Raw genomic sequence first — 53,089 nt, 5'->3', positions numbered from 1 at the left:
ATGTCAAGTCCGCGGAATCGGCGCCAAGAGCGGTTACCCTCGCTGCGGCCCGCCGAGATCCGGCGGTCCCGGCGCCGACAGGGGTGACGGCGTCGCGAGTCATGAACAGGGAGTGACAGCTCATGCAGCAACGCACGAAGAGAGCGGCACTCGCCGCAACGGTCCTCAGCGCAGCACTCATCGCGGTGCCGCTCGGATCAGGGTCGGTCGCCGTCGCCGGGGTCACCGCACCCCGTGGTGACATCGGTGACTTCAAGCAGTCGTTCGTCGAGGACTTCAGCACCGACGCCTCCGCGAACGGGGAATTCGCGAAGACGTACGACGGCTCGTGGCAGCCGTACCCGGACGCAGGGATCTACTCGTCCGGCTCGCAGATCAGCGCGCACGACGGGCTGATGGACGTGAAGCTCGACGGGTCGAACGGTGCCGCCGGCACGTTCGGCACCCCGGACGGCGCATGGTCGCACGTCGGTGGCAAGTTCACCGTGAAGGCGAAGGCCAGCGGTGGCGACGGGAACGGCGCGGCCTTCATGCTGTGGCCGACGTCGAACACCTGGGCGGACGGGGAGATCGACTACCCCGAGGGCAACTTCGACGCATCGCCGACCGGGTACCACCACTCGATGACGCCCGGCCAGGAAGCGAACCGGGCCACCATCGGTACGGGCGTCGACTGGCGGAAATGGCACACGTACTCCGTGGAGTGGATCCCGGGCAAGTCGGTCACGTACCTGCTCGACGGCAAGGTGCTCCAGAAGATCACGGACGACGTGCCGACGAAGCCGCACCGCTACATGTTCCAGGTCGGCAACTGGGGTGCATCAGGGCACCTCTTCGTCGACTGGGTCAGCACGTACGACTACGTCGGCTGAACCCGCTCGACCCGCTGATCGACGCGGCCGGCGCGGAACACCGCGTCGGCCGCTCGTTCCTGCTGCACGGTCCACACGAGCAGGCCCGTCATGAGCGCCGCGAGCACGACGAAGCCCCAGGTCCACGGACCGAAGACGCCGTCCGAGACCACCGCGTTCCCCGCCTCCAGGAGGACGAACCCCGGGAACGCGAACGTCTGCCACTGCGCGAGGCGAACCGTCTGCCTCGCCGTGCCGAGCACGACGAGGTCCAGGCCGTCGGGCACGGCCGCGCGCCCTACTGCCGCCCAGCCCACCCGGCGAGTCGTCCGGCGTCCGAGCGGCTTCGCGACCGGTGACGACCACGCCCGGAACCAGCCCCGACGGACGCCGACGATCCAGCCGGCGACGAACACGACGATGCACCCCACGAAGCAGACGAGCTGGAAGATCCATGCAGGGTCGCCCCCGACGACGCGGAACACCAGCGCGAGCAGCGTCGCGAGGACGGACACGGCGACGGAGCAGTTCTGCACCCACCGTGGCAGCGGCCGGAACGGCTCGGCGACGGCCTCCTCCGCCAGCTGCTCCGCGAGTGCGAGGGCCCGCGGGTCGAGCGACCCGCCCGGACCAGCATCCGCAGCCCTCACGCGGCGACCACCTCGCGCACCAGGTCGGCCACGAGCCCGGGCTGCTCGAGCCCCGGCAGGTGCGCCACCCCCGGCAGCACCCGGCCCGGCTCCTGCCCGATGCGCCGCGCGGTCTCCTCGTAGAACGGCAGGTCGGCGGGGATGTCGAGGTCGCCCCACGTCGACAGCACCGGCAGCCGGATCTCGCCGAGCCGCGTCCACGCCTCAACCCCGGTCGACCCCGCTGAGTCCGGTGCGGCGACCTCGAGGATCCGCCGGTTCATGTCCTCGAACAGCATCCGAGCAGCACCACCGACGCGTCCACCAGGCGCCGCCGGCCCGTCGAGCCACAGGTGCGCGAGCGCGGCGATGCGGTCGTCGACCGAGGCGTCCGACGACTCCGCGACCTCGAGCAGCGGTGCGGTCGCGGGGTCGAGCACCCAGTCGAACGGGGTGTCCTCGTCGGTCATCTCGGAGACGCCGGCACCGATGAGCAGGACCCCGGCGATCCGGGACGGGACCGTCAGCGCGGCGTCGAGCGCGAGCGCGCCGCCCATCGAGTTCCCGACGAGGAACACCTGCTCGAGCTCCAGGGCGTCGAGCACGGTCACGAGGTCGTCGAGGTGCGAGAACCCGGTCGGATCAGCGGCGGCCGGCGTCTCCCCGTACCCGCGACGGTCGTACGCGACGAGGTCGAGGTCCGTGTCCTCGAGCGCATCGAACACGGTTGACCAGGACCGGCGGTCGGCGACACCGGCGTGGAGGAACACGACGGACTCGTCGCCCCCGATGCGGCGCGACACCGCGATCGCAGTGCCGTCTGCGGTCGTGACGGTGAGCTGCTCTGCTGCCATGGCCCCGAACCTAGCCATGATCGCGCCGCCGGGTACACGGCGGACGCGACCGGAGCCTCCCGTCCGCTCAGCACCACCTTGGTTGTCTGGATCGATGCGTTCCGTCTCCGTCGTCATCCCGGTGCTCGACGACGCCGACCAGCTGGCGCACTGCCTGGCGTCGCTCGCGGCACAGACGGTCCTGCCGACCGAGGTGATCGTCGTCGACAACGGCAGCAGCGACCGCAGCGTGGCGGTGGCTGCAGCGGCGGGCGCGACCGTGCTGCACGAACCGGTCCGCGGCATCGGGGCGGCGGCGAGCCACGGGTACGACGCCGCGACCTCGACCCTGATCGCACGGGTCGACTCGGACTCGGTGCTCCCGCCGGACTGGGTCGAGCGCGCCGCCCGCCGGTTCGACGACCCCTTCGTCACCGCGGTCACCGGACCGGGACGATTCCGCGGGCTGGGGCCGGTCGCCGCGGTGTTCTGGGACGTCGCCTACATGCGCGCGTACTTCCTGCTCATGACCGGGGCGCTGGCGCGTCCGCCGCTGTTCGGCTCGAACATGGTGATGCGACGGACCGCGTGGCTCGCGGTCCGTCACCGTGTGCACCGCTTCGACCCGCAGATCCACGACGACGTGGACCTGTCGATCCAGTTCGACCCCGCCTGGCGGACCGTCTTCGACCCGTCGCTGGTCGCGTCGGTGTCGGGCACGCCCGTCCGTGACGCGGTGGGGCTGGTGGTCCGCACCCGCAAGGCGGGCAGGACGATGTGGACGTCGGGGATGCGCGCGTTCGCTCCCGGCCGGATCATGCGCCGCGTGCTCGCCGGGACGCGGGCCGTCCCCGTGGTGCGCCGACCGTGACCGCGGATGCTCCGGTGGTCGGGCCCGTCGCGCCGCCCGGCCTGCACTGCATGACGTTCAACGTGCGCCGTCCGGTCCCGCACCTGCGGTCCGGGCACCCGGACGCGTGGGTCCGGCGGGCACCGGCCGTCGCCACGCTGGTCCGGTCCGAGACACCGCACCTCCTGGCCGTCCAGGAGGCAGTGCCCACCCAGGTGCAGCACCTCGGCGCCGCCCTCGGGTCGCGCTGGCACCCCGTGGTCACCGGGCGCGGACCGGGCGGTGGTGGCGAGGGCGTCGGCTTCTTCGTGGACACCGAGCGGTTGCGCGTGGTGTCGGAGCGGACGATCGCGCTCGGACCGGACCCGTCGCGGGTCGGTGCCAGGGCGTGGGGTGCCCCGTTCCCGCGGATCGCGGTCGTCTGCGAGTTCGACGACCTGGCCACGGGTGTGCGCTTCGCCGGTGTCGCGACGCACGTCGACCCGTTCTCCCGGCCGGCGCAGATCCGGTCCGCGGAGCTGATCGGTCGGGTCGTCCGCGAGACGGGGCTGCCGGCCGTGGTGCTGGCGGACTGGAACGCCGGCGAGCGCTCGGCGTCGGCGGGGGTACTCGCGGCGGCAGGGCTGGACGACACGTGGGTGCTGGCGGACCCCGCCGGACGCCAGGTGCCCGTCGGCACGTACGCCCGGTACCGCACGCCTCGTTCTGGTCGCGCCCGGATCGACCGCGTCCTGGTCAGGGGAACCCCGTCGGTCGGTGTCGCCGTGGACCGTGTGGCGATCTCGGTTCGGCGACCGGCCGGGATCTGGCCGTCCGACCACCTGCCCGTGCACGCCGTCCTGCGATGGGAGCCCCGATGAGCCGTCCGCTCGTGCAGTCCGCCGGGTCCACGTTCCTCCGCCGCCCCCGTGGGTGGGAGTTCGTCGCGGACGGCCTCCGCGTGCTCGCGCTCGTCAGCGTCCCCGTGGCGGCGATCGGCTGGGGCGCGATCTCCTTCGCCGTGATGGGGCTGTCCCTGCTCGGGGTGGTGCTCCCGCGGATCCTCGGGTTCCGGCCGGGGTTCGACATCGCGCTCTGCGTGCTGTCGGTGGTCGCCGGGTGGAGCAGTGTCCTCGACTGGTACACGACGGTGTTCGGGTGGGACAAGATCGTGCACCTGCTGCTCATCGGTGCGTTGAGCGCCCTGGTGGCGATCGTCGCCGCGGACCTCGGGGTGCTGCCGGACGCCAGGTCGATGCACCTCGCCACCGCCGTCGTCGTCTGCGGGACGATCGGTCTCGCGATCGGCGGGCTGTGGGAGATGTTCGAGTGGGCGGGGCACACGTACCTCGACGCGACGATCTACGTCGGCTACGACGACACGATCGGCGATCTCGCTGCTGACACCCTCGGCGCGGTGGCCTCTGGCTTCGTGCTGCGCTGGTGCGCCGGTGACCGGCGGGTGGTCGTCTCCCGTCGGTGACGTCGAGCGCGATCAGGGGCGGTACTCGTCCCGACGGCCGTGTGCCCGCGTCGTGGTCGGTGGGACGCGCGGACCGGTCGCGCCGCCCGACCCGAGGGAGTCCATGACACCGGCCAGCACCTGCAGCACCGCGACGGCGGTGGATCCGAGCCACCGGAGGACGCGCCACGCGACGCGCATCAGGCGGCGCTCCGTGCGGTGTCGGTGCGGAGCGCAGGGCAGTGCTCGGGGGTCGGGTGCTCGCTGATGTGGATGACCTCGTCGAGGCGGTCGCGCGCGGCCTCGAGCTCCGCGATCTGCGCCGTGATCCGGTCCCGCTCGTGGACGAGCAGCGCGGCGCTCTCGACGGTGGCGACTCCGGCGTCGACGCACGGCATGAGCTGCGCGATGGTCCGGCTGGCGAGCCCGGCGGCGTAGAGCTGCTGGACGAGCCGGACACGGTCGACCGCCTCGGCGTCGTACGTCCGCTGGCCGGATGCCGTCCTGGTCGCCGCGAGCAGCCCCCGCTCCTCGTAGTACCGGAGCGACCGGACGCTGACGCCGGCCTTCGCTGCGAGGTCCCCGATGCGCATGTGTCCTCCGCGACTTGCACCTGACATGGATGTGAGGTCTTAGCGTACCTCCGTCGGTCCGGGAGGTGCCCGGTCGACGGAAGGAACACCATGGACATCGCCGGATCGGTCGCACTCGTCACCGGGTCGAACCGCGGCATCGGTCGCCGCTTCGTCACGCAGCTCCTGGAGCGTGGTGCAGCCAAGGTCTACGCGACCGCGCGCCGCCCCGAGCTCGTGGACATCGAGGGCGTCGAGGTGCTCCCACTCGACATCACCGACCAGGCGTCCGTCACCGCCGCGGCCGAGCGCGCCGGGGACGTCACGCTGCTGATCAACAACGCCGGGATCGCGACGCAGTCCTCGCTGCTGACCGACGACCTCGAGACCGTGCGGCGCGAGATGGACACGCACTTCTGGGGGAACCTGTCGATGGTCCGGGCATTCGCGCCCGTCATCGAGCGGAACGGCGGTGGCACGATCGTCAACGTGCTGTCCGCCCTGTCCTGGTTCGCGCATCCAGGCAGCGGTGGGTACGCGTCCGCCAAGGCAGCGGAGTGGAACATGACGAACGCCGTGCGGCTCGAACTCGTGCCGCGTGGCGTCACGGTGCAGGGGCTCCACCTCGGCGCCGCCGACACCGACATCATGGCCGGGTACGAGGGCGAGATGATCGATCCGATGGAGGTCGCGATCGCGTCCCTGGACGGCGTCCAGCGGGACGCGGCCGAGGTCGTCGTCGACGAGTGGAGCGCACTGGTGAAGGCGTCGCTGGCGGCAGATCCGGCCGCGTTCTACGCGCAGTTCGGGATCTGACCACCGGACGGGAGGCTCGTGGCGGGCCCGCCACGAGCCTCCCGTCCGCCCGATGGGCGCCACCGATCCGCGCTGCCGGACTAGGTTCCAGGACATGCGCTCCCCGATCCCGTCGGTCGTCCGGCGGATCGACGGCGCCTTCGCGTGGCTCGCCATCGTCGCTGCGGCTCTGCTGGCGGTCGTCCTCGCGACCCAGGCCTTCGCCCGCGGGTGGAGCCAGAGCTGGTTCGTCGTGCTCGTCTACCTGGTCATCGCCTACCTGGTGCTCCCCCGGCTGCACACGGCGCTCGCCGCGGTGTACCTGCCCGACTACTTCATCGGCAGGACCCGGACCCGCGAGGGCATCCTCGGCGACCCGGTGAACATCGCGCTGATGGGATCGGAGGAGCAGATCCACACGGTGATGCGGGACGCCGGGTGGGTGCTCGCGGACGACCTCGGCTTCCGGGCGAACCTGCGCATCGTCGTCGCGACGCTGACCAGGCGGAGCTACCCGAACGCCCCCGTGTCGAACCTGTACCTCTTCGGTGGACGGCAGGCGTTCTGCTACCAGCAGGAGGTCGGCAACAGCCCTGGCAAGCGGCACCACGTGCGGTTCTGGCGGACGCCGGACGACTGGCTGCTCCCCGGTGGGCGCCGGGTGGAGTGGCTCGCGGCGGCGACGTTCGACAGCGGGGTCGGTTTCAGCGTGTTCACGTGGCAGGTCACGCACCGTGTCGCGCAGGACATCGACGCCGAACGCGACCACGTCATCGGGTCGCTCGGTCCTGCTGCGCGGGTCGACGTCATCGAGGCGTTCTCCGCCGGCTACCACTCCCGGAACGGCGGCGGTGACGCGATCCAGACCGACGGGGACCTCCCCGTCGCGGATCTCGGAGCCGTCGTCGCCGACGAACCGGCACGCCAGGAGACCTCGCGTCGGCTGGGCCGTGTCCGCCCGGGCGAGGTCGTCGCGGGCGTGCTGCTCATGGCGATCCGGCCCCTCGCGGCCGCCGCGCTCGTGCTCGCCATCGTCACCGGGGTCGACATCGCGGGGTTGCTGGGGTCGACGGCGGACACGGCCTCGCTCGCGACACCCGGGGTCCGCGTCGTGCTCGCCGTGGTCTTCGGCATCGTGTCGCTGTTCTGGTGGGTGCTGACCCTGCGTGTCTGGCTCGGTCGACCGTTCGCCCGGTTCACGGCGATGACACTGTCGACGATCGGGATCGTCACGGTCGCCACGGCCTGGATCGGCGGGACCGAATCGCTGACGATGCAGAGCGGTCTTGCGGGGTTCGCGCTCGACATCGCGATCCTGTTCGCGCTGTCCGGGGCGGAGTCCCGCCAGTGGACGCTCGGCCGCAAGCGTCGCCGTCGCCGGTCCCCAGGGGGCGTCGTCAGCCCGCGCGCGTAGCGTCGGACGGACACGAGAAGGCGAGAGACGATGGCGAAGAACACCAAGCACACCGGCACGCGAGCACTGCTGCTCGGCATCCTGAGCGGCGGTCGGAGCGCGACGCCCCTGGCCCTGCTGGCGCTGAACCGGGACCGCAAGGAGCTCACCGGTGCGTGGCAGGACTGGCCGATGTTCCGCACGCAGCTCGGTCGCGGGCTGCTCGTCGCCGGTGCCGTCGGGGAGCTCGTCGGGGACAAGCTGCCGAAGACCCCGAGTCGCATCGCGGCAGCCGGGCTCATCGGGCGTGCCGGGTCGGGCGCCCTCGTCGGTGCGGCGATCGCCACGACCGGCAAGCGCGACCGCCGCGTCGAGGGTGCGGTCCTCGGCGCGGTCGGTGCGCTCATCGGCAGCTTCGCCGGCTACTTCCTGCGCAAGGCGATCGGGACCACGACGGGCCTCCGGGACCCGCTCGTCGCCCTCGGCGAAGACGCCGCGGTGATCGCGGGCTCGTCCAAGGTGATCACCGCGCGCTGATCGTCAGTCCGCTGATCGTCAGTCCGCTGATCATCAGTCCTCAGGGATGACGCGCTCGAAGCGCGACGTGTCCGTGCCGTCGGGGTCCGGGCCGTTGCGCTTCCCCGTGTCGAGGGCGTCGAGGGACGCGAGCTCATCGTCGGACAGCGCGAAGTCGAAGACGTCGAAGTTCTCCGCGATCCGTCCGGGGTTCGTCGACTTCGGGATCGCGTTCCGCCCCTGCTGCAGGTGCCAGCGGAGCATGACCTGCGCAGCGGTCTTGGCGTGCGCCTCGCCGATCGCACGGATCGTCGGGTCGTCGAGCACGCTGACCCGCTCGTCGCCGAAGCCCGGGTAGAACGTGATGCCGCCGATCGGGGACCACGCCTGGTCGAGGATCCCGTGCTCGGCGTCGGCCCGCTGCACGTCCGGTTGCGTGAAGTACGGGTGCAGCTCGACCTGGTTGAGCGCGGGGATGACGTCGGTCTGGTTGAGGAGCGAGCGGAGGTGGTGCGGCATGAAGTTGCTCACCCCGATCGCCCGGACCCGGCCGGCGGCGTACAGCTGCTCGATCGCCCGGTACGCGGCGACGGTCTTGTCGAAGCGGTCCGGTGCGGGCTGGTGCAGGATCAGCACGTCGACCGTGTCGAAGCCGAGCTTGCGCGTCGCCTTGTCGAACGCGTGCAGGGTCTCGTCGTACCCGTAGTCGGAGACCCAGATCTTGGTCTCGACCACGATGTCGTCGCGGTCGACGCCCGAGGCGCGGATGCCCTCGCCGACCTGTCGTTCGTTGCCGTACGCGGCGGCGGTGTCGATGTGGCGGTAGCCGACCTCGAGCGCGGTCCGCACCGCGTCGACCGTGTCCTCCGGGGAGCTCTGGAAGACGCCGAAGCCGATCGGGGGGAGCTGGACGCCGTTGTTGAGGGTGATGTTGTCCATGCGGGCAACGGTAGGCCGGTGCTCGACGGGGCGACGGGTCCTGTCGGTACCTGCTCCCGCGGTGCTCGGATCGCCCGCTGCGGTCACCAGCGTTCGTGCACCGTCGCGCGGAACCACCGGTCGTAGAGCTCGTGCACGGTCGTGTCGAGTCCCGGGACCGGGTCGAGCGAGCCTGCGGCGGCGTTGGAGCGGGCCTGCTCGGCGTTCCGCGCGCCGGGGATCGCGGCCGTGACGCCGTCCTGCGCGACGATCCAGGCGAGCGCCGCCTGCGGGACGGAGACGCCGTCGGGCAGTGCGGCGGCGAACTCCTGCGCCGCCCGGACCCCGTCCTCGAACGGTACGCCGCTGAAGGTCTCGCCCTGGTCGAACGCCTCGCCGTGGCGGTTGTAGGTGCGGTGGTCCTCCGGGGCGAACTCGGTGTCGGTGGTGTACTTGCCGGAGAGCAACCCCGATGCCAACGGGACGCGCGCGAGCACGGCGACCCCTGCCTCCCGTGCGGCCGGCAGGACCGCGTCCAGCGGCTTCAAACGGAACGCGTTGAGGATGATCTGGACGCTCGCGACGCCGGGCCGCTCGATCGCGGTGAGCGCCTGGTCGGCGGTCTCGACGCTGACGCCGTACGCGGCGATCGACTGATCGGCGACGAGCGCGTCGAGCGCGTCGTAGACGGCGTCGTCGTCGAACACGGGGGTCGGCGGGCAGTGCAGCTGGACCAGATCCAGCGTGTCCTGCTGCAGGTTCGTGCGTGAGTGGTCGACCCATTCGCGGAAGTTCGCCGCATTGTAGTTCGACGGGACCTGCTCCGCACGGCGGCCCATCTTCGTCGTGACCGTGACGCCGGAGTCGGCGTTGGCGCGGAGCCATCGCCCGATGAGCTCCTCGCTGCGACCGTCGCCGTAGACGTCGGCGGTGTCGAAGAGGGTCACGCCGGACTCGAACGAGGCGTCCATCACCGCGAAGGCGTCGGCGTCCTCCACCGGACCCCAGTCGCCGCCGAACTGCCAGGTGCCGAGGCCGATCACGGAGGTCTCACGGCCGGTGCTGGCCAGGGTGCGTCGCTGCATGGTCACGACGGTAGTCCCGCTGGGCCGTGTACTGGTGGAGCCTCCTTCACCGCGCGTTCCGCTCCTACCGTGGAGGCATGCACGACGACACCAGCACGATCGAGACGACGACCCCCGCGGCCGGACGGCCCTCGTTGCGCGAGCGCGTCGCGATGTGGTGGACGGTGAACGCCGAGATCACGGAGCTCACGCGGGACCGCGAGCGCGAAGCCCGGGTGCGCGACGAGATGGCGGTGCGCCTGGCTCCGGGGCCGTGGGCGCTCGCCGACCTGTTCCGGCGCCGCTGAGCGCGCAGCCTTCAGCGCTGCGCCGGTCGCGCTGCGCCGCTGAACAGGCCGGCGGTGCCGAGCCGGACCCGAGCCCTGGCTCGGTCCTGGTCGTCGCCGAACCGGTCCACTCCCCACGAGAGCGTCGTCAGCAGCTCGAAGACGTCCTCGGCGCTCGCCGCGTCGGTCGCCGATCCGTCCGACCGGGCCCGCTCGAGGAACTCCCCCGTCCGCTCGGTCAGGCCGGCGCAGACGCTGCTGACGGGCGAGTCGTCGTCACCGATCGCGCCCGCGATGCAGGTCGGCAGGTTCTGCCAGATCCGGAGCTGCCAGGTCACGCGGAACATCCACTCGGCGAGGGCCTCGTCGGCGGGCAGCTCCTCGAGGTCGCGGGAGTCGCGGAGTGCGGCGTGGAAGCTCTCCGCCATCACGGCCGCGAGGAGGTCTTCCCGTGTCGGGAAGTTGCGGTACAGGGTCGCGTTCCCGACGCCGGCCGCGGTCGCGATGCCGTCGATCGGCGCGAGGGTGCCGCCCTGCTCGAACACCTGTCGAGCCGCGGTGATGATCGCGTCACGGTTGCGTCGTGCGTCGGCGCGCATGGGCTTCGTGGTCGTCTGGTCCACGGCGTCTCCGATCTGGTCCGTCTCGGTTGACAGAAGTGGGGCTCGGTTGACAGAAGTGGGGGGACTCCCCACATACTGATCCGGGGACAATCCCCGTTCCACCCTCAACCTACAGGAGTGACCATGACTGAGCGACTCGACGACCGGATCGTGCTCGTGACCGGAGCGAACGGCGGGCTCGGCGAGGAGTTCGTGCGCCAGGCCCTGGAACGCGGTGCCGCCAAGGTGTACGCGACCGCCCGCTCCCCGCGGCAGTGGGACGACGACCGGATCGTGCCGCTGACCCTCGACCTGACCGACGCGGGGTCGATCGCAGCGGCGGCGATGGCCGCTCCCGACGTCGATCTGCTCGTGAACAACGCCGCCATCGCCCCCGCCTCCGACGGCTCGATCGCGAGCGCGGACGACGACGTGCTCCGGTCCGTCTTTGAGACGAACGTGTTCGGGACGATCAAGGTCTCCGGCGCGTTCGCCCCCGTGCTCGCCCGGAACGGCGGCGGCGCCGTGCTGAACGTGCTGTCCCTCGCCGCGTGGACGCCGATCCCGACGGTGTACGCCGCGTCCAAGGCGGCCGCCTGGTCCGCGACGAACGGGCTCCGGACCGAGTTGGCGGCGCAGGGCACGACCGTGACCGGGGTCCTCGTCGGCATGATCGACACCGCGATGGGGGCACGGTTCGACGTGCCGAAGGTGAGCCCGGCGAGCGTCGTCGCGCAGGCGTACGACGGCGCGGTCGTGGGCGCGTTCGAGGTCCTCGCCGACGACGACACCCGGATGGTCAAGGGACTGCTGAGCCGCCCCGCCGAGGACCTCGGCGAGGCGACCGCACAGGCGATGGCGGCCATCGCGGGCTGAGCGGCCCGCGCGTCCCGTTCGCGCGTCAGTTGCCGAGCGCGGAGAGCTCCTCGAACTCGTCGTCGGTCAGCTCGATCGTCGCGCCCGCGAGGTTGTCCTCGAGGTGCGCGACGCTCGAGGTGCCGGGGATCGGCAGCACGACCGGCGATCGCTTGAGCAGCCAGGCGAGGGCGATCTGCGCCGGGGTGGCGTCCTTGCGCTTCGCGAGGTCGGTCAGTGGGGAGTCGTCACCGGTCAGGCCGCCGGTGGCGAGCGGGAACCACGGGATGAAGCCGATGCCCTGCTCGGTGGACCAGTCGAGGAGCTCCTCGGCGTCGCGCTTCTGCAGGTTGTAGAGGTTCTGCACCGAGACGATCGTGGCGATCTCCTGCGCGGCCTTCACCTCGTCCACCTGGACCTCGGACAGGCCGATGTGCCGGATCTTGCCCTCGTCCTGGAGCTTCTTGAGCTCACCGACCTGGTCTTCGAGCGGGACCTTCGGGTCGATGCGGTGCAGCTGGAACAGGTCGATGCGCTCGAGCCCCAGCCGGCGCAGGCTCATCTCGGCCTCCTGCCGCAGGTACTCCGGTCGACCGACGGGCGGCCACTCGTTCGGGCCCGTGCGGGTGAGGCCGGCCTTCGTCGCGATCACGATGTCGTCGCCGTATGGGTGGAGCGCTTCGTGGAGCAGCTCCTCGGCGACGTAGGGGCCGTAGCTGTCGGCGGTGTCGAAGAAGTTCACGCCGAGCTCGACGGCGCGCTGCAGGACGCGGACGGCTTCGTCGTGGTCCTTCGGGGGCCCCCAGACCCCGGGGCCGGTGAGCTGCATGGTGCCGTACCCGAGGCGGTTCACCTCGAGGTCGCCGCCGATGCGGAACGTGCCGGAGGCGTCGGCGGGACGGGTGGTGGTGTCAGGACCTGTCGTCATGTGTCCGGTCTACCCCGTCTGGCTGCTCCGTCCTCAGCGGCCCTGTCCCCCTACCCGGCGCGGGTACGGCGTCTCGCCGCGCTCCAGCATCTCGACGAGCTTCGTCAACCGGTTCGTCCGCGCGGTCGCGCTCGGGGCGGTCGTGATCCGGTGCAGCACCGCGTACCGGTTCGTCGCGTCGAGTTCCGCGAACAGCGCGGCTGCGGCCGGGGCGGCGTCGAGCGCTGCCAGCAGGTCCTCGGGCACCGTGATCGAGGCGGCTCCGGCGTACGCGCGGTCCCAACGCCCGTCCGCCTTCGCTCGGTCGATCTCCGCCTGCCCCCGGTCTCGCATCCGCCCGTCGGCGATGAGCGTCGCGACGAGCCCGATGTTGCGCTCGGACCACAGCGAGGCCTTCCGGCGCGGCGTGAACCGCTGCAGGAACGTCGCGGCGTCGAGGCTGCGCTTCTGACCGTCGATCCACCCGGAGCAGAGCGCTTCGTCGAGCGCCTGGGCGTAGGTCACGGACGTCGGCTCCGTCGTGCCCTTCTTCGCGAGCACGAGCCAGACCCCGTCGGAGGAGTCCTCGTTCGCGTCGAGCCACGCGCGCCAGGCTGCGGCGTCCACGACGACGAACGGCTCGATCTCCATGCGGCACATCGTAGGACGCGTCGATCGGATGGTCCGGACGTGAATGATGCGCGCGACTACCTTCTGATCCGAGCGACCGCCCGGTCGCCACGGCCGACGTCGGCCACGAAAGGGAACACATCATGAGCAGCTCTTCTGCCTCGGGTCGGCCGACCACGGTCACCATCTCGTTCGTCCTCTGGCTGGTGACGGTCCTGATCGGGATCATCGGCGGCATCGTGGGCTTCGCTTCCTCCGGTTCGCAGGTGCAGGGGGCTGCCAGCGGCACCGCCCTCGTGATCGGCGCGGTCATCGCGATCGTCATCGCCCTGGTCGAGCTCTTCATCGTGTTCCGCATGCGCGACGGCCGGAACTGGGCCCGCATCGTGCTGCTGGTCCTGGCGATCCTGCAGGTCCTCGGAGTCGTGAGCGCGTTCAGCATCGTCGGCACGATCGGCCTCATCGCCGTGATCATCGCGACGATCCTGATGTTCCTCCCCGCCTCGAACGCCTACTTCCGCCGCTGAGGCGCGCGGGCGCGCCGGCGGGGCCCGCCCGGCGCGCTTCGCGTCCGCACAACCGAAAGCAGCTCGCACCACGCAAGTCGGTGGTTCGAGCTGCTTTCGGTTGTGCAGGCGCGGACGGCACCGCGCCGCCGCCCCAGCGTCACACCCAGTGCGGCTGGGCGAAGAGGCCGTCGGGGTCCGCCTGCTCGGCGATCCGGTGCAGGCGCGAGGTGTTCACGTCGAAGTACGCCGCCGGGTCCGTGATCGCCGCGTCGCAGTAGTTCGCGTACGCCCCGTCGCCCCATGCCGGCGTCATCGCCTTCCGGAACCCGCGCACGTACTGGTCGAACGGCGCCGGGTCGGCACCGTTCCGGAACACCGCGGTGTACTGCACCGTGCAGAGCGCCGACCGCCACGGGAACGCACTGTCCGTCCGCCCGACATCGGCCACGACCCCGCCGAGGGCATCGAGCGCGACCCCGCCCTCGAGCACGCCGGACACCTGCCCCGCACCCGCCGCCTGCTGCACGAGCACGTCGATCTGTGCGTCCGTCAACGCGGCGGTCCCGATCGACGAGGTCGCCGCCTGCGACACCCGCTGCGCCTTCCCGCCGAGCTGCGCCATGGCCTGTCCGTAGGTCAGCTCGGTCGCCGTGTGTGTGGTCGGCGTCACTCCGGTCGCCGTGATGAAACCGTCGACGCTGGCGTCCGCGCCCGACTTTTCGCCGGTCCAGGTGCCGGTGACCGTCACGGTGGGCGCGCTGTGCCGGGATCCGGCGAGCAGCTTCAGCGTCGACCAGAGCTTCGGGTCCGCCTTCGGCGCCCAGTCCTGCCAGGCGCGCACGACGTCCCGGGCGGCCGACCAGGGGAACACGATGCTGAAGAGCAGGACGGGAGGCGCGGCCTGCGTCCGGAACGTCATCGACGTCACGACGCCGACGGTTCCACCGCCCCCACCGCGGCAGGCCCAGAACAGGTCCGGTTCGCGCGTGGCCGAGACCTCGTGCACGGCTCCGTCGGCGGTGACGACCGTGGCTCCGGTGAGCTGGTCGCACGTCAGCCCGAAGGACCGCACGAGGACGCCGACACCGCCGCCGAGCGTCAGCCCCCCGATGCCCACCGTCGGGCAGGATCCCGCGCCGATCGCACGGCCGGCCTCCGCCAGCGCCGCGTACACGTCGCCGAGCTGTGCGCCGGGGCCGATCGTCACGGAGTCGCCCGAGACGTCGATCCCGTCCAGCGCCTGCGTGCTGATCACCAGCGACCGCGGGACGTCGGTCCCGGATGCACCGCCGGCCGACCACCCCGTGTACGAGTGGCCGCCGGCCCGGAGCGCCACCGGGGTGTGCGTGTTCCTCGCGAACGCGAGCCCGGCGACCACGTCGTCGCTGTTCGCGACGCGGAGGATGCCCTGCGGGTCGGCGTCGTCGTACCGGGGGTTCTCGAGCACGCGTGCGCCGTCCCACCCCGTCGAGCCGGAGCGCAGCAGCGTGCCGGAGACCGCGGCGGCCAGCGCGTCCCACGAGTCCGGGCCCGTTGGTGACGACGGTGTCGGGGTGGGACTCGGTGTCCGCGTGCGGGTCGGCGACGGCGACGGCCCGGTGCATGCGGCCAGGACCCCCGCGAGCCCGAGCCCGACCCCCCCGGCGATGAGCCCCCTGCGTGTGGTCGTGCTGCGTGTGGTCGTGCTGCGTCCCTCGGTCACCCACCCTTTCTACGCGCTCCCCGCCCGCGCTCCCGTCACGCCGCGGCGCTGCTGATCCGGACGGCACCGGCCCACTCGTGCACCCACTCGGGCAGCGCGAGGTCGGACGGCGCCCCACCCACGGCGTCGAGGAGCTCCGACGGGGACACCGTCCCGCCCGTCTTCCGGAGGAACCGCCCCTGCACGACGGCACGCGCGATGACCTTCCGCCGCCGGACGAACGTCTGCTCGAGGTACACCGACCGCTCGTCCACGCCGAGCACCCGCGTCACCAGCTCGAACCGCTGCCCGAGCGTCAGCGACCGCTTGTAGGTGATCGTCTGCGCCGCGACGACCGGGTACCACCCGCGGTCGGTCAGCGAGCCCCAGAACCCCGACCGGATCATCAGGTCGAGCCGCCCGAGGTCGAGCATCGACAGGTACTTGCCGTTGTTCACGTGCCGCAGCGGATCGAGGTCGGTGAGGGTCACCCGGAACGGGGTCCGCGCCTCGTCCCAGAGCGACAGTCGCGGACCGGTGCGGGTCCGCAGGCGCAGGAGCAGCAGTCGGAAGTACAGGTTCACGCATCCGATCAGAGCAGACGAGCGCCGACCGGACCCGGACGTTGGAGGAACCGGACGAACCAGGGCCCGCCCGTGACCGGTACGACCGGTGCCTCCCTCCAACCGAGCCGCGCGGAGTAGACCGGGAGCATGCAGACACGGAAGCTCGGAGAACTCGAGGTCGGCGCGATCGGCCTCGGCACCATGGGGATGAGCGCCTTCTACTCGGGCGCCGGCACGGACGACGACGAATCGATCCGTACCATCCACCGCGCACTCGACCTGGGCGTCACGCTCATCGACACCGCCGAGATGTACGGCCCGTACATCAACGAGGAGCTCGTCGCCCGCGCGATCGCGGACCGCCGCGACGACGTCGTCCTCGCCACGAAGTTCGGCATCATCACGCACACCCCCGGCGAGATGACGCCGAGCACCGAACGCGCGATCAGCTCGGACCCCGACTCGGTCCGCATCGCCCTGGAGGGATCGCTCCAGCGCCTCGGCACCGACCACATCGACCTCTGGTACCAGCACCGCGTCGACCCGAACGTGCCGATCGAGGACGTCGTCGGCCAGCTCGCCGGCTTCGTGCAGGAGGGCAAGATCCGCCACATCGGCCTGTCGGAAGCCGGTGCCGAGACGATCAGGAAGGCGCACGCCGTCCACCCGATCACGGCGCTGCAGAGCGAGTACTCCCTCTGGACGCGCGACCCGGAGGACGGCGTGCTCGACACCCTCCGCGAGCTCGGCATCGGCCTGGTGCCGTACTCCCCGCTCGGCCGCGGGTTCCTGACTGGTGCGATCACGAAGCCGTCCGACCTCGACGCCGACGACTTCCGCCGCGTGAACCCGCGCTTCCAAGAGGAGGCGTTCGCCACGAACATGCGCATCGTCGACGAGGTGAAGACCGTCGCCACCGAGGCCGGCGCATCGCCCGCGCAGGTCGCCCTCGCGTGGTTGCTGGCCCAGGGCGACGACATCGTCCCGATCCCCGGCACGAAGCGGGTCTCGCGGCTCGAGGAGAACGTCGGCGCAGCCGACCTCACCCTCACCGCCGACCAGGTGGCGCGCCTGTCGGCGCTGCCAGCCCCGACCGGCGACCGCTACCCCGACATGTCGGGCATCGGCCGGTAACCCGGCCGTCTCCCGGACGGGAGGCTCGGTGCCCGCTGGCACCGAGCCTCCCGTCCGTTCCGGGGTGCGTTTCGGGCGGTGGGGCGCGTGACCCACGCGACCCACCGCCGTCATCTCGGCGAAACAGGGGCTGCATAGCGTCCGGAGGACAACGAATCCACCGACCGCGAGGGGCAGTCATGACGACCACGAAGACCAGGGGCGAGGACGGCGTCGACGCCGTTCCGCCGCTCGCACGACTGCTGCCGCTCGGGCTGCAGCACGTCCTCGCGATGTACGCCGGAGCGATCGCCGTCCCGCTCATCGTCGGCGGGGCGCTCGGGTTCTCGAGCGCCGATCTCGCGTTCCTGATCAGCGCCGACCTGTTCGTCGCCGGGCTCGCCACGATCGTGCAGTCCGTCGGCTTCTGGCGGTTCGGCGTCCGGCTGCCGCTCGTGCAGGGCGTGACGTTCGCCGCGGTCGGACCGATGATCGCGATCGGGTCGCAGCACGGGATCACCGCCGTCTACGGGGCGACGATCGCGTGCGGCGTGTTCATGGTGGTGGTCGCGCCCTGGTTCGCCCAGTTGGTCCGGTTGTTCCCGCCGATCGTCACCGGGACCGTCATCCTCATCATCGGGCTGTCGCTCATGAGCGTCGCTGCCGGGTGGGTCACCGACGGCGGGAAGGACGGCGCAGCGAAGCCGCTCGACGTCGCGTTCGCCGCAGGGGTGCTGCTGGCGATCGTCCTCGTGGAGCGGTTCGCGCCCCGGGGACTCGCACGCGTCTCGGTGCTCTTCGGGCTGTTGGTCGGCACCGTGGCAGCACTGTTCGTGCCGGGCATGGTGGACGGATCGGGCATCGGGTCCGCGTCGTGGTTCGCGCTCGTCACGCCGTTCCACTTCGGGGTGCCGACGTTCGACCCGGCCTCCATCGTGTCGATGCTCGTCGTCGGACTCGTGATCATGACCGAGACCACCGGCGACATGATCGCCGTCGGTGAGGTCACCGGGCGTCCCGTGTCGAAGCGCACCCTGGCCGACGGACTCCGGGCGGACGGCCTCGGCACGGTCGTCGGCGGGGTGTTCAACACGTTCCCGTACACGGCCTTCGCGCAGAACGTCGGCCTCGTGGCGCTGACCGGGGTGCGCTCGCGCTACGTCGCCACGGCCGCCGGCGGGATCCTCGTCGTGCTCGGGCTGGTGCCGAAGGTCGCCGCGGTGGTCGAGGCGATCCCGCACGCGGTCCTCGGTGGTGCCGGGGTGGCGCTGTTCGGGATGGTCGCGGCGAGCGGCATCAGGACGCTCTCGAAGGTGCGGTTCGACAACCGGAACGTGCTCGTGGTGGCGCTGCCCCTCGGCATCGGGCTGCTGCCGACGATCGCGCCCTCGATCTACGGCGAGTTCCCGACGTGGTTCACGCTGGTCTTCGACTCGGGCATCTCGGCCGGGGCCGTCGCGGCGATCCTGCTGAACCTGCTGCTCGGGTCGCGCTCGGTGGCCGATCGGTACGGCGAGGACCCGGCGGTCGGCTCCTACGACGGGGTCCGTTCCACGGCGCCGATCGCGCTCCAGCCCGTGCGCGAGTAGGCCGCGCTCGGCGCGAAGCCCGTCAGATGAACGCGGGGAGGTGCTCCCACGCCGCGGGGGCGTCCTCGACACCGTCGCGCACGACCGTCCCCTCGATGAGCCCGTAGGGACGATCGGCAGCGATGAACACCTCGTTCTCGTTCGTCATGTCGAACGGCGACAGGTCCACGACGAAGTGGTGCTTGTTCGGCATCGCGAAGCGCACCTCGGCGAGTTCCGGTCGGAGCTCGATCGCCGCGCGGCCCATCTCGAACAGGGTCTGCTGCAGCGCGAGGGAGTGCACGGTCGCGAACTGCTCGAGCATGACCGCCACGACGGACGCGTACACCTCGTCGTAGTCGATCCCGGCCGACACCGCTTCCGGCAGGTAGCGCCAGCGCGCGGTGACCTCCGTCGCCATGATCCGGTCCGTGACCTCGGGCAGCGTCGTGAACCGCGTCCGCGGGAACCCGTGGAACTCCGAGCCGGTCGACTTCAGGACGACGAGGTCCTGCACCCCGCCGGTGACGTGCTGCTGCCCGTCCGACACCTGCACGGTCGCGAGCCTGGTGCCCGAACCGGTCCGCCGGAACGAGTGGTCGTGCGGCTGCCCGTCGACGGTGATGCGCTCCCACGGGTGCACCTCCGCCTGCCAGAGCCCGCCGGTCACCCAGTCGAACTCGGTGGTGAAGTGCGAGGCGAGCAGCGCGAGGAACTCCTCCGGTGCACCCACGCCGTACTCCTTGGCGAAGGCGAACACCGTGTTCTTCTGTGTGTCCGTCGCGACGATCGACGAGTTGTCACCGCTCGTGAAGGACTCGTCGAAGGCGCCCGTGAGCTGCGACGTCACCGTCAGGTCGGCGAGCTCGTGCCGGTCACCGTGTCGGGTGACCCGCACCAGACGGTTCTCGGCCTTGCCGTACTTGTTCGGTCCCAGGTGGACGGTCATGGGTCAACTCCCTCGGTAGGTGCTGTAGGCGAAGGGGCTCAGCAGCAACGGAACGTGCAGGTGGTCGGTGCCCGCGACGGTGAACGCCACGGTCACGGACGGGTGGAACGTCGGGACGCCCGCGTCGGCGAACCAGGCGCCGGTCGCGAAGCGGAGTTCGTGGTCACCGCGAGCGAGCACGTCCGGTCCGAGGGCGGTACGGCCGTCGGCGTCCGTCGTCCCGGTCGCGACGACCTCCCCGGCGGGTCCGCGGAGCGTCAGCCCGATGCCGACGGCAGGCGTGCCGGTCGTCGCGTCGAGGACGTGCGTGGTCAGGTGCGCGACGCCGAACGTCGCGCGGATGCGGTGCACGGCGATGTCGGCCAGCGCCCTGGCGGCTTCGTCCGTCTCGCGGGACGGCTCGTTCGACAGCCGTCGGGTCAGCTCCGCGAGCAGCTCCGACGGCGTCCGTCCGGCAGCGCGCACCAGGAACACGCGGCCGAACCGTTCCTCGTAGGCCGCGTTGCCGGATGCGATCCGCGCGGCGACGTCGTCGTCGGCGGTGCGCATCGAGGACTGCTCCCGCGCCGAGGACGCGTCGGTCGCCCGCTCACCGATGCGCGGGTGGTGCGCGAGTGCCGCGACGAGCTCGGGCCCGCCCCAGTCCGCGGCGTCGGCGCGCGCACGGTCGATCAGTGCGGCGACGGAGCCGAACGGCCGTGCTGCGACGAGGGCGTCCACCCAGTCGGGCACATCGGCCCATCCTCGGACGGTCGTGGCTGCGTCGAGGGCGGTCGCGTCGTTGAAATCGCCGAGGTCCATGCGGCAACGCTATGGAACGCGTGTTTCACGGGCATTTCCGTCCGGTGTCCCCTTGGTCGGCAGGCCACGGCCCTGAAACGCGGCCGACGGCGGACGGGAGGCTCGTGGCGGCCTGGCACCGTGCCTCCCGTCCGTCCTGTGGTCGCCTCAGACGCTGTGGTCGCTTCAGACCTCGGCGGCGAAGGCCGCCGCGCGGACCTGCAGGTCCTCGATCCGCTGGATCCGAGCAGCCTCGACGTCGTAGCCCTCGTAGGCGGGCGGCGGCAGTTTCCGGACGTTGCGGGAGCACTGGAACTCCTCGCACACCAGGGTGCCGACGGTGTTGCCGTTCCGACCGGCCTTGCCCGACCGCTTCGCGCTGTAGAACACGACGTCGTTCGGGAGCTTCACGTCCTGGCACCACGTGCACTGCGCCCGGGAGTTCGGCGAGGCGTCGGCCTGGCGGAACAGGATGCCGACGAGCTCGCCGTCGAGGGTCGGCACGACGGCGTACGCACGCCGACCGATCTTCGGGTCGCGCCAGCCGAGGTAGTCGAGGTCGTCCCAGACGATGTCCTCGAAGTCGGTGGGCAGGGTGATGTCGCTCGTCTCCTTGCGGGAGGCGTTGACGAAGGACGTGCGGATGGTCTTCTCGCTGATGGGGAGCATGGTGAACCGTTTCGGTCGAGCCGCTCGGGGCGCGTGGACGCGCCGCACCGAGCGGGTGTTCTGGAGGAGGGTCGACGCCGTGTGCACGACGACGGTGGCCGCGTCCGACGGACACGACCGGGGGCGTCAGGCCCTGATGCCGGCGCTGTGGGCGCCGACGACCTCCTCGGAACGGATGCTCATCCCACCAGTCTAGGAGCCGCTGTCAAGAGCACGAGCGAGCCGTCGTACGAGGGCTGGACGCGCAGGGCGCCGTGCCGGTCGTCCCACGCGCCGGTCTCGAGCGCGGTGCGGAGTGCGGCGACACTGCGGGCCGCGCTCATCTCGTCGACGAAGGACCACGCCGAGTTCGCCTTGCGGGCGCCTGGGTCGAGGAGCCGCTCGGGTCGGCCGTAGTACGCCTCGGAGAAGCCGTCGACGCACGTGAAGGGGATCGGGATGCGGGTGGTCTCGACGTCGCCGCCGAGGGCGCTGGCGATGCGGTCGAGCGCGGGGTACCGACGGGCCTCTGTCGCCATCACGTCGGGGGCGTACTCGGCGAGCCAGTAGTCCTCGACGCGGTCGGGGTCGCACGTGAGCACGACGACCGGTCCCCTCGTCACACGGCGCACCTCGGCGAGACCGCGCTCCAGGTCGGTCCACTGGTGCACGGAGAACGTCGTCATCGCGGCGTCGAACGTGTCGTCCGCGAACGGCAGGTCCTCGGCGGTGGCGTCGATCGCCGTCGCGAGTTCCGGGGGGCGCTGCGCCCGCATGGACTCGGACGGCTCCACGGCCGTGACGTCGCGGTCCCTGGGCTCGTACGAACCGGCTCCTGCGCCGACGTTGAGGACGGTGCGGGCATCGCCGAGGGCCTTCGCGATCGCCCGGGCGAACGTGGGCTCCGGGCGGCGGTACCTGCCGTACCCGGCGCCGATCGTGCCGTAGTCGGCGTCCCCCGCCGAGCCATCCGCAGTCCTGGTCACGGGCTCAGCCTACGGGGGCCCGACGCGACCGCGTCAGTCGATCGACTCGGACTCGGACTCGCGCAGGGCGGCGTACTGCTCCGCCCGCTCCGTCGCGGCCCAGGTGCCGAGGAGCGCCAGCGAGCGCTCGGACGGCGAACCGGGCTCCGCGCTGTACGTGAACATCGTCAGGCCGGGGTCGGCGACGAGCTCGAGTGCCTCGTAGTCGAGTTCGAGGGCACCGACGACGGGGTGGTCGATCCGTTTCTTGCCGGTGCGGTGCATGCGGACGTCGTGCTCGGCCCACCACGTGCGGAACTCCTCGCTGCGGGTGGAGAGCTCCCCGACGAGCGTCACGAGCCCCGGTTCGCACGGGTTCGCCACCGCTGCCGCACGGAGGATCGCGACCGAGTCCCGCGCCGTCCGAGCCCAGTCCATGAAGAACGTCCGGGCTGCCGGGTCGAGGAAGGTGAAGCGCGCGGAGTTCACCGGGCGACCGGGTCCGGCGAACATCGGTGCGTACAGGGCCCGGCCGAGCTCGTTCGCCGCGAGGACGTCCCCGCGCTCGTTCCGGACCCACGCCGGCGCGCCGGTGATCGCGTCGAGGAGTCGCTGCACGCCCGGTCGGATCCGGGTCGGCATCGTCTTGTGCATGGTCTTCACGCCGGAGTTGGCGAGCCGGGCGAGGTCCCACAGGTGCGTCCGCTCGTCCTCGTCGAGCTGCAGTGCCCGCGCGAGGCCGTCGAGCACGCTGTCCGAGACACCCTTGAGCGAGCCCCGTTCGAGCCGCGTGTAGTAGTCCACGCTGACCCCGGCCAGCATCGCGACCTCGTGCCGCCGCAGCCCGGGCACCCGACGCACCCCACCGCCGAACGAGGGCATGCCAGCCTGGTCCGGAGTGATCCGCGCCCGCCGTGAGGACAGGAAGTCGCGGATCTCACTGCGCACGTCGATACCCATGGCGAGAAGGGTACGTGCTGCACCCGGGAGCGAGGCAGGTACCAGCGGAACCCGTCTCGGACCCCCGTTGCGCGCCAGCATGGGCGACATGACCGACACCACATGGTTCATCACCGGCTGCTCCACCGGACTCGGGCGGGCCTTTGCCGAGGCGGTCCTCGCCGCCGGCGGGTCCGTCGTCGTCACCGCACGGGACGCCGCACGTGTGCAGGACATCGCCGCCACCGCACCCGACCGCGCCCTCGCCCTGTCGCTCGACGTCACCGACCCGTCCGCCGTGACCGCAGCGGTCGCCGCTGCCGAGGAGCGGTTCGGCCGGGTCGACGTGCTCGTGAACAACGCCGGGTACGGGTACCGCGCCGCCGTCGAGGAGGGCGAGCCGGAGGCCGTCCAGCGCCTGTTCGACACACACGTCTTCGGGCCGACCCGGCTCGTTCAGGCCGTGCTGCCCGGCATGCGGGCGCGCGGGACCGGCACGATCGTGAACATCTCGTCGATCGGCGCGCGGATCTCCCCCGCGGGCTCCGGCTTCTACTCGGCGGTCAAGGCCGCGACCGAGGCCCTGTCCGCGTCACTCCGGAAAGAGGTCCAGCCGCTCGGCATCGACGTGATGGTCGTGGAGCCGGGAGCGTTCCGGACCGACTTCGCCGGGCGGTCCCTGACGCAGTCCGTCACGCCGATCGAGGCCTACGCGGACACCGCGGGGAAGCGCCGCATCGAGCACGACACGGTGCACGGGACGCAGCCGGGCGATCCGGCGAAGGCAGCGCAGGCGCTGATCACCGCGGTCGAGGCCGACGAGACCCCGTACATGCTGCTGCTCGGCAACGACGCGTCCGACGGCTTCCGCGCGGCGCTCGACGCGCTGCGCGCCGAGGTGGACGCGTGGGAGTCGGTGAGCCGGGGCACCGACTTCTAGCGTCCGCAACTGCGGGCCGTCGGACCGTCGGACTGGAGGCTCGGTTCCAGCTGGCACCGAGCCTCCTGTCCGTCAGCTGGTCGCGTCCTGTCTGCTGGCCGGCTGCCGTTCGATCGTCACCCTGGCGACGCGGTGACCGTCCATGGCGGTCACCGCGAGGCGGTGCTCGCCCACCTCGACGACGTCGCCCACCTGCGGGACGCGGTCCAGGTGGACCTGGACCAGGCCGCCGACCGTCTCGTAGTCGCCGTCGGGCAGGACCGGGCCACCGTCGGCGGCGAGGTCCTCCAGAACGGTCGATCCCTCCACACCGTCGCTGACGGAGAGCGGTTCGTCGTACTCGTCGCGGATGCGGCCGACGAGGTCCTCGAGCAGCGCTTCGAGCGTGACCATGCCGGCGCTGCCGCCGTACTCGTCGACGACCAACGCGATCTGCTGGCCGCCGGTGCGGAGTTCGGCGATCGTGCTCGACAGGGACTTGGTCTCGGGGAACGCGACGAGCGGGCGCGCGATCGTGTGCACCGGGGCGCTCGCGTCCGCTGGCCGGAGCAGGTCGCGGAGGTGCACGAACCCCACCACGTCGTCTCGCGAGCCCGCGGTGACGAGGTACCGGGTGTGGCCGAGGTCGAGCGCGAGGTCGGTCGCCTCGGCGATGCTCTGCCCGGCGTCGAGCGTCGCGACGTCGTACCACGGACGCATCGACTCCCGGAGGATCCGGCCCTGGGCGTCGAGTGCACTGCGGGCGATCCGGCGGCCCTGCTCGTCGATGGCGTCGTGCTCGGAGACCAGGCCGCGGAGCTCCTCGGTGCTCATCGACTCACTCCGGGCGTCCGGGTCGCCGCCGAGCAGCCGCACCACGGCGTCGGTGCTCTTCGACAGGACCCAGATCGCCGGGCGCATCAGCGTCGCGAAGCGGTCGAGCGTCGGCGCGACGAGCATCGAGAAGCCCTCCGCGCGCTGCAGTGCCAGGCGTTTCGGGACGAGTTCGCCGAAGACGAGCGAGAGGTAGGCGATCACGAGGGTCATCGCGACGAGGGCGACCGTCTCGGCGGTGCCCTGCGCGAGACCGAGGCCCTGGAACAGCGGTGCGACGTCGGGGGCGATCGAGGACGCCCCGTACGCGGCGGAGAAGAACCCCGCGACGGTCACGCCGATCTGCACCGCGGAGAGGAAGCGGTTCGGGTCACGGCCGAGAGCTGCGACCCTGGCGCCCCTGCTGCCGCGGTGCTCCAGCTGCTGGAGCTGCGACTCGCGCAGCGAGACCAGCGCGATCTCCGCGGCGGCGAACACCCCGCCGACGAGGACGAAGAGCACGACCAGCCCGAAGGCGATCCAGGTGTCGGCGCCCATCAGCGGGGCCCGGGACTGTGGGAGTCATCCATGCCTGTGATCTTGCACAGGTCTGCTGGGATTCCCGCTACAGGAGGCTGCGAATGTGGACGGATCCTTAGAGCGAGCGCCCTGTGTGGGACTCGATCCAGGCGCGGGGGTCCACCGGCAGCGTGCCGTCCATCAGGACCTCGAGGTGCAGGTGCGCACCCGTCGAGACACCCGACGAGCCGACCAGACCGACGAACTGCCCGGCGGTGACCTCGTCGCCGACCTGCAGCGGCGACGATCCGGGGATCATGTGGCCGTAGAGCGTGGAGACCTCCCGGCCGTCGACCACGTGGTCGATGATGACCGCGTTGCCGTACGAGAAGTACGTGCCGGAGACCCGGACGGTCCCCGCTGCGACCGCGCCGATCGGTGCGCCCATGCCGGGGTTGAAGTCGAGGCCCTGGTGGAGCGATGAGCACGCGCCGCAGGGAGCGGAGCGGTAGCCGAAGCCCGAGCTCATCCTGACCGGCTTCGGGAACGGGGAACGGACGTCGCCGCCGAAGGTGACCTCGGCGCCGGCGGTCGCGCCGCCGCTGCCGCCGACCGTGAAACCGTCTCGGTTCGTGGTCGCGGTCGCGACGGCCTGCGTGACGGCGAAGTCCTGGGTGCGGACCGTGGGTGCGAGCGTGGTGGTCGCGGTGGACGTCGTGGGGCTCGCGTGTGCGGGCATCGCGGACGCGGCGAACATCACGATGGCGGCGAGGGCGCTCGTCACGGTGAGGCGGCTGGTGCGCTGCTTCGTGGTGAGCGGCGGCTTCGTGGTGGCGACACTGCGGCGGGGGACGCGGGTGAAGCGGGAGGTCGGCTTCGCGGGTCTCACGGGCTTCGCGGGCTTCACGGGTCTCGGGGGCTTCGCCTTGGCGGCGGCGCGCTCGGCCTCGAGGGCAGCGCGACGAGAAGTGTGCACCACCGGGGTGCCGGGGTGCTGGTCTGCGTCGCGGAGAGTCGTCATGGCCGCAGACCATTCTGCACGAACCTGTCCGGTTGTACAGCCCCCTCGGCGTCACATGTCGTGCTGTGCCCGCTTCTCGCGGGCGCTGTACCGCCGCTCCAGCCACGTCGAGACCCACCCGGCCGGCACCAGGATGAAGAGCCAGAACGGACCGGGCGCCGGCAGGATCGTGGCGCCCACGAGCGCGACGATCAGCGCCACGAAGGTCACGGTGCCGTCGATCGGGTGCAGCATCTGCCGACCACCGGGCCGGATGAGTTCGGGGTCGCGCCACACGGCCCACTGCATCACGGACATGCTCAGGCTCGACAGGGCGATGGTGCCGATGTAGAACGCGTTCACCCCGGCGTCCTCGGCCTCGTGGGCGATGAGGTTCGACGAGAACGGCAGGAAGGCGATGCTCGCGAGCCAGACGAAGTTCACCCGCAGCACCAGGGTCGAGTACGACTGTGTCGCCTCGAACAGTCGGTGGTGCGACAGCCACAGGCGCGAGATGACGACGAAGCTCACGACGAAGGCGATGACCGTGCCGATGTTGTCCGACAGCAGGTCGCCGAGTGACTTCTCGTCGATCTCGCCCGCGACGTCGACCAGCGGCAGGAGCAGCAGGGTGATCGCGATGGCGACGGTCGCGTCGGAGAAGTTGACGAGCCGGTCGAGGCCCCGTTCCGTCCGCAGCATCCGCGCCATGGCGCCAGCCTAGGGCTGCAGGACCCGCTCGTAGCAGACCGAGAGTTCGGAGTCGGCGTAGTGGCCGTAGCGCGGGATCGCGGTGTACCCCTCGCGCTCGTAGAACCGCATCGCGTCCGGCTGCATCGTCCCGGTCTCGAGGACGACCCGTTCGGCGCCGAGTCGCGCCGCGTGCCGTTCGAGTTCCCGGAGCACGGCGGCGGCGACACCGGATCCCCGGGCCGCCGGGGCGACGTACATCCGCTTGACCTCGACCGCGGTGCCGTCGAAGAGCGCTGGTCCGAGGGGGCGCAGACCGCCGCAGGCGATCGGGGTGCCCGTCGTCGGGATGTCGGTCGTCGGGGTGTCCATCGTCGGGGTCTCGGTCGTCGGGGGCTCGGTCGTCCTCGCGACGAGGAACACGGGGACGTCGACCGCGCTCGGCACGGTCCCCGGCTCGTGGTCGTCCGATCCGTACCGGGAGTCGAGTTCGACGCGCTGCGCGGCGCGTAGGCGGCTGCGTCCTCGTGGTCGAAGGGAACGAGGTCGATGGTCCACATGGCGTCTCCCGGCGGTGTCGTGATCCGTATCGATCGTTACGGTAACAGATGTTACGGTAGGTGCATGCCGCGAACCCGGGACGTCGATGCGCAGCGCCGAGACCTGTCCGAAGCGGTCTGGCAGGTCCTCGCCGACCGCGGTGCGCCCGGCCTGACCCTCCGCGCGGTCGCCGAGCGCGCCGGGTGCACGACGGGCCTCGTGCTGCACACCTTCCGGGACAAACGCGCGTTGCTCCTGCACGCCAGGGACCTGCTCCACGAGCGGACTCGAACCCGGATGGACGCCAGCGAACGCTCCGCCACCGGACCGGCGGAGGCCCTCCGCGCGATCGTGCTCGATGCCCTGCCGGTCGACGAGCAGCGGCTCGCGAACTCGCGCGTCTGGATCGGTTTCCTCGCCGCAGCGCTCGCCGACCAGACGCTCGCCGAACGGCACGCGGCGCACAACGCCGCGTTCCGGGAACGGCTCACCGGACTCCTCCACCGGGCGGCGCCGTCGGCGATGGACACGGCAGCAAGGGTGGGCGCACTTGCCGGTGCGGTCGAGGGGATCTCGGCGCTCGCGGCGGCCGATCCGGAGTCGTGGCCCGTCGCAGCGCAGGTCTCGGCGGTCGAGGTCGTCCTCCGGGCGGCGATGTCCGACGAGTCGAGCAGCCTCGGGGCCGGCCTGGGAGACGACTGATCCGGGCGGCGTGTCCCTCGGCACTTCAGTAGGGTCCGAGGAGAGCGAGCGGAAGGACCCCTCATGGCCCGATCGTCGCGAGAGCGGCGCGAACCAGTCGATCTCCGGACGGCGGACGTCGTGCTGGCGGGCACCCAGGAGCTCCTCCCGGTGCTCAGGGTCGCCGCGGTCCGTGCCGGGGTGGACGCCAGGCGGATGCGGGTGATCGGGGTCGACGACCTGCCGGAGCCGGAGGGCTCGGGGGCGGCGGAGCTGGCCGTCATCGCGATCCGGCGTCCTGGCGACGACCCGGCGTTCCACCGTGCGCAAGAGGCGGCCGAGCGCATCGACCCGCTGCTCGCGCCCAACGCGGTGCGCATCGTCGTCACGGTGTCCGGGCTCACACGTCTGGCGCCCAAGCTCGAACGGACGCTCACCGCCGAGGTGCTCCACCAGATCGGTTCGGCATCGGCGCCGAACGCCTTCAAGGCGCCGTTCCGGAACCTCCGCATGCGGCTGGGGCTCGCCGCGCTGCAGACGGCCGGCGTCCGGGTGTTCCGCATCACGATCGGGCACTGACGCATCACGGTCGGGCACTGGCGCTTCACGGTCGGGTGCTGAGCGGCCGACGCGCGGTCAGCCCGTCGGGCCGCCCCGGAGTTCGAGGGCGATCTGCTCCGCGTCGAGGTTCCGCAGCACCGACTCGAGCACCTCGGCATCGAACACACCGTCGTCACGGGCGTCGAGCAACGCGGAACGCTGTGCATCGAGCACCTGCAGCCGTCGGACCTTCTCGCGTCCGAACCACGCGCGGAGCTCGGCGGGGTCGGTCGCCTCGAGTTCTTCGCGGGTCCGTGGTGTGAGTTCGTTCGCGTCGTCGGCCCGCACCGACTCGGCGGCCGTCCGCATCACGGTCATCAGGCGGCCGCGTTCCTCGGCATCCCCACTCGAGGCGTCGGCCGTCGGCGGACTGATCCTCCGCAGCAGCGGGCCGATCGTGCCGCCCTGGATCAGCAGCGAGAGCCCCGCCACGACGAACGCGACGAACACCAGCAGGGACCGCTGCGGGGTGTCGTGCGGCAGCGTCTGTGCTGCCGCGACGGTGACCGCACCACGCATGCCGGCCCACACGACCGCCGTGCCCTCGCGCCACCCCATCGGCGCCTTCGTGAAGTACTGGATGTCCGCGAGCATCCGGCGGACCCGGGTGCCGAAGCGCTCGAGGTCGCGTTCGGACGGTGCGCGGTTGCCGAACCGGTGATCGGTCAGCGCCTGCGTCGTGGACTGCGTGTCCGCGTTCTGGAACCCCTGCAGGCGCTCCTGCATCCGTGCTCCGCGCCGGGCGCTCTTGGACAGCCCGAACAGCAGCGGGACGACGTACGCCGTGCGGACGAGGATCGTGAGCACGAGCGCCCCGACGGCGATGAGTAGCGCCGGGCCGATCCCGGCGTGGTCGGACTGCACGTCCGAGACGATCGAGGCGAGCTCGAGGCCCATCACCAGGAACACCGCGCCTTCGAGCACGAACTCGACGGTGCCCCAGTTCTGCGCGTCTGACAGTCGGTGGTTCGGCGGCAGCACCCGTGGCGCCCGGATGCCCGTGACCAGCCCGGCGACCACGGCGGCGACCAGTCCGGACGCTCCGACGTGCTCGGCCGGGATCGACGCGACGAACGGCACCGCGAACGACAGCGCGGTGTTGACGGTCGGGTTCGTGATGCGCGACCGGACCCGCAGGTTCAGCCAGCCGACGACGAGCCCGATCGCCACCGCGACGGCGACCGCGAACGCGAAGTCCCCGACGGCACCCCAGAACGAGAACGACGCGGCCCCGGCGACGATCGCGGTCCGGAGGAGCACGAGCGCCGTGGCGTCGTTGAGCAGGGACTCGCCGTCGAGGATCGCGATGACTCGACGGGACACCGAGGTCTGCTTGACGATCGACGTGGCGACGGCGTCCGTGGGGCTGACGATCGCGCCGAGGGCGATGCCCCATGCCAGCCCGAGCCCCGGGATGACCCACGCGAAGAAGAGTCCGAGCACGAGCGAGCTCGCGACGACGAGCACGACCGACAGGCCGCTGATCGCACCGAACTCGCGCCGGAAGTTCATCGTCGGCATGGACACCGCCGACGAGTACAGCAGTGGCGGCAGGACCCCGGCGAGGATCCACTCCGGGTCGATCTCGGCGTTCGGGATCCACGGCACCAGGCTCGCGACGATGCCCACCGCGACCAGGACGAGCGGCGCGGCGATGCCGATGCGCGGGCCGAGTACGGCGGCGGCCGCGATGACCAGCAGGGCGATCACGCCCACGACGAGGAGTTCTGTCACTCCCCCAGCGTGGCACCGTTCGGCGGGTCAGTCTCCGTCGTGCCCCGGTTCGTGGACGGAAGCGGCGGTCACCGCATGGTGTGGAGGAGCCACGACGTCCACGATCGCGATGCTCCCGGCGATGAGCGTCAGCGCGAGCGCTCCGGCCGTGCACGCCGTCCCGATGCGGCGCAGGCGGGACACGGATCCGCGGTTGCGCGGCGCGAACACCGCGAGACCGCGGGCGGGTTCGGGGCCGACGAGCCACGGGCCGCTGCCGTCGGCGTCGTAGGAGAAGGGGCCGGATCCGTCCGGTGCGTAGCGGAACGGGCCGCTGCCGTCCGAGGCGTACGCGGAGCGGAGGTCCTCGGCGGTCCACCCGAAGTCCTCGGGGCGGCGACGTGCAGTGGGCATGGTGTGCTCCTCTCGACCCCTCCAGTGCACGGCGGTTCCCTATGTGCATGCAGTGACGCGTCTGGATGTCGCCTGCGCGATGGCTGTCCACAGTTGGGGTCTCGACGAACTCTCTCCACAGCCCATGTATCTTGATGTCGAGATATCGCTCACGACGAGTAGCGTGGAACCACCGACGCGCGAACAAGGGAGTACCCGCCAGCATGGCCAAGATCATCTACACGCTCACGGACGAGGCACCGTTCCTCGCCACCCACTCCTTCCTCCCCGTCATCCAGGCGTTCGCCGGCACCGCCGGCGTGGACGTCGAGACGCGGGACATCTCGCTCTCCGGCCGCATCATCGCCCTGTTCCCGGAGCGGCTCACCGACGAGCAGCGCCTCGACGACGCGCTCGCGGAGCTGGGCGACCTGGCGAAGACGCCGGAAGCCAACATCATCAAGCTGCCGAACATCTCGGCGTCGATCCCGCAGCTCAAGGCGGCGATCAAGGAGCTCCAGTCGCAGGGCTACGACTTGCCGGACTACCCGGACGAGCCGTCGACGGACGCCGAGCGCGAGACCCGCGCCCGGTACGACAAGGTGAAGGGCAGCGCCGTCAACCCGGTCCTGCGCGAGGGCAACTCCGACCGCCGTGCACCGCTGTCGGTCAAGAACTACGCCCGCAAGCACCCGCACCGCATGGGTGCGTGGAGCCCCGAGTCGAAGACGAACGTCGTGACCATGGGCGTCGACGACTTCCGCTCGAACGAGAAGACATGGGTCGCTCCCGCCGACGACACGCTGACGATCACGTTCGTCGGTGCCGACGGGCAGGAACAGGTCCTCAAGCAGTCGATCCCGGTCCTCGCCGGCGAGGTCATCGACGGCACCGTGCTGCACGTCGGTCCGCTCGAGCAGTTCCTGCGCGCGCAGATCAAGCGCGCCCAGGACGAAGGCATCCTGTTCTCGGTGCACCTCAAGGCCACGATGATGAAGGTCTCCGACCCGATCATCTTCGGGCACGTGATCCGCGCCTTCTTCCCCGACGTGTTCGACCGCTACGGCGCCGACCTCGCCGCGGCGGGTCTCACCCCGAACGACGGGCTGAACTCGATCCTCACCGGGCTCGACGCGCTGCCGAACGGTGCGGACATCAAGCAGGCGTTCACGGACGGCATCGCCGCTGGTCCCGAGCTCGCCATGGTCGACTCGGACAAGGGCATCACGAACCTGCACGTCCCGAGCGACGTCATCGTCGACGCCTCGATGCCCGCGATGATCCGCACATCCGGCCACATGTGGGGCCCGGACGGCGACGAGCACGACACCCTCGCCGTGATCCCGGACTCCAGCTACGCCGGCATCTACCAGACCGTGATCGAGGACTGCCGTGCCAACGGCGCCTTCGACCCCGCGACCATGGGCTCGGTGCCGAACGTCGGCCTGATGGCGCAGAAGGCCGAGGAGTACGGCTCCCACGACAAGACCTTCGAGGTCCCCGCCGACGGCACCGTCCGCGTGACGAACGCCGCCGGTGACGTCGTGATCGAGCACCAGGTCGCGCAGGGTGACATCTGGCGTGCGTGCCAGACCAAGGACGTCGCCATCCGCGACTGGGTGAAGCTCGCCGTCACCCGGTCCCGCGCCAGCGCGACGCCGGCCGTGTTCTGGCTCGACGAGACCCGCTCGCACGACGCAGCGCTCATCGAGCTCGTCCACCGGTACCTCGGCGAGCACGACACCGACGGTCTGCAGATCGAGATCCTCTCGCCGGAAGACGCGATGCGCTTCTCGCTGGAGCGCATCCGCCGCGGCGAGGACACGATCTCGGTCACGGGCAACGTCCTCCGCGACTACCTCACCGACCTGTTCCCGATCATGGAGCTCGGCACCTCGGCGAAGATGCTCTCGGTCGTGCCGCTCCTCGGCGGCGGCGGCCTGTTCGAGACCGGGGCCGGTGGCTCCGCGCCGAAGCACGTGCAGCAGCTCGTCCAGCAGAACTACCTGCGCTGGGACAGCCTCGGCGAGTTCCTGGCGCTGGCGGTCAGCCTCGAGCACCTCGCCGCCGTGACCGGGAACCAGCGCGCGAAGATCCTCGGTGAGACCCTCGACCGGGCCACCGGGACGTTCCTCGAGCAGGACAAGTCCCCGGGGCGCAAGCTCGGCACGATCGACAACCGTGGCAGCCACTTCTTCCTCGCGAAGTACTGGGCGGAAGAGCTCGCGGCGCAGACCGAGGACACCGAGCTCGCTGCGGCGTTCGCCGAGATCGCGAAGCAGCTCGACGGTCAGGAGCAGCAGATCGTCGAGGAGCTGATCGCCGTGCAGGGCTCCCCCGCCGACATCGGTGGCTACTACCGTCCGGACGACGCCAAGGCGAGCGCGGTCATGCGCCCGTCCGCAACGTTGAACGCGGTCCTGGCCGCCCTGTAACGCAGGCAGTCCACCGACGGGAGGCACGGTGCCAGCTGGCACCGTGCCTCCCGTCTGTCTGTCCGTCTGCTGTCTGCCTGACCAAGCAGCGCTCGCGACCGGCCACGACACCCCGCCCGGTTCCGCCGACTGGTCGCCATCCGTCGCTCCGGTGCTTCCGCGCCGACGACTCACGACCGCTCGGCGGAAGTGAGCGGGGTGTCGTGACCGGTCAGCGGGGACGGGACCGCGGAAGTGAGCGGGGTGTCGTGACCGGTCAGCGGGACGGGCTCGGCGGAAGTGAGCGGGGTGTTGTGACCGGTCAGCGGGACGGGACCGGCGGGCCGATCGTCAGCAGCACCACGAACACCAGGACGACGAGCACCACGCCCACCACGACCGCGACCGCCGGGCGACGCACCACGGAGAAGAGCAGGCGGTCCCAGAAGCCGGGCTGCGTCCCGGCCGGAGCGGAGCGCCGCCAGGGGCCGTCGAGCATGCCCCGGCGTGCGACACCGACCTCGAACGGCAGCGTCGTGTACGGCACCACCGCACTCGCCCATCCGAGCGCCAGCGTGCCGAACGACCACCGCTGGTTCACCGCGACCACCGTCGTGACGACGAGGTACGCGAGGAACACGAAGCCGTGCACGCTGCCGCCGATGCGCACGGGCAGGTCCCCCAGCCCGAAGCCGTACTTCATCAGCATGCCCACGAGGAGCATCGTCCAGGTCACGAGTTCGGCGACCGCGAGGGCACGGAACAGGGATCGAGGCGTCATGCCTCCATCGTCGCGGACCACGGATGGGAGACCTCCGCGCGCGTTCCTTCCCCTCACACGCGCGATAGCAAGCCGAATCGCGCGTAGGGGGTCAGGACTTCGGGCGTCCTACGCGCGATTCGACCGCCTACGCGCGATTCCGCCCACCACCACCCCCGGGACGGCAACACGCCGCCTGTCGTATCGATTCGACCCGCGCCTCCGGTAGCGTCGGTGTCATGTCGATGACGACGAACACGACCACGGATGCAGCACGCACGCTCCGCGTCGGGGTGGTCGGTCTCGGGTTCGCCGGGACCACGCACCTCGATGCCTACACCGCACTCCCGGGGGTCGAGGTGGTGGCGCTCGCGGGACAGGAGACGGCTCGACTGGCCGAGCTGGCCGAGACCCGGCACGTGCCGAACACGTACGAGGACTGGCAGGACCTCGTCGCGAGGGACGACCTCGACATCGTGTCGATCGGCGTCCCGAACGCCCTGCACCACCCCATCGCGGTCGCCGCGCTCGAGTCCGGCAAGCACGTCTTCTGCGAGAAGCCCCTCGCGACGACCGGCGCCCAGGCGCAGGAGATGGTCGACGCCGCCGTCCGGAACGACCGCGTGCTCGAGGTCGCCTACAACCACCGCCGTCGCGCCGACGTGCAGTTCCTCGCCGACCACCTGCGGAACGGCGGCGCAGCGAACCCGCTCGGCCACGTCTACCACGCCCGCGCGAGCTGGCTCCGCCGCGCCGGCATCCCCGGGATCCGGAGCTGGTTCGCGAACAAGGAGACCGCCGGCGGTGGCCCCCTGATCGACCTCGGGTCGCACGTGCTCGACATCGCACTGCACCTGATGGGCGAACCGCGCGTGGTCACGGCGAGCGCCGTCACGTACAACGAGCTCGGCAGCGCCGGCCGTGGCGGCAGCGAGCGGACCCCGGTGTCGGCGGCGACCGACCGTCCGTTCGACGTCGAGGACTTCGCGAGCGCGCTGCTCCGGTTCGACGACGGGTCAAGCCTGTTGCTGCAGGCGAGCTGGGCGAGCTACTCGAAGGACGTCGAGGACATCGAGGTCGAGCTCCTCGGGTCGACGGGTGGTGCACGGCTGTTCGTGCGCGACTACGCGACCGAGGGCACCGTGACGCTCTACTCCGACGAGCAGGGCATCCCGACGGTCACCCGGCCGGGCGTGCAGGTCCCCGGCGGGCACCACCAGCGGGTGATCGAGGAGTTCATCGCCACGATCCGCAGCGGCCTCCACGACGGGCACCACGGCGAGTTCGCGCTGCACCGCAGCAGGGTCGTCGACGCGATCTACGCGTCGGCACAGGCAGGACACGAGATGGAGATCGAGCAGTGAAGAACATCGTCGTCTGGAACGAGAACGTGCACGAGACCCGCGGTGACGCGACAGTCGTCGAGCACTACCCGAACGGCATCCACACCGTCGTCGCGACCGCGCTGCAGGAGCACCTGCCGGAGGCCTCGGTCGGCACGGCGACGCTGCAGGAGCCGGAGCACGGTCTGACGCAGGAGCGCATCGACGCCACGGACGTGCTGTTCTGGTGGGGCCACGCGGCCCACGAGGAGGTCAGCGACGAGGTCGTGCAGCGCGTCGTGGACGCCGTGCACGCCGGCATGGGCCTCGTGGTGATGCACTCCGGGCACTACTCGAAGCCGTTCAAGCGGCTGATGGGCACGACGTGCTCCCTGAAGTGGCGGAACGACGGCGAGCGGGAGCTCGTCTGGACGACGGCGCCCGACCACCCCATCGCGAAGGGCGTCCCGCACCCGATCGTCATCGACCGCCAGGAGATGTACGGCGAGTACTTCGACATCCCCCGCCCCGACGAAGAGGTCTTCCTGTCGACGTTCACCGGCGGCGAGGTGTTCCGCTCCGGCGTCGCCTACCGTCGTGGCCGCGGCAGGGTCTTCTACTTCTCGCCCGGTGACCAGGAGTACCCCGTGTACCACCACCCGGACATCCAGCGGGTGCTCTCGAACGCCGCGGAGTGGGCCGCTCCCACCACGCCGCGCCGGGTGCTGACGGCCGACGAGCACCCGCGCGACTGGTTCCTCGCCGAGGGTGCGGTAGACAGGACGCGTGACTGACACCCAGGCGGACCGACGGAACGCGCTCGTCGAGGCCCTCGGGGTGCTCGGCAGCGGTCCCGAGGAGCGGTTCGACCGCATCACCCGGATGACGCAGGCGGCGTTCGGGGTGCCGTTGAGCTTCCTCAACCTCGTGCACGGCGACCTCGTCACGGCACAGTCCGCGCAGGGCTGGCAGCAGGGCGGGAGCGCCGCCGCGAGTGACGTGTTCTGCTCGACGACCGTGCTGCAGGACGGGCCGATGGTGGTGCCGGACACCGCGCTCGACCCGCGGTTCAGCGGGCTGCCCGCCGTGACGGGCGAGCCGGGCATCCGCTTCTACGCGGGTGCGCCGCTGTCCATGCTCGACGGCACCCGTGTCGGCACGCTCTGCATCATGGACGCGAAGCCCCGCGAGCTCTCGGCGGAGGACGTGGAGTTGCTCCGTGACCTCGCCCGCTGGGCGGAGCGGGAGCTGGGCCACGCGATCGACCGGGACCGGGTCCGGCGGGTGCTCGACGCGCTCGTCCCCGATCCGATCGACGTCCCCGGCTACGACTTCGCCGCCGTGTCCTCGTCACGCGAGGGGTCCGGCGACGTCGCGGACTGGCGCCTCGCGGCCGATGGGACGATCCGACTGACGATCGGTTCGGTGTCCGCCGCCGGCAGTGCGGCCGGCCTGCTCGCGTCGACGCTCCGCGCCGCCGTCGTGGCACGCACCGACGTGCAGCTGGGAGCGGACGGCCAGGCACTGGAGGCCCAGATCGGCGCCGACCTGGAGGCCGCCGGTGCCGTCGGGTCGCTCTTCCACGCACGGATCGACCCGACGACCGGTCACGTCACGTCCGTGGACGCCGGCCACGGCCTGGCGCTGCACGTCCGCGCCGACGGCACCCACACGGTGCTCAGGACGATCGACCTGCCGATCGGGCTGCAGCCAGAGGGCACCGCGCGGACCCACGTCGAGGTCGACCTCGCACCTGGTGACCGCCTCGTGCTGTTCACCGCTGGGCTCCTGTCGCTCGGTGGGCTCGACGACATCGGTGCCGTCGCGGCCCTGGCGGCAGCGGAGGAGGCCACGGCGTTCGTCGACCGCATCCGGGCGCTGCGCGAGGCCGCTCCCGACGCCGACGTCAGCGTCGCGGTGCTGACCCGCCGTGCAGGGTCGGACGCGTCAGCGTGACGACGAGCAGCGTCGCGAGCAGGCCGAACCCGCACAGCTCGATCCCGAGTCCGGCGAGCTGCCAGTAGGCGCTGCCGACGTGCTGCGGCTGCGTGATGGCGTCCGGCCACCACGAGTCGATGAGCGGGAAGGACCCCGGGAAGGGGTCGAGCCCGAACACGGCGAGACCGCCGAGCAGCATCACGACGCCGAGGGCCGCCATCGCGCCACGGCTGCCGCGGAGCATCCGCACGACGAGCGCGGCGGCGATCCCGACGAGCCCGACGACCGCGATGAGGAATGCGGCGACGAAGACCCCCTGGGTCGGCAGCGCGAACCAGTCGAGGACCGCGATGGGCACGAGCAGCCATCGACCCGCCCGGGCCCAACGTGTCGGGTTCCGCCATCCGTCCATGCCGGGAACCGTAGGACACGTCACCTGACGGTTGCCGGTAATCTGCCCGACGCCGCCCGGGACCCGCCGATACGATCGGCCTCGGAGGCACGCACTTGGCAGAGGACGGACGGTCGCGGCAGCAGCGCGCGGTGGCGACACGGGCGGCGATCCTCGAGGCCGCGGCCCACGAGTTCGACGAGCACGGGTACGTCGGCGCCTCGATGGACGCCGTCGCCGAGCGAGCCGGGCTGACCAAGGGCGCGCTCTACTTCCACTTCGGGTCGAAGCACGACCTCGCGGGGGCGGTCATCGCCCAGCAGCACGAAGTGTCCAGGCGGTACGGCGAAGCGGCGTCCACCCGGGCGACGTCCCCGCTCGAGGCGATGATGTGGATGTCGCAGGGACTCGCGACGCAGATGGTGTCCGAGGTCGTCGTGAGCGCCGGCATCCGGCTGTCGACCGAGGCCGCGACGGCCGAGGTGGCACGGCAGAACCCGTACACCGACTGGATGGCGGTCGTCGCCGAGCTGATGCGGCAGGGGGTCGCCGCGGGCGAGGTCGACGATGCCTGGGACGCGGAGATGCTCGGGCGGGTGATCATCCCCGCGTACACCGGCGTCCAGACGGTCTCCGACGTGCTGGCCGACCGCGCGGACCTGTTCGAACGGCTCCGCGACCTCTGGACGGTCCTGCTCGCCGCGATCGTCACGGAGCGGATGCGCCCGGAGATCCAGCGGCTGGTGGCCCTCATCGCCCCGGACGAGGACGACGCACCCGACGCATCTCACGAGCCAGACGCATCTCACGAGCACGTCGCGCGGACCGAGGCGCCCTGACGCCGGTCCGACACGACCACGGGTCGTGAGTCCCCCCAGCGACACCCACGCCTCCGACCCTATGAAGATACCAAGCGGTAGGTTCGCCCCGAGAGCCCCCGTTCGCGGGGAGGGGCCGCCCCGGCTAGCCTGACCCGATGCCCACCCCGGAAGCAGAGATCGACGTCGACGCCGACCTCGTCCGCGCGCTGCTCGCCGACCAGCACCCCGACCTCGCGGACCTGCCGCTCGAGGTCGTCGCGAACGGCTGGGACAACGTGGTCGTCCGGCTCGGGGACCTGCTGGCCGTCCGGCTCCCCCGCCGTGCCGCCGCCGCCCGGCTCATCGAGCACGAGCAGCGCTGGCTGCCCGAGATCGCCCAACGGGTCGCCGCGATCGTGCCCGTCCCCGATCCGGTGCGGACCGGTCGCCCGGCGCCGGGGTACCCGTGGTCGTGGAGCGTCGTGCGCTGGCTCCCCGGCGTCCCGGCGGGCGAACGAGCCGGCGGGACGGCGGTGGCCGAGGCGCTCGCCGCGTTCGTCCGGCTGCTGCACGTGCCCGCGCCGGCGGACGCGCCGGTCAACCCGGTGCGCGCCGTCCCCCTGCGCACCCGCTCGGACGCCGTCCTGGAACGGCTCGCCACCGCGGACGTACCACGTGCCGTGGAGCTGGCCGCGCTCTGGCGGACCGCGGCCGCCCTGCCCGCGTACGCCGGGCCTCCCGTCTGGGTGCACGGCGACCTGCACCCCTTCAACCTGCTCGTCGAACCCGCGCCGGACGGCCGCGGTGACCGCCTGTCGGCGGTCGTGGACTTCGGGGACGTGACGGCGGGCGATCCGGCAGTGGACCTCTCGACCGCCTGGCTGACGCTCGACCAGGAGGCCCGGCGCACCTTCCGCGCGCTGGTCCCCGCCGACGACGCCACCTGGACCAGGGCACGGGGCTGGGCCGTGTCCATCGCCTCGGCGATGCACCTCAGCGACGACAGCGCGTTCCGGATCGTCGCCGAGCGTGGGATCGACGCCGCTCTCGACGGCTGACCCGAACGGGGTTATCGTCTCTCCACACCATCCGTGCACGTGAAGATCGGAGGGGCCTGATGACCCTCGAGTTCCGCGTCCAGCACGACGTCGACACCGACGCCTCTCCCTCCCTCCCCACGCCCACCCGCTCCGGGTTCCGCGGCCTCCTCGACCGGCTCGCCGAACGTCGTGCCGCTGCCAGGGTCCGTCGAGCCGAAGCGCAGCTCCGTGACCTCGCCGACGTGGAGCGGCTGCTGTCCGGTGCGCGCGGTGTCGTCGAACGCGGCTGGATCCAGCACGCGTGGTTCTCCTACGTCGACGAGAAGGGCCGCACCCGCAAGGCGTCGAGTGCCGCGGCGATGGACGTCGCCGGGCGCCCGCTCGTCGGTGCGTGCCTCGTCGGTGCCGTGGTCTACGCCGCCGGTGGTCCGCACGCGGTGCACTCCCAGCCGGTCCAGCGCGCCCTCGACGTCGTCTGGCACGCGCTCGCGGTCGAAGAGGGGGCGCCGGTCCTCTGGTGCCCGGCCCCGGACGTCCGGATGGGCCGCGTGCGCGACCTGACCAGCTGGAACGACGCACCGTCGCGGAACGCCGCGGACGTCGCCGGGCTGCTGCTCACCGCCGAGCGCGTCGCCGTGGCCGAGTCGGAGCGCATCCGCGAGCGCGCGGTGGCACGATCGAGGGCATGAGCGACATCACCGAGGAGCCGCCGGCGGTGCGACCTGCACCGCCGTCCGGCACCATCGCCGCGACCCGGAACTCCCTGCTCACCGACGAGGGGGCGTCTCCGGTCACCGACCAGGCACTCGTGAAGCAGACGCTGCACCGCTACCTGCAGAAGCACCGGGCAGCGCTGCTCGCGAAGCTCGACGGACTCGCGGAACGGCAGGCCAGGTGGCCGGTGACCCCGACGGGCACGAACGTCCTCGGGCTCGTGAAGCACGTGGCCGCCGTGCAGTCCGAGTACTTCGGGCGGGTGTTCGACCGCCCGCTCCCCGATCCGCCGGCATGGCTCGACTCCGACGACGACCGGGACATGTACGCGACGCTCGACGAGACGATGGCGGACATCGTGGCGTTCCACCACGCCAGCGCCGCTCACGCCGATGCCACGATCGAGGCGCTCGACCTCGACGCGCGCGGGGTGGTTCCGTGGTGGGCACCCGAGCACCGTGACGTCACGCTGCACCGTGTGCTGGTGCACATGGCGTACGAGACCGCTCGGCACGCCGGGCACGCGGACATCGTGCGCGAGATGCTCGACGGCCTCGCGGGCGACGGTGACGGGAACCTCGCGGAGAAGACGCCCGAGGAGTGGATCGAGTGGCGGGAGCGGCTCGTCGCGATCGCCGAGCAGGCAGGGCTCCGCGAAGCCGGCCTGTAGTCGGGCGGCCCGCTCGATCGTTACCGTTCTCCCAGGATCACGGACGGCACACGGCGCTGATCTGGGTTTTCGTGATTGAAGAATCCGCAGGAACCCTGCGTTCGCGACATTTGCGGTTGTACAAGTGGCCGTGCCATTGCGTACGTTGGGCGGCACTTGTGCCCCGACCCGTGGGCAGAACGACCGACCCGAGGGGAACCAGCGTCAGGTGTTCTTCAACTACGTCACGGAGCGATGGGACCAGATCTGGTTCGCGTCGTGGCAGCACTTCTCGCTGGTCCTCCAGTGCACCGTGCTCGCCACCGTCATCGCCGTGCTGCTCGCAGCACTCGTCTACCGCATCCCGCGGCTGAGATCGGTCGCGAACGAGGTGTCGACCATCGGGTTGACACTGCCGTCGTTCGCCGTGATCGGCCTGCTGCTCGTCCCGCTCGGGTTCGGCGTCGTGCCGTCCGTCGTCACGGTCACGTTCTTCGCCGCCCTGCCGATCCTGCGCAACGCGGTCGTCGGGCTCTCCGAGATCTCCCCCGCCGTCGTCGAGTCGGCCCGTGGCATCGGGATGAGCCGCTTCCGCACCCTGGTGCAGGTCGAGCTGCCGATGGCGTGGCCGATCATCCTCACCGGCGTCCGGGTCTCCGCGCAGATGGTGATGGGCGTCGCCGCCGTCGCCGCGTACGCGCTCGGCCCGGGGCTCGGCGGGTTCATCTTCTCCGGGCTCTCGCGTCTCGGCGGCGCGAACTCCCTCAACTCGGTCGTGGTGGGCGTGATCGGCGTCGTCCTGCTCGCCCTCGTCCTCGATCTCCTGCTCCTCGGCCTCGGCCGCCTGACCATCTCGCGAGGTATCCGTGTCCAGCACTGACGCAACCCTGTCCCACACGAACGGCTCCCCCGCCGAGAGCGACGTGACCGGTCGCGGCATCCTGCTCGACACGGTCACCAAGCGCTACGCCGGCCAGTCGAAGCCCGCCGTGGACGGCATCACGCTCGAGATCCCCGCCGGCAAGATCGTCATGCTCGTCGGCCCGTCCGGCTGCGGCAAGACGACGACGCTCAAGATGATCAACCGCCTGATCGAGCCCACCGAGGGCAAGATCGTGGTGGGCGACGACGACGTCACGTCGATCGACGGCGACGAGCTCCGCCGCCGCATGGGCTACGTCATCCAGGCCGGCGGGCTCTTCCCGCACATGACCGTCGCGGCGAACATCGCGATCGTGCCGAAGATGCTCGGCTGGTCGAAGGAGAAGATCGCCGCGCGCGTCGACGAGCTCCTCGACCTCGTCTCCCTCGACCCCGACACCTACCGCGACCGCTTCCCCCGTGAGCTCTCCGGTGGGCAGCAGCAGCGCGTCGGCGTCGCCAGGGCGCTCGCCGCCGACCCGCCCGTCCTGCTCATGGACGAGCCGTTCGGCGCCGTCGACCCGATCACCCGCCAGCGTCTGCAGGACGAGCTCCTCCGCATCCAGGAAGAGCTGCACAAGACGATCGTCATCGTCACGCACGACTTCGACGAGGCCGTGAAGCTCGGCGACTGGATCGTGATCTTCTCCGAGGGCGCGCACATCGTGCAGTACGACACCCCGGAGCGCATCCTCGCCGAGCCCGCGAACGAGTTCGTGGAGAACTTCATCGGCTCGGGTGCCGGCCTCAAGCAGCTGACACTGAACCGCGTGCGCGACGTCGAACTCGCCCCAGCGGTGACCTGCTCGCCCGGAGAAGAGGCGAAGGCCGTCCTGCAGCGCATGCGCGAGGCCGGCGGCCACGGGCACGCCGTCGTGGTGGACGCCCGCCAGCGTCCGATCGGCTGGCCGACCCGTCGCCAGCTCGAGCGCCTCGACCGCATCCCGGACGGCACCGACCCCGACCTGCCCGTGGTCGGCGAGGCCGCGACGCTCAACGACGCGCTCGACACGATGCTCGTGTCCAGCGCAGGTGCGGCGCTCGTCACGGGTCGCCGCGACGCCTTCCAGGGCGTCATCACGGTGGAGACGGTCATGGACGCGATCACCCGTTCCCGTGCCGCCGCGGCCGAGGAGCAGGCGTACACCCCGGTCGGGACGAACACGAACCCGATCGAGACGCTGCCGTCGTCTCCGGTCCGCGCAGAGGAGACCGTCGATGAGTGACGTCGTCGCCGATCCCGTCGCGAAGCCCGCGAAGGCCAGCTGGCGCGGGCTCGTCATCCAGCCCGTCGCGATCCTCGTCGTGCTCGCCGCGTTCGCCGTCTGGCTGAACACCGCCGACCTGACCGCCACCGAGCGCTCCACGCTCAACCCGGCCGACCTCGTGTCGCTGACCTGGCAGCACCTGCTCCTGACGATCGTCTCGACCGTGATCGTGCTGGTCGTCGGCATCCCGCTCGGCATCGTCCTCACCCGAGGACCCCTCCGCCGGGCCAGCGGCGTGATCCTCGCCGTCGCGAACTTCGGGCAGGCCGCACCGGCCGTCGGCCTCGTGGTGCTCCTCGCGTTCTGGCTCGGGTTCTCGTTCTGGGCAGCGGTGATCGCCCTCGTGCTCTACGCCATCCTGCCGGTGCTGCGGAACACGATCATCGGCATCGAGAGCGTCGACCAGCGCACGGTCGAGGCCGGTCGCGGCATGGGCATGAGCGCGTTCTCCGTGCTGATGCGGGTCGAACTGCCCCTGGCCGTGCCGGTCATGCTCTCCGGCATCCGCACCGCGCTCGTGCTGCTCGTCGGCTCCGCCGCGCTCGCGACCTTCATCGGTGCCGGTGGGCTCGGGCTCCTCATCACCACCGGCGTGAACCTGTTCCTGCCGAAGGTGCTGGTGTCCGGCGCCCTCCTCATCGCGCTCCTGGCGCTGTCCATCGACTGGCTCGGCCGCATCGTCGAGACCGTCGCCCGTCCGAAGGGACTCCGATGACGAAGAAGACGAACACCCGACGCCGGGGGATCGCCGCGGTCGTCGTCGCCGGTGCCGCAGCGCTCGCGCTGACCGGCTGTGGCCTGCAACCCGCGACGTCGTTCGTCCCGGCGGCAGCGCCCGGCACGATCAAGAAGATCGACGGGCTGCCCGCCGATGCGCACATCACGGTCACCGGGAAGAACTTCACGGAGCAGCTCGTGCTCGGCAAGATCGGGGTGCTCGCGGCGAAGGCGGCGGGCTTCCAGGTCACGGACGAGACGAACGTCCCCGGCAGCGTGGCGGTGCGGCAGCTCATGACGAGTCACGACGCCGACATGACGTACGAGTACACCGGCACCGCCTGGCTCACCTACATGGGCCACAAGGAGGGCATCCCGGACAAGCAGGAGCAGTACGAGGCCGTCAAGAAGGAGGACGCCGGCAACGGACTGACCTGGCTGCCGCCCGCCCCGATGAACAACACGTACGCGTTCGCGGTGCGGAAGGAAGCGGTCGAGGAGCTCGGCGGCATCACGAAGCTGTCGCAGATCGCCGACCTCCCGGCCGACCAGCGCACGTTCTGCGTCGAGTCGGAGTTCAACTCGCGGTCGGACGGCTTCAAGCCGATGCTCGAGAAGTACGGCCTGCAGCTCGGTGGCTCCGGCGACTCCGCGATCCCGAAGGGCAACGTCGACATCCTCGACACCGGCACCGTCTACACGGCGACCGACCGGGGCAAGTGCAACTTCGGCGAGGTGTTCACCACCGACGGTCGCATCAAGTCGCTCGGGCTGCAGGTGCTCGAGGACGACAAGGGCTTCTTCCCGGCGTACAACGTCGCCCCGGTGCTCTCCACGGCGGTGCTCGAGGAGTACCCGCAGCTCGAGAGCGTCTACGACCAGATCTCCCCGAAGCTGACCGACGCCGTCCTCCAGGAACTGAACCGGCAGGTCGACGTCGAGGGTCGCGAGCCCGCGGACGTCGCGTTCGACTGGATGGTCAAGGAGGGCTTCATCTCGAAGTCCTGACGGGTCGCCACGCGACCAGCGGACGGACGGGAGGCTCGGTGCCAGCTGGCACCGAGCCTCCCGTCCGTCATCCTGCTGCGATCCGGGCCGCGGTGTCGCGCATCAACGCGACCACCTGGGTGCGCACCTGCTCGGGTTCCGTGCCCTCGTTCCGGGCGGAGCTGCGGAGCGCCGTCATCACCATGCCGAGCAGCATCTCCGCCGCCTGCGGCGTCGCCGCCTCCGGCCCCCACGCCGGGTCGCGCTCGAGCACGGTGCGGACGGCGCCGGTCATCGCCTCGGCGACGCTCGACATGCGCGTGACCTGGCGGCGCATGAGCTGCGGGAAGCGCACGATGAGTTCCTTGCGCTCGTGGCGGTGTCGTTCGTCCCCGAAGGTCTCGCCGAACACCAGGAACGCCAGGTCGACGACCGCCTGCGCCGCCGGTTCTCCAGCGACCGCCCGGACGTGCGACTCGAGGGTCTCGGCGGAGAGGTCGAGCTCCGTGTGCCCGAGGACCGCGTCCTCCTTGCTCTCGAAGTAGTTGAAGAACGTCCGCGGCGAGATGTCCGCGCGCGCGGCGATCTGCTCGATCGTGGTGTGGTCGATGCCGTCCTCGAGCGCGAGTGACCGCGCGGCCTCGGCGATGCGGCTGCGGGTCTCGATGCGTTTGCGGTCGCGCAGACCCATCTCGGACGGGGTGGCACTGTCGGGCATGGCTCGACTGTAACCGGCACGTCACATCGTTTGCAGCAAACGCAAACTTTCAGTCGTGCAACGGACAGTACGCTCGGGCGCATGACCACTCCCGTGCTCGAGGCCAGGGGCCTCACGAGGACCTACGGCCGAGGATCCACCCGGTTCGATGCGCTCAAGGGGGTGTCCCTCGCCGTGAACCAGGGGGAGAGCCTGGCGATCGTCGGCAAGTCCGGCTCCGGCAAGTCGACGCTGATGCACCTGCTCGCGCTGCTCGACAAGCCGTCCACCGGGCAGATCCTGCTCGACGGCACGGACGCCGCGACGCTCAGCGCCCGCGACGTGAACCGCACGCGGAACAGCACCTTCGGGTTCGTGTTCCAGCAGTTCTTCCTGACGCCGAAGACCTCGGTGCTCGACAACGTCGTGCTGCCGCTGAAGATCGCCGGCGTCTCCGGGGCCGAGCGGAAGCGCCGGGGGATGGCGGCGCTCGACGCGCTCGGGCTGGCGGACAAGGCCAGGAACGACGCGAACGACCTCTCCGGTGGACAGAAGCAGCGCGTGGTCATCGCCCGGGCGCTCGTCGGCGAGCCGAGCGTCATCTTCGCTGACGAGCCGACGGGCAACCTCGACACGAACACGGGCGAGGTGGTCGAGGACATGCTCTTCGGACTGCAGCGCGAGCGGGGGATCACCCTGGTCGTCGTCACCCACGACGACGAACTCGCGGCACGCTGCGACCGGAGCGTGAACGTCCGCGACGGGTTGATCGTCGGCGGGTCGACGGAGGCCGATGCGCCCGCCCCGGGTGCCCACGAGCACGGAAGGCACTCCGCATGAACTTCCTCGACCTCCTGCGGACCGCGGTCGGCAACACGTTCCGGTCCAAGCTCCGCACCACCCTGACCGTGATCGCGATCTTCATCGGCGCGTTCACCATCACGCTCACCTCGGCGATCGGCACCGGCGTCGGGAACTACATCGACACCCAGGTGGCCTCGATCGGCGACACCGGGACCCTGACGATCACGAAGACCGTCGACTCGTCGTCGACCGACAGCGGCCCCGCGAAGTACGACCCCGACGCGTCCACGCAGAGCGTCGACCGCGGGCCGGCGTCCTTCGGGTACCTGTCCCAGTCCGACGTCGACAAGATCAAGGGCGTCTCGGGCATCGACACCGTCCGTCCGGCCGTCGCGCTGAGCCCGAAGTACGCGGAGTACGGCAACGAGGGCAAGTACGTCGTCACGCTGTCCGCCAACGCGGGGGAGCTGAAGGCCGACCTGGCATCGGGCAAGCAGCTCGACGACCACACGGACGCGAACCAGGTCATCCTGCCGACGAACTACCTGAAGAACCTCGGGCTCGGCAGCGAGAAGGCGGCTGTCGGCAAGGAGCTCACCTTCGCGGTGGACGACTACCAGGGCGCAGAGCACACCCTGACCGCGACCGTCGTCGGCGTGCAGAACGAGTCGCTCTTCGGCGGCGGGGCCGGTGCGAACGCGGCACTGACGGACGCGATGCAGTCCGCGCAGGAGACGGGGAAGCCCGCGTCGATCGCGACCTCGTACGCCAGTGCCTCGGCGACCCTCGACAGCGGCGCGACCGCGTCCGACGTGAAGAGCGCCCTGTCGAAGGACGGCTACACCGGACAGACGATCCAGGATCAGCTCGGCCAGTTCCAGACCGTCATCAACGGCATCGTCGGCGTGCTCAACGCGTTCGCGGTCATCGCCCTGATCGCGGCGGGCTTCGGCATCATCAACACCCTGCTGATGAGCGTGCAGGAGCGGACCCGTGAGATCGGCCTGATGAAGGCGATGGGCATGGGCGGCGGCAAGGTCTACACGCTGTTCTCGCTCGAGGCGGTGTTCATCGGCTTCCTCGGCAGTGCGATCGGCGCCGGCGTGGCGATCGCGCTCGGCACGGGGATCTCGAACATCCTGGCCGGCACGGTGCTCAAGGACCTGCCTGGCCTGCAGATCATGCAGTTCGCGCCGTCCTCGGTGATCACGATCATCCTCGTGGTGATGTTCATCGCGTTCCTCGCCGGCACGCTGCCCGCACGCCGGGCTGCACGCCAGAACCCGATCGAGGCCCTCCGCTACGAGTAGGGACGCGTCGGGTCAGGAGCCCTGCGTCGCGTGCTGCCAGGCGGCGAGGGCGCCAGCGGCGATGAACACGACGACGAGCACGATCCATATCGCCAGTGCGACCACGTTCAGGAGGATGCCCCAGCCGGCACGACCACGCGCCAGCGGTTCGCGGCTGCGGGACGCGATGCCGAGGAAGAGCCCGACGACCGGCGCGAAGAACGTCCAGCCGGCGAGCAGCGAGCAGATGCCGAGCACGAGACTGGCGGTGCCCAGTCCGGTCCTGGGAGATGTCGTGGTGGTGACCATGCGCTCAACGCTAGGGACGCTGCGGAGGCGAGTCGTCCCTCCAGGCGGTGATCCGGGTCCACCTGCGGGCTGATGGTCACCCGTCGCCGGTATCGTCGATGCCATGGCTCTGTTCGGACGGCGCAGCAAGACCTCGACCGAGCGACCCGTCAGCCAGGTGGAACTCCGCCGTGCCGTCGACGAGGGCTTCCTCATCTCGAAGGCCGCCGTGACGATCGCCGTCGCCAACCGCATCATCACCAACTCGCTCCGTGACCAGGGGTTCTTCGACCACGCCGTCGCTGCCGAGACCGTGCGTGAAGAGCTGCACCGGATGGCGGAGGAGCAGCGCGGCGACGCCGAGCGCATGCGGGAGATCCGCTCGAAGGCGATCAAGCAGAAGGGCCGGTCGAAGCACCAGCACGACTACAAGCGCGGCGACGACCTGAAGCTCCGGACGCGCGAAGCCACCTACGAAGAGCTCGCGGCGATGCTCGATCGCCGCCGGGACGACCAGGTGTTCGTCGACGGCATCGTGCTCGCCGCCCGCGCCCGCGCATGGGACGACATCGGCACGACCGTCGTCGGGCGTCTGGGGTGGGCGCAGCGCCCGACCGAGGGCTACGAGATCGGTCGAGACGACCGGGTGCAGCAGATGCTCGACGAGGACTTCGCTGCGCTGCTCGCGGAGCATCCGCTCGGGTCCGGCCCGAGTGCGGTCGCGGCGGACGCCGACGAGCCCACGGACGCCGACACCGACGGCGACGAGGGCACCGACCCTGCGAGTGCGGACACCGCGCGTCCGTAGGCTCGACGCGTGGTGGACGCAGTGGTGGTCGGGGCGGGGCCGAACGGGCTCGCCGCAGCGGTGACCCTGGCGCGGGCCGGCCTGTCCGTCGAGGTCGTCGAGCGGAACGACACCATCGGCGGAGGAGCACGCACCGCCGAGCTCACGTTGCCCGGCTTCCACCACGACGTCTGCTCGGCCGTGCACCCGATGGCGCTGCAGTCGGAGTTCTTCCGTCGCTTCCGGCTCGACGAACGGATCGAGCTGCGACTCCCCGAAGTGCAGTACGGTCACCCGCTCGACGGCGGCCGCGCCGGGATCGCCCACCAGGACCTCGACCGCACGGCCGCAGAGCTCGGTGTCGACGGGCCCGCCTTCCGGGCCCTGATGGCCCCGCTGTCGCGGAACGCGGACCAGGTGTCGGACTTCGCCACGAACGCGCTGCTGAACGTCCCGCGACACCCGCTCACCGTCCTGCGGTTCGGCCTGCGGGCGCTGGAGCAGGGGACCAGCGCCTGGAACGCCCGCTTCCGGCACGACGTCGCACCCGCGATGGTCTCCGGGGTGGCGGCGCACTCGATCCAGCACATGCCGTCCCTCTCGACCGCCGCAGCGGCCCTGTCGCTCGGCAGCTACGCGCACGCCCGCGGCTGGCCGGTGCCGATCGGCGGCAGCCAGGCGATCGTCGACGCGCTCGCCGCCGATCTCGTGGCGCACGGCGGGCGGATCGTCACCGGACAGGACGTCCGATCGCTCGGGGACCTCACCCCGGCCAAGGCGGTGCTGTTCGACACGAGCGTGCCGGGGATGCTCCGGATCGCGGGCTCGCAGATCCCGACGCCGCGTCGGGGTGCGCTCCGACGGTTCCGGTTCGGCAACGCCGCTGCCAAGGTGGACTTCGCCCTGTCGGATCCGGTCCCGTGGGCGCACGAGGGCCTGCGACGTGCCGGCACCGTGCACGTGGGCGGCGCGCGTGCCGAGATCGCCGCCGCAGAGGGGGCCGTGGCGCGTGGACGGCACGCCGATCGCCCGTACGTCCTGGGTTCGGAGCCCACCGTCGTGGACTCGTCGCGTGCGCCGGATGGCCGGCACGTGTTCTGGGCGTACGCGCACGTCCCCGCCGGGTCCGATGTCGACCAGACCGAGGTCGTCACCCGCCAGATCGAGCGGTTCGCGCCGGGGTTCCGCGACACGATCCTCGCGACGAGCTCCCGGACCGCCGTGGAGATGGCTGCCTACAACCCGAACTACGTCGGCGGGGACATCGCCTCGGGTGCGGCGAGCTTCTGGCAGCTCGTGAAGCGTCCGTTGCTGTCGAGCGACCCGTGGCGGATGGGCGGCGGGATGTACCTCTGCTCCGAGGCCGCTGCCCCGGGCCCCGGCGTGCACGGCATGGCCGGTTGGCGGGCCGCGAAGAGCGCATTGCGGCACACCTTCGGGTTGCCGGACGACGTCGACCTGGCACCGGAGGACTGATCATGGCGAAGAACGTCCGCATCATGCACTGCACGCCCGAGGACGTCTTCGACGTGCTCGGCGACGGCTGGCTCTTCACGACCTGGGTGGTCGGCGCGTCCCGGATGCGCGCTGAGGAACCGGGCTGGCCAGCGGTCGGGAAACGCCTGCACCACTCGTTCGGGGTGTGGCCGTTCGTGATCGACGACGTGACGACGTCGCTCGTGTGGGATGCGCCCCGGCGGATGGTCATGCAGCCGAAGGGCTGGCCCCTCGGTGAGGCGCGCGTGGAACTGACCGTCGAGCCGCATCTCCGGGGCTGCAAGGTCACCATCGTCGAGGACGCCGTGGCCGGCCCTGCCACGTACGTCCCGGGGTTCCTGCTGCAGCCGCTGCTGTGGATCAGGAACCGCGAGACCCTGCGGCGCCTCCGCTGGGTCGCGACGGGTCGCGCCCGGAACGGCTGACGCGCCCTACTCGGCGCGACTGAACTCGCTCGCCCGGGCCACCTGGTCGTCGGTGAGGGCGACGCCCGTGTAGCGCTCGAACTGGCGCGCTGCCTGGAGCGCGATGACCTCGGCGCCGGTGATGACGTGCTTGTCCGCCGCGCGTCCGGCCCGCACGAGCGGCGTCTCGGAGGGGAAGGCGACCACGTCGAACACGGTGTGGGCCGCGGCGATCCGGTCCGCCGCGAACGCGACGGTGTCCGACTGGTCTCCGTCCATGCCGAGCGGCGTGACGTTGACCAGCAGGTCGGCGTCGCCGGCCTCGTCCTCGGTGCGGACCCAGTCGAACCCGTACTGCGATGCGAGGGCCGAGCCGGTGTCCTCGTTGCGCGCGACGACGGTGAGGTGGTCGAACCCGGCGCCACGGAACGCCGCGGTGACGGCCTTCGCCATGCCGCCGGACCCGCGGAGCAGCACGCGGGACGTCGGGTCGACGTCGTGCGTGCCGAGCAGTGCTGCAACGGCCTCGTAGTCGGTGTTCGAGGCGGTGAGCACGCCGCCGTCGTTGACCACGGTGTTCACGGACTGGATGGCCGCGGCGGACTCCTCGACGACGTCGACGAGGGGGATGACCGCCTCCTTGAACGGCATGGACACCGAGCACCCGCGGATGCCGAGGGCGCGGATGCCGGTGACGGCTCCGGGGAGGTCGGTGGTGGTGAACGCCTTGTAGAGGAAGTTCAGCCCGAGCTCGTCGTAGAGGAAGTTGTGGAACCGGGTGCCGATGTTGCTCGGACGGGCGGCGAGCGACATGCACACCTGCATGTCCTTGTTGAGGATGGGCATGTGGCCAGTGTCGCATGCTCCCGGGTCCGCTTGCTGCCGGGGATGGAGCGGTCCACTTCCCGCTTGGGATGCGTCGTGGTGGCGACGAGGCGTAGCGTCTCCGGAGATGACCGATCTTCCTGAGACCATGCGTGCCGTCCGTTTCGACGAGTGGGGTGATCGGACCGTGCTCCGCGTCGCCGAGGTTCCCGTCCCCGTCGCCCTGCCGGGGCGCGTCCTCGTCCGTGTCCGGGCCGCCGGGATCAACCCGGGGGAGTCCGCCATCCGCCAGGGGGTGTTCGGCGGGGACCTGCCGTCGGGCCAGGGCACCGACTTCGCCGGGATCGTCGTCGCGGTCGGCGAGGGTGTCGACGGCGTCGACGAGGCCGAAGAGGTCATCGGCTGGTCGTGGGACCGGTCGAGCCAGGCCGAGTACGTGTCCGTCCCGGCCGAGCAGGTCGTGCAGAAGCCGCGGTTGCTCGACTGGACCGTGGCCGGTGGGCTGGACGTCATCGCGACGACCGCGGCGGCCGCCGTCCGTGCCGTGGACCCGAGGCCGGGGGAGACCGTCGTCGTCTCCGGTGCCGCAGGGGGCGTCGGTGGGTTCGTCACGCAGCTCCTCACGAACGAGGGCATCGACGTCATCGCCATTGCGTCGGAGTCGAACCACGACTGGCTCGCGTCCAAGAAGGCACGTCCGGTCGCCTACGGGGACGGTCTGCAGCAGCGCATCGAGGAGCTCGCGACGAACGGGGTCGACGCGCTCATCGACACGCACGGCGCCGAGTACGTTCACCTCGGCATCGCGCTCGGGATCCCCGCCGACCGCATCGAGACGATCATCGCGTTCGAGGCGGCGGCCGAGGTCGGTGCGCACGCATCCGGTAGCTCGGACACCGCCGACCCCGAGATCCTCGGCGCGCTGGCGAACATGGTGGCAGAGGGTGCGATCGAGGTGCCGATCGCGGCGACCTACCCGCTCGACCGAGTCCAGGACGCCGTCGAGGAGCTCGAGCAGGGGCACACCCGCGGCAAGATCGTCCTCGTTCCCTGAGGCGGGGGTTCTCCCCACCACGGATCCGGAGGGAGTCCACCTTCTGCGACGGTCGTCGGGTGCGTAGCGTCATGGACATGAACGCACTCACCCGTCCCCGCAACGGCCGTGTCCTCGCCGGCGTCTGTGCCGGCATCGCCGACCGCTTCGGCTGGTCCCGCACCTTCGTCCGCATCGCCTGGGTCATCCTGAGCTTCTTCCCCGGTCCGCTCTGGATCGCCTACGTCGTGCTGTGGTTCCTGATGCCCGCCGAGGGCAACCGCCGCTGAGCCTCCGTCCGTCCGGACGGGCTCCGTCCGTCCGGACGGGCTCCGTCCGTCTGGACGGGTTAGGGTGGCGACGTGCCGGTCTCCGTCTTCGATCTGTTCAGCATCGGTGTCGGCCCGTCGAGCTCCCACACGGTGGGGCCGATGCGCGCCGCGGCCGAGTTCGCCGACCGCGTCCGGGCACTGCCCGTCGTGACGATCCGCGTCGACCTCTACGGCTCGCTCGCGTCCACCGGGCAGGGACACGGAACGCTCGGCGCCGTCGCGATCGGGCTCACCGGCGAGCTGCCGGAGGACGTCGACCCCGACGCGATGACGGCGGCGCTCGACACGCTCGAGGAGACCGGCGTCCTGCGGATGTCCGGCGGGCAGCGTGTGCCGTTCCGGCTCCGCGACATCGTCCAGCACCCCCTGACGATGCTGCCCAGACACCCGAACGCCATGCGGCTCCGTGCGTTCGACGACTCCGGCTCCGAGATCGCCGTCGAGACCTACTACTCGGTCGGCGGCGGGTTCATCACGCGGGAC

The 53,089-nt window shown here is 71.1% G+C and carries 62 protein-coding genes (1 of these 62 only partly in view); 35 read left to right on the top strand and 27 right to left on the bottom strand.

Translation table 11 applies throughout. The features are described 5' to 3' along the window. Positions 1-122 precede the first annotated feature (122 nt). Positions 123-872 (top strand): glycoside hydrolase family 16 protein, encoded by a 750-nt coding sequence (locus AAEP80_RS02500; protein ID WP_420365826.1) that lies wholly within the window; start codon positions 123-125, stop codon positions 870-872. Here AAEP80_RS02500 and AAEP80_RS02495 read toward each other — a convergent pair. Next, on the bottom strand, positions 860-1,501 hold the full coding sequence (locus tag AAEP80_RS02495) for a hypothetical protein (protein ID WP_420365825.1): 642 nt from the start codon (positions 1,499-1,501) through the stop codon (positions 860-862). The two genes, AAEP80_RS02500 and AAEP80_RS02495, sit on opposite strands and share 13 nt — an antisense overlap. Then, entirely contained in the window at positions 1,498-2,334 is an 837-nt protein-coding gene (locus AAEP80_RS02490) for an alpha/beta fold hydrolase (protein ID WP_420365824.1), read from the bottom strand. The genes AAEP80_RS02495 and AAEP80_RS02490 overlap by 4 nt, the downstream gene beginning before the upstream one ends. A 94-nt stretch (positions 2,335-2,428) precedes the next feature. Between AAEP80_RS02490 and AAEP80_RS02485 the strand changes: the two genes are divergently transcribed. The 3 genes from AAEP80_RS02485 to AAEP80_RS02475 are packed head-to-tail and all read left to right on the top strand — an operon-like array spanning position 2,429 to position 4,625. Continuing rightward, a complete protein-coding gene (locus AAEP80_RS02485; protein ID WP_420365823.1) occupies positions 2,429-3,184 on the top strand; it encodes a glycosyltransferase family 2 protein in 756 nt (251 codons plus the stop codon). Between the two features lie 14 nt (positions 3,185-3,198). After that, positions 3,199-4,023 (top strand): endonuclease/exonuclease/phosphatase family protein, encoded by an 825-nt coding sequence (locus AAEP80_RS02480; protein ID WP_420365822.1) that lies wholly within the window; start codon positions 3,199-3,201, stop codon positions 4,021-4,023. Beyond that, positions 4,020-4,625: a hypothetical protein gene (locus tag AAEP80_RS02475; RefSeq protein WP_420365821.1), complete on the top strand. Its 606-nt coding sequence runs from the start codon at positions 4,020-4,022 to the stop codon at positions 4,623-4,625. Before AAEP80_RS02480 ends, AAEP80_RS02475 begins: the two co-directional genes overlap by 4 nt. A 12-nt stretch (positions 4,626-4,637) precedes the next feature. Here the strand turns inward: AAEP80_RS02475 and AAEP80_RS02470 are convergent, their stop codons facing one another. After that, complete coding sequence (locus AAEP80_RS02470; RefSeq protein ID WP_420365820.1) at positions 4,638-4,805, bottom strand: hypothetical protein; 168 nt, start codon at positions 4,803-4,805, stop codon at positions 4,638-4,640. Then, entirely contained in the window at positions 4,805-5,197 is a 393-nt protein-coding gene (locus AAEP80_RS02465; protein ID WP_420365819.1) for a MerR family transcriptional regulator, read from the bottom strand. Before AAEP80_RS02465 ends, AAEP80_RS02470 begins: the two co-directional genes overlap by 1 nt. A 90-nt stretch (positions 5,198-5,287) precedes the next feature. On the opposite strand from AAEP80_RS02465, the gene AAEP80_RS02460 reads away from it, so the two are divergent. The 3 genes from AAEP80_RS02460 to AAEP80_RS02450 all read left to right on the top strand — a co-directional run bounded on the left by AAEP80_RS02460 (position 5,288) and on the right by AAEP80_RS02450 (position 7,901). Continuing rightward, positions 5,288-5,992 carry an SDR family oxidoreductase gene (locus tag AAEP80_RS02460; RefSeq protein WP_420365818.1) on the top strand — a complete coding sequence of 235 codons (705 nt, stop codon included), beginning with the start codon at positions 5,288-5,290 and terminating at the stop codon, positions 5,990-5,992. Positions 5,993-6,086: 94 nt separating this feature from the next. Next, a complete protein-coding gene (locus tag AAEP80_RS02455; RefSeq protein WP_420365817.1) occupies positions 6,087-7,385 on the top strand; it encodes an LssY C-terminal domain-containing protein in 1,299 nt (432 codons plus the stop codon). A 30-nt stretch (positions 7,386-7,415) separates the two neighbouring features. Beyond that, a complete protein-coding gene (locus AAEP80_RS02450; protein WP_420365816.1) occupies positions 7,416-7,901 on the top strand; it encodes a DUF4126 family protein in 486 nt (161 codons plus the stop codon). A gap of 33 nt (positions 7,902-7,934) precedes the next feature. Here the strand turns inward: AAEP80_RS02450 and AAEP80_RS02445 are convergent, their stop codons facing one another. After that, positions 7,935-8,819 (bottom strand): aldo/keto reductase, encoded by an 885-nt coding sequence (locus AAEP80_RS02445; protein ID WP_420365815.1) that lies wholly within the window; start codon positions 8,817-8,819, stop codon positions 7,935-7,937. An 83-nt stretch (positions 8,820-8,902) separates the two neighbouring features. After that, positions 8,903-9,883: an aldo/keto reductase gene (locus AAEP80_RS02440; protein WP_420365814.1), complete on the bottom strand. Its 981-nt coding sequence runs from the start codon at positions 9,881-9,883 to the stop codon at positions 8,903-8,905. A 77-nt stretch (positions 9,884-9,960) separates the two neighbouring features. Between AAEP80_RS02440 and AAEP80_RS02435 the strand changes: the two genes are divergently transcribed. Beyond that, positions 9,961-10,170, top strand: a complete 210-nt coding sequence (locus tag AAEP80_RS02435) for a hypothetical protein (RefSeq protein WP_413600555.1) — start codon at positions 9,961-9,963, stop codon at positions 10,168-10,170. A gap of 11 nt (positions 10,171-10,181) precedes the next feature. Here AAEP80_RS02435 and AAEP80_RS02430 read toward each other — a convergent pair whose 3' ends face one another. After that, positions 10,182-10,772, bottom strand: coding sequence for a TetR/AcrR family transcriptional regulator (locus tag AAEP80_RS02430; RefSeq protein ID WP_420365813.1), 591 nt, complete (start codon positions 10,770-10,772; stop codon positions 10,182-10,184). Positions 10,773-10,895: 123 nt separating this feature from the next. On the opposite strand from AAEP80_RS02430, the gene AAEP80_RS02425 reads away from it, so the two are divergent. Then, entirely contained in the window at positions 10,896-11,627 is a 732-nt protein-coding gene (locus AAEP80_RS02425) for an SDR family oxidoreductase (RefSeq protein WP_420365812.1), read from the top strand. Between the two features lie 25 nt (positions 11,628-11,652). Here AAEP80_RS02425 and AAEP80_RS02420 read toward each other — a convergent pair whose 3' ends face one another. Both AAEP80_RS02420 and AAEP80_RS02415 read right to left on the bottom strand, forming a co-directional pair. Further along, positions 11,653-12,534, bottom strand: coding sequence for an aldo/keto reductase (locus AAEP80_RS02420; RefSeq protein ID WP_420365811.1), 882 nt, complete (start codon positions 12,532-12,534; stop codon positions 11,653-11,655). Between the two features lie 33 nt (positions 12,535-12,567). Further along, positions 12,568-13,164, bottom strand: coding sequence for a YdeI/OmpD-associated family protein (locus tag AAEP80_RS02415; protein ID WP_420365810.1), 597 nt, complete (start codon positions 13,162-13,164; stop codon positions 12,568-12,570). A 122-nt stretch (positions 13,165-13,286) separates the two neighbouring features. Here AAEP80_RS02415 and AAEP80_RS02410 point away from each other — a divergent pair, with 122 nt between their 5' ends. Further along, a complete protein-coding gene (locus tag AAEP80_RS02410) occupies positions 13,287-13,670 on the top strand; it encodes a hypothetical protein (protein ID WP_402727412.1) in 384 nt (127 codons plus the stop codon). 139 nt (positions 13,671-13,809) lie between these two features. Here the strand turns inward: AAEP80_RS02410 and AAEP80_RS02405 are convergent, their stop codons facing one another. Continuing rightward, complete coding sequence (locus AAEP80_RS02405) at positions 13,810-15,354, bottom strand: FAD-binding protein (protein WP_420365809.1); 1,545 nt, start codon at positions 15,352-15,354, stop codon at positions 13,810-13,812. A gap of 35 nt (positions 15,355-15,389) precedes the next feature. Next, the gene (locus AAEP80_RS02400; RefSeq protein ID WP_420365808.1) at positions 15,390-15,917 is read right to left on the bottom strand and encodes an acyl-CoA thioesterase; all 528 of its coding nucleotides are present in this window, start codon (positions 15,915-15,917) and stop codon (positions 15,390-15,392) included. A 129-nt stretch (positions 15,918-16,046) separates the two neighbouring features. On the opposite strand from AAEP80_RS02400, the gene AAEP80_RS02395 reads away from it, so the two are divergent. Beyond that, positions 16,047-17,033, top strand: coding sequence for an aldo/keto reductase (locus tag AAEP80_RS02395; RefSeq protein WP_420365807.1), 987 nt, complete (start codon positions 16,047-16,049; stop codon positions 17,031-17,033). Between the two features lie 179 nt (positions 17,034-17,212). After that, positions 17,213-18,601, top strand: a complete 1,389-nt coding sequence (locus AAEP80_RS02390) for a nucleobase:cation symporter-2 family protein (RefSeq protein WP_420365806.1) — start codon at positions 17,213-17,215, stop codon at positions 18,599-18,601. A 22-nt stretch (positions 18,602-18,623) separates the two neighbouring features. Here AAEP80_RS02390 and pucL read toward each other — a convergent pair whose 3' ends face one another. From pucL to AAEP80_RS02365, 5 genes are all read right to left on the bottom strand, one after another. Beyond that, entirely contained in the window at positions 18,624-19,529 is a 906-nt protein-coding gene (gene pucL / locus AAEP80_RS02385; protein WP_420365805.1) for a factor-independent urate hydroxylase, read from the bottom strand. Positions 19,530-19,532: 3 nt separating this feature from the next. Beyond that, entirely contained in the window at positions 19,533-20,330 is a 798-nt protein-coding gene (gene uraD, locus AAEP80_RS02380; protein ID WP_420365804.1) for a 2-oxo-4-hydroxy-4-carboxy-5-ureidoimidazoline decarboxylase, read from the bottom strand. A 165-nt stretch (positions 20,331-20,495) separates the two neighbouring features. After that, a complete protein-coding gene (locus AAEP80_RS02375; RefSeq protein ID WP_420365803.1) occupies positions 20,496-20,978 on the bottom strand; it encodes an FBP domain-containing protein in 483 nt (160 codons plus the stop codon). Between the two features lie 179 nt (positions 20,979-21,157). Beyond that, on the bottom strand, positions 21,158-21,943 hold the full coding sequence (locus tag AAEP80_RS02370; RefSeq protein ID WP_413600566.1) for a class I SAM-dependent methyltransferase: 786 nt from the start codon (positions 21,941-21,943) through the stop codon (positions 21,158-21,160). 33 nt (positions 21,944-21,976) lie between these two features. Next, positions 21,977-22,882: a helix-turn-helix transcriptional regulator gene (locus tag AAEP80_RS02365; RefSeq protein ID WP_413600568.1), complete on the bottom strand. Its 906-nt coding sequence runs from the start codon at positions 22,880-22,882 to the stop codon at positions 21,977-21,979. An 88-nt stretch (positions 22,883-22,970) separates the two neighbouring features. Here AAEP80_RS02365 and AAEP80_RS02360 point away from each other — a divergent pair, with 88 nt between their 5' ends. Then, positions 22,971-23,801, top strand: coding sequence for an oxidoreductase (locus AAEP80_RS02360; RefSeq protein WP_420365802.1), 831 nt, complete (start codon positions 22,971-22,973; stop codon positions 23,799-23,801). Between the two features lie 72 nt (positions 23,802-23,873). Here AAEP80_RS02360 and AAEP80_RS02355 read toward each other — a convergent pair whose 3' ends face one another. From AAEP80_RS02355 to AAEP80_RS02340, 4 genes are all read right to left on the bottom strand, one after another. Further along, positions 23,874-25,151, bottom strand: a complete 1,278-nt coding sequence (locus tag AAEP80_RS02355; RefSeq protein ID WP_420365801.1) for a hemolysin family protein — start codon at positions 25,149-25,151, stop codon at positions 23,874-23,876. A gap of 97 nt (positions 25,152-25,248) precedes the next feature. Then, entirely contained in the window at positions 25,249-26,133 is an 885-nt protein-coding gene (locus AAEP80_RS02350; RefSeq protein WP_413600571.1) for a M23 family metallopeptidase, read from the bottom strand. Positions 26,134-26,184: 51 nt separating this feature from the next. Beyond that, entirely contained in the window at positions 26,185-26,823 is a 639-nt protein-coding gene (locus AAEP80_RS02345) for a TMEM175 family protein (RefSeq protein WP_420365800.1), read from the bottom strand. Between the two features lie 9 nt (positions 26,824-26,832). Further along, positions 26,833-27,249, bottom strand: a complete 417-nt coding sequence (locus tag AAEP80_RS02340; protein WP_420365799.1) for a GNAT family N-acetyltransferase — start codon at positions 27,247-27,249, stop codon at positions 26,833-26,835. Positions 27,250-27,426: 177 nt separating this feature from the next. On the opposite strand from AAEP80_RS02340, the gene AAEP80_RS02335 reads away from it, so the two are divergent. Then, entirely contained in the window at positions 27,427-28,044 is a 618-nt protein-coding gene (locus tag AAEP80_RS02335) for a TetR/AcrR family transcriptional regulator (protein ID WP_420365798.1), read from the top strand. 63 nt (positions 28,045-28,107) lie between these two features. Beyond that, a complete protein-coding gene (locus tag AAEP80_RS02330) occupies positions 28,108-28,602 on the top strand; it encodes a hypothetical protein (RefSeq protein WP_420365797.1) in 495 nt (164 codons plus the stop codon). A 57-nt stretch (positions 28,603-28,659) separates the two neighbouring features. Here AAEP80_RS02330 and AAEP80_RS02325 read toward each other — a convergent pair whose 3' ends face one another. Together AAEP80_RS02325 and AAEP80_RS02320 are read right to left on the bottom strand one after the other, a co-directional pair. Continuing rightward, positions 28,660-30,357: a cation:proton antiporter gene (locus AAEP80_RS02325; RefSeq protein WP_420365796.1), complete on the bottom strand. Its 1,698-nt coding sequence runs from the start codon at positions 30,355-30,357 to the stop codon at positions 28,660-28,662. Between the two features lie 27 nt (positions 30,358-30,384). Beyond that, positions 30,385-30,750 (bottom strand): hypothetical protein, encoded by a 366-nt coding sequence (locus AAEP80_RS02320; protein WP_420365795.1) that lies wholly within the window; start codon positions 30,748-30,750, stop codon positions 30,385-30,387. 203 nt (positions 30,751-30,953) lie between these two features. Between AAEP80_RS02320 and AAEP80_RS02315 the strand changes: the two genes are divergently transcribed. After that, complete coding sequence (locus tag AAEP80_RS02315) at positions 30,954-33,164, top strand: NADP-dependent isocitrate dehydrogenase (RefSeq protein WP_420365794.1); 2,211 nt, start codon at positions 30,954-30,956, stop codon at positions 33,162-33,164. A 301-nt stretch (positions 33,165-33,465) separates the two neighbouring features. Here AAEP80_RS02315 and AAEP80_RS02310 read toward each other — a convergent pair whose 3' ends face one another. Beyond that, positions 33,466-33,924 (bottom strand): DUF3817 domain-containing protein, encoded by a 459-nt coding sequence (locus tag AAEP80_RS02310; protein WP_281266170.1) that lies wholly within the window; start codon positions 33,922-33,924, stop codon positions 33,466-33,468. Between the two features lie 218 nt (positions 33,925-34,142). Between AAEP80_RS02310 and AAEP80_RS02305 the strand changes: the two genes are divergently transcribed. From AAEP80_RS02305 to AAEP80_RS02295, 3 genes are read left to right on the top strand one after another with little or no spacing between them, the layout of a single operon-like run. After that, on the top strand, positions 34,143-35,267 hold the full coding sequence (locus AAEP80_RS02305; RefSeq protein ID WP_413600578.1) for a Gfo/Idh/MocA family protein: 1,125 nt from the start codon (positions 34,143-34,145) through the stop codon (positions 35,265-35,267). After that, a complete protein-coding gene (locus tag AAEP80_RS02300; RefSeq protein ID WP_420365793.1) occupies positions 35,264-36,019 on the top strand; it encodes a ThuA domain-containing protein in 756 nt (251 codons plus the stop codon). Before AAEP80_RS02305 ends, AAEP80_RS02300 begins: the two co-directional genes overlap by 4 nt. Then, positions 36,012-37,181: a PP2C family protein-serine/threonine phosphatase gene (locus AAEP80_RS02295; protein ID WP_420365792.1), complete on the top strand. Its 1,170-nt coding sequence runs from the start codon at positions 36,012-36,014 to the stop codon at positions 37,179-37,181. The genes AAEP80_RS02300 and AAEP80_RS02295 overlap by 8 nt, the downstream gene beginning before the upstream one ends. Here AAEP80_RS02295 and AAEP80_RS02290 read toward each other — a convergent pair. Then, a complete protein-coding gene (locus tag AAEP80_RS02290) occupies positions 37,132-37,575 on the bottom strand; it encodes a hypothetical protein (protein ID WP_420365791.1) in 444 nt (147 codons plus the stop codon). The two genes, AAEP80_RS02295 and AAEP80_RS02290, sit on opposite strands and share 50 nt — an antisense overlap. 95 nt (positions 37,576-37,670) lie before the next feature. On the opposite strand from AAEP80_RS02290, the gene AAEP80_RS02285 reads away from it, so the two are divergent. The 8 genes from AAEP80_RS02285 to AAEP80_RS02250 all read left to right on the top strand — a co-directional run bounded on the left by AAEP80_RS02285 (position 37,671) and on the right by AAEP80_RS02250 (position 44,671). Then, a complete protein-coding gene (locus tag AAEP80_RS02285; RefSeq protein WP_420365790.1) occupies positions 37,671-38,393 on the top strand; it encodes a ScbR family autoregulator-binding transcription factor in 723 nt (240 codons plus the stop codon). 137 nt (positions 38,394-38,530) lie between these two features. Continuing rightward, entirely contained in the window at positions 38,531-39,412 is an 882-nt protein-coding gene (locus AAEP80_RS02280) for an aminoglycoside phosphotransferase family protein (RefSeq protein ID WP_420365789.1), read from the top strand. 59 nt (positions 39,413-39,471) lie between these two features. Beyond that, a complete protein-coding gene (locus AAEP80_RS02275) occupies positions 39,472-40,083 on the top strand; it encodes a DUF6197 family protein (protein WP_413600584.1) in 612 nt (203 codons plus the stop codon). Further along, positions 40,080-40,778, top strand: a complete 699-nt coding sequence (locus AAEP80_RS02270; RefSeq protein ID WP_420365788.1) for a DinB family protein — start codon at positions 40,080-40,082, stop codon at positions 40,776-40,778. Before AAEP80_RS02275 ends, AAEP80_RS02270 begins: the two co-directional genes overlap by 4 nt. A 208-nt stretch (positions 40,779-40,986) precedes the next feature. Beyond that, positions 40,987-41,637 carry an ABC transporter permease gene (locus AAEP80_RS02265; protein ID WP_420366837.1) on the top strand — a complete coding sequence of 217 codons (651 nt, stop codon included), beginning with the start codon at positions 40,987-40,989 and terminating at the stop codon, positions 41,635-41,637. Further along, complete coding sequence (locus AAEP80_RS02260; protein WP_420365787.1) at positions 41,624-42,904, top strand: ABC transporter ATP-binding protein; 1,281 nt, start codon at positions 41,624-41,626, stop codon at positions 42,902-42,904. The genes AAEP80_RS02265 and AAEP80_RS02260 overlap by 14 nt, the downstream gene beginning before the upstream one ends. Continuing rightward, a complete protein-coding gene (locus AAEP80_RS02255) occupies positions 42,897-43,661 on the top strand; it encodes an ABC transporter permease (protein WP_420365786.1) in 765 nt (254 codons plus the stop codon). Before AAEP80_RS02260 ends, AAEP80_RS02255 begins: the two co-directional genes overlap by 8 nt. Further along, entirely contained in the window at positions 43,658-44,671 is a 1,014-nt protein-coding gene (locus AAEP80_RS02250; protein ID WP_420365785.1) for a glycine betaine ABC transporter substrate-binding protein, read from the top strand. The genes AAEP80_RS02255 and AAEP80_RS02250 overlap by 4 nt, the downstream gene beginning before the upstream one ends. A gap of 67 nt (positions 44,672-44,738) precedes the next feature. On the opposite strand, the gene AAEP80_RS02245 is transcribed toward AAEP80_RS02250, so the two are convergent. Beyond that, on the bottom strand, positions 44,739-45,368 hold the full coding sequence (locus tag AAEP80_RS02245) for a TetR/AcrR family transcriptional regulator (RefSeq protein ID WP_402727384.1): 630 nt from the start codon (positions 45,366-45,368) through the stop codon (positions 44,739-44,741). A gap of 81 nt (positions 45,369-45,449) precedes the next feature. Here AAEP80_RS02245 and AAEP80_RS02240 point away from each other — a divergent pair, with 81 nt between their 5' ends. Both AAEP80_RS02240 and AAEP80_RS02235 read left to right on the top strand, forming a co-directional pair. After that, positions 45,450-46,187 (top strand): ABC transporter ATP-binding protein, encoded by a 738-nt coding sequence (locus AAEP80_RS02240; RefSeq protein WP_420365784.1) that lies wholly within the window; start codon positions 45,450-45,452, stop codon positions 46,185-46,187. Further along, on the top strand, positions 46,184-47,461 hold the full coding sequence (locus AAEP80_RS02235) for an ABC transporter permease (protein WP_413600590.1): 1,278 nt from the start codon (positions 46,184-46,186) through the stop codon (positions 47,459-47,461). The genes AAEP80_RS02240 and AAEP80_RS02235 overlap by 4 nt, the downstream gene beginning before the upstream one ends. A gap of 12 nt (positions 47,462-47,473) precedes the next feature. Here AAEP80_RS02235 and AAEP80_RS02230 read toward each other — a convergent pair whose 3' ends face one another. Continuing rightward, complete coding sequence (locus AAEP80_RS02230; protein WP_413600591.1) at positions 47,474-47,749, bottom strand: hypothetical protein; 276 nt, start codon at positions 47,747-47,749, stop codon at positions 47,474-47,476. A gap of 103 nt (positions 47,750-47,852) precedes the next feature. Here AAEP80_RS02230 and AAEP80_RS02225 point away from each other — a divergent pair, with 103 nt between their 5' ends. From AAEP80_RS02225 to AAEP80_RS02215, 3 genes are read left to right on the top strand one after another with little or no spacing between them, the layout of a single operon-like run. After that, positions 47,853-48,536, top strand: a complete 684-nt coding sequence (locus tag AAEP80_RS02225; protein WP_281266153.1) for a hypothetical protein — start codon at positions 47,853-47,855, stop codon at positions 48,534-48,536. 9 nt (positions 48,537-48,545) lie between these two features. Then, positions 48,546-49,991: a phytoene desaturase family protein gene (locus AAEP80_RS02220; RefSeq protein WP_420365783.1), complete on the top strand. Its 1,446-nt coding sequence runs from the start codon at positions 48,546-48,548 to the stop codon at positions 49,989-49,991. A 2-nt stretch (positions 49,992-49,993) separates the two neighbouring features. Then, positions 49,994-50,437 carry an SRPBCC family protein gene (locus AAEP80_RS02215; RefSeq protein ID WP_420365782.1) on the top strand — a complete coding sequence of 148 codons (444 nt, stop codon included), beginning with the start codon at positions 49,994-49,996 and terminating at the stop codon, positions 50,435-50,437. Between the two features lie 6 nt (positions 50,438-50,443). Here AAEP80_RS02215 and AAEP80_RS02210 read toward each other — a convergent pair whose 3' ends face one another. Further along, positions 50,444-51,262, bottom strand: a complete 819-nt coding sequence (locus AAEP80_RS02210; protein ID WP_413600595.1) for a shikimate 5-dehydrogenase — start codon at positions 51,260-51,262, stop codon at positions 50,444-50,446. 106 nt (positions 51,263-51,368) lie between these two features. On the opposite strand from AAEP80_RS02210, the gene AAEP80_RS02205 reads away from it, so the two are divergent. The 3 genes from AAEP80_RS02205 to AAEP80_RS02195 form a co-directional block, all read left to right on the top strand. Beyond that, positions 51,369-52,295, top strand: a complete 927-nt coding sequence (locus tag AAEP80_RS02205; protein WP_420365781.1) for an NADP-dependent oxidoreductase — start codon at positions 51,369-51,371, stop codon at positions 52,293-52,295. A 77-nt stretch (positions 52,296-52,372) separates the two neighbouring features. Next, positions 52,373-52,564 carry a PspC domain-containing protein gene (locus AAEP80_RS02200; protein WP_413600597.1) on the top strand — a complete coding sequence of 64 codons (192 nt, stop codon included), beginning with the start codon at positions 52,373-52,375 and terminating at the stop codon, positions 52,562-52,564. Positions 52,565-52,636: 72 nt separating this feature from the next. Then, positions 52,637-53,089, top strand: the 5' portion of a protein-coding gene (locus tag AAEP80_RS02195; RefSeq protein WP_420365780.1) for an L-serine ammonia-lyase. Its footprint extends 921 nt past the window's final position; 453 of the gene's 1,374 nt are visible here — the first part of the coding sequence; its start codon is at positions 52,637-52,639; the stop codon falls past the right edge of the window.

Source organism: Curtobacterium sp. L3-7 (assembly GCF_048756585.1).
In the GTDB taxonomy this organism is placed as follows: Bacteria; Actinomycetota; Actinomycetes; order Actinomycetales; family Microbacteriaceae; genus Curtobacterium.
Note: the sequence above shows the minus strand (reverse complement) of the source record. Positions and strands in the feature narration are given on the sequence as shown.

Bases quoted from the DNA above. Each gene is read 5' to 3' on its own strand.
- AAEP80_RS02500 (WP_420365826.1), top strand. From the start codon at position 123: ATGCAGCAACGCACGAAGAGAGCGGCACTCGCCGCAACGGTCCTCAGC.
- AAEP80_RS02490 (WP_420365824.1), bottom strand. From the start codon at position 2,334: ATGGCAGCAGAGCAGCTCACCGTCACGACCGCAGACGGCACTGCGATC.
- AAEP80_RS02485 (WP_420365823.1), top strand. From the start codon at position 2,429: ATGCGTTCCGTCTCCGTCGTCATCCCGGTGCTCGACGACGCCGACCAG.
- AAEP80_RS02475 (WP_420365821.1), top strand. From the start codon at position 4,020: ATGAGCCGTCCGCTCGTGCAGTCCGCCGGGTCCACGTTCCTCCGCCGC.
- AAEP80_RS02470 (WP_420365820.1), bottom strand. From the start codon at position 4,805: ATGCGCGTCGCGTGGCGCGTCCTCCGGTGGCTCGGATCCACCGCCGTC.
- AAEP80_RS02465 (WP_420365819.1), bottom strand. From the start codon at position 5,197: ATGCGCATCGGGGACCTCGCAGCGAAGGCCGGCGTCAGCGTCCGGTCG.
- AAEP80_RS02460 (WP_420365818.1), top strand. From the start codon at position 5,288: ATGGACATCGCCGGATCGGTCGCACTCGTCACCGGGTCGAACCGCGGC.
- AAEP80_RS02455 (WP_420365817.1), top strand. From the start codon at position 6,087: ATGCGCTCCCCGATCCCGTCGGTCGTCCGGCGGATCGACGGCGCCTTC.
- AAEP80_RS02450 (WP_420365816.1), top strand. From the start codon at position 7,416: ATGGCGAAGAACACCAAGCACACCGGCACGCGAGCACTGCTGCTCGGC.
- AAEP80_RS02445 (WP_420365815.1), bottom strand. From the start codon at position 8,819: ATGGACAACATCACCCTCAACAACGGCGTCCAGCTCCCCCCGATCGGC.
- AAEP80_RS02440 (WP_420365814.1), bottom strand. From the start codon at position 9,883: ATGCAGCGACGCACCCTGGCCAGCACCGGCCGTGAGACCTCCGTGATC.
- AAEP80_RS02435 (WP_413600555.1), top strand. From the start codon at position 9,961: ATGCACGACGACACCAGCACGATCGAGACGACGACCCCCGCGGCCGGA.
- AAEP80_RS02425 (WP_420365812.1), top strand. From the start codon at position 10,896: ATGACTGAGCGACTCGACGACCGGATCGTGCTCGTGACCGGAGCGAAC.
- AAEP80_RS02420 (WP_420365811.1), bottom strand. From the start codon at position 12,534: ATGACGACAGGTCCTGACACCACCACCCGTCCCGCCGACGCCTCCGGC.
- AAEP80_RS02415 (WP_420365810.1), bottom strand. From the start codon at position 13,164: ATGGAGATCGAGCCGTTCGTCGTCGTGGACGCCGCAGCCTGGCGCGCG.
- AAEP80_RS02410 (WP_402727412.1), top strand. From the start codon at position 13,287: ATGAGCAGCTCTTCTGCCTCGGGTCGGCCGACCACGGTCACCATCTCG.
- AAEP80_RS02395 (WP_420365807.1), top strand. From the start codon at position 16,047: ATGCAGACACGGAAGCTCGGAGAACTCGAGGTCGGCGCGATCGGCCTC.
- AAEP80_RS02390 (WP_420365806.1), top strand. From the start codon at position 17,213: ATGACGACCACGAAGACCAGGGGCGAGGACGGCGTCGACGCCGTTCCG.
- pucL (WP_420365805.1), bottom strand. From the start codon at position 19,529: ATGACCGTCCACCTGGGACCGAACAAGTACGGCAAGGCCGAGAACCGT.
- uraD (WP_420365804.1), bottom strand. From the start codon at position 20,330: ATGGACCTCGGCGATTTCAACGACGCGACCGCCCTCGACGCAGCCACG.
- AAEP80_RS02375 (WP_420365803.1), bottom strand. From the start codon at position 20,978: ATGCTCCCCATCAGCGAGAAGACCATCCGCACGTCCTTCGTCAACGCC.
- AAEP80_RS02365 (WP_413600568.1), bottom strand. From the start codon at position 22,882: ATGGGTATCGACGTGCGCAGTGAGATCCGCGACTTCCTGTCCTCACGG.
- AAEP80_RS02360 (WP_420365802.1), top strand. From the start codon at position 22,971: ATGACCGACACCACATGGTTCATCACCGGCTGCTCCACCGGACTCGGG.
- AAEP80_RS02355 (WP_420365801.1), bottom strand. From the start codon at position 25,151: ATGGGCGCCGACACCTGGATCGCCTTCGGGCTGGTCGTGCTCTTCGTC.
- AAEP80_RS02350 (WP_413600571.1), bottom strand. From the start codon at position 26,133: ATGACGACTCTCCGCGACGCAGACCAGCACCCCGGCACCCCGGTGGTG.
- AAEP80_RS02345 (WP_420365800.1), bottom strand. From the start codon at position 26,823: ATGGCGCGGATGCTGCGGACGGAACGGGGCCTCGACCGGCTCGTCAAC.
- AAEP80_RS02335 (WP_420365798.1), top strand. From the start codon at position 27,427: ATGCCGCGAACCCGGGACGTCGATGCGCAGCGCCGAGACCTGTCCGAA.
- AAEP80_RS02330 (WP_420365797.1), top strand. From the start codon at position 28,108: ATGGCCCGATCGTCGCGAGAGCGGCGCGAACCAGTCGATCTCCGGACG.
- AAEP80_RS02320 (WP_420365795.1), bottom strand. From the start codon at position 30,750: ATGCCCACTGCACGTCGCCGCCCCGAGGACTTCGGGTGGACCGCCGAG.
- AAEP80_RS02315 (WP_420365794.1), top strand. From the start codon at position 30,954: ATGGCCAAGATCATCTACACGCTCACGGACGAGGCACCGTTCCTCGCC.
- AAEP80_RS02310 (WP_281266170.1), bottom strand. From the start codon at position 33,924: ATGACGCCTCGATCCCTGTTCCGTGCCCTCGCGGTCGCCGAACTCGTG.
- AAEP80_RS02305 (WP_413600578.1), top strand. From the start codon at position 34,143: ATGTCGATGACGACGAACACGACCACGGATGCAGCACGCACGCTCCGC.
- AAEP80_RS02290 (WP_420365791.1), bottom strand. From the start codon at position 37,575: ATGGACGGATGGCGGAACCCGACACGTTGGGCCCGGGCGGGTCGATGG.
- AAEP80_RS02280 (WP_420365789.1), top strand. From the start codon at position 38,531: ATGCCCACCCCGGAAGCAGAGATCGACGTCGACGCCGACCTCGTCCGC.
- AAEP80_RS02275 (WP_413600584.1), top strand. From the start codon at position 39,472: ATGACCCTCGAGTTCCGCGTCCAGCACGACGTCGACACCGACGCCTCT.
- AAEP80_RS02270 (WP_420365788.1), top strand. From the start codon at position 40,080: ATGAGCGACATCACCGAGGAGCCGCCGGCGGTGCGACCTGCACCGCCG.
- AAEP80_RS02255 (WP_420365786.1), top strand. From the start codon at position 42,897: ATGAGTGACGTCGTCGCCGATCCCGTCGCGAAGCCCGCGAAGGCCAGC.
- AAEP80_RS02250 (WP_420365785.1), top strand. From the start codon at position 43,658: ATGACGAAGAAGACGAACACCCGACGCCGGGGGATCGCCGCGGTCGTC.
- AAEP80_RS02245 (WP_402727384.1), bottom strand. From the start codon at position 45,368: ATGCCCGACAGTGCCACCCCGTCCGAGATGGGTCTGCGCGACCGCAAA.
- AAEP80_RS02240 (WP_420365784.1), top strand. From the start codon at position 45,450: ATGACCACTCCCGTGCTCGAGGCCAGGGGCCTCACGAGGACCTACGGC.
- AAEP80_RS02235 (WP_413600590.1), top strand. From the start codon at position 46,184: ATGAACTTCCTCGACCTCCTGCGGACCGCGGTCGGCAACACGTTCCGG.
- AAEP80_RS02230 (WP_413600591.1), bottom strand. From the start codon at position 47,749: ATGGTCACCACCACGACATCTCCCAGGACCGGACTGGGCACCGCCAGT.
- AAEP80_RS02225 (WP_281266153.1), top strand. From the start codon at position 47,853: ATGGCTCTGTTCGGACGGCGCAGCAAGACCTCGACCGAGCGACCCGTC.
- AAEP80_RS02215 (WP_420365782.1), top strand. From the start codon at position 49,994: ATGGCGAAGAACGTCCGCATCATGCACTGCACGCCCGAGGACGTCTTC.
- AAEP80_RS02210 (WP_413600595.1), bottom strand. From the start codon at position 51,262: ATGCCCATCCTCAACAAGGACATGCAGGTGTGCATGTCGCTCGCCGCC.
- AAEP80_RS02205 (WP_420365781.1), top strand. From the start codon at position 51,369: ATGACCGATCTTCCTGAGACCATGCGTGCCGTCCGTTTCGACGAGTGG.
- AAEP80_RS02200 (WP_413600597.1), top strand. From the start codon at position 52,373: ATGAACGCACTCACCCGTCCCCGCAACGGCCGTGTCCTCGCCGGCGTC.